The following is a 57,671-nucleotide window of genomic DNA, read 5'->3' as shown; positions in this document are numbered from 1 at the left end:
GGTCACGCCCGTCATCCCGCAAAGCCCCCACCGCCGCGCGCCCGCGCAGGTGGTCGGTGCTGACACGGAAGTACTCGGCAATGCGCGAGATGTGCTTGTCCGACGGATCAACGATCTTGCCGCTGAGGATCCGCGAGAGTGTGGATTGAGGCACGCCAGTACGCCGGTGAAGCTCCGTGGGGGAGATCCGGTCGCGGTCTAGGAGTTCTCTTAAGACGGTTGAAACGTTGCGTTTTTGCATAAGGGGGATAGTGCCGGGTGTTTTGGGGGTTGGCAAATGCTAATTTGCATAATTTATGCATTTATCTCGAAACTGTACTTATCTGTGTGTGACTTATCAAAGCGCGCCCTAACTCCCCTCATTTTCAACGTATCCGCTAACCCTCGTCCCTAGCTTACGAGAGCAGGTGGGGGCGTTTTATATTGGCTAGTGGTTACCAGCCACCTCCTGCACCTATCAGTTCACCAGATACCACGAAAGCTGATTCTTGATTTGTGCCGTTTTTGCCCCAACACATGGTGTCAATCCGGACGCGTTGATCATGAGTAGCTACAGGACCTCTTCAGTCGGCTTAAGCTAGCCCTGCGAAGCCCCCCCCTGCTCCTTCCAGACTGTTCTCCTCAATAAGTTACGGCGCATTTACCTTGAAGTTACGTCTTAGGTACCTAGCTATAGCGATTCATTTAACCCCATGATAGCCTGATGTCAATGAGCCACTGCACATAACCTACAGAAAAAATCAAGGAATGAAGTTACATGGCATACGTCAACCCGTCGACACAAAACATTAAGACATGCTTCCAAAGTCACTACTCACTTCCATATTTCCAAAGAGAGTACAAATGGGAAACCCGCCATTTCTCGGAACTATTCAACGACATTCAAAATACGTTCCTTCAACACTTCGACTCGGCACATGGCCGAAAAGAGGTATCTAACTACCTACCATACTTTCTCGGATCAATAATTACCTCACAAGATACTAATGGCAAAAAACCTCTAATCGACGGCCAGCAAAGACTTACTTCAACATTTCTAATGCTGGCATACTTAGAGAGATACAAGTGTGACAACGACATACAGAGTGCGGCGGATATACGCGGCCTTTTAGGCAATATGAGTTACGGAACAATGGATTACTCCATTGAGTTTTCAGCCAGTCGAAAAAAAGTGTTTGAGCTATACCTTGACAAAGAAGTTCAAGTAAGCGAGGCACTCGTCAACGCAGAAAATACTCCAAACCTCGACGACGGTGACAGAAAAATAATCGAGGCCTTGCGCTCAACGGATGACCTTCTCGATGACGTAGCAAGAAAACATATAGCGTATTTCATAGACTACGTACTCGAAAGAGTTCTTTTAATTGATATCGCAGTTGAAAGTGAATCGGAAGCTCACCGTGTCTTTGTGACGATGAACGATAGAGGTTTGCGACTCGGCCCTATTGATCTTCTTAAGGGGCTTATTCTGTCAAAGATCACTAACACTCAAACGAGTCACGCATGCCATAAAGCTTGGGTAGATTCAATCAGAAAACTTAAAGATATTGATCCCGAGGAAGACTCATTATTTTTTAGGAACTTCTTCCGCGCAAAATGGGCAGAGAGCATTCGTGGTAAAACGAAAGGAGATGCTGCAGGCGACTTCGATATTATTGGCGACGCCTACCATCGCTGGTTTGAAGATAACACCTCTCGACTCAAACTCTCTACAGCTGATGACTACAGTGCATTTGCTTTAAATACGATCCCCCGCTTCGTCGAAATTTACACTTTCATCAGAGACTGCGAAGGCCAGTTTACTGTGGGCTTCGAGCACCTGTTCTACAATGCAGCCCGCCGTTTAAACTCGCAAGCCATGATCATAATGGCGGCTATCGATGAAAAAGACACAACTACTACCTGGAAGAACAAAATATCGCTTACAGCAAAATATATTGACCTCATACTTACTTCCAGAACAATCGACGGCAAAACCAACAACTACGACAACCTAAAAGATATTGCATTCACTTTAACCAAAGATCTTCGCAACAGAAACTATAACGACCTACTCAACTACATTCAAAACGAGTGGGACAAATACTTTCAAAGCATAAGCAGGCTAGACAATCTCACGTACACTAAAAACGAACGCTCCGACATTCTCTTCATACTTTCTCGCATTGCCTCCCACCTAGAACTTAGTATAAAACTAACAAACACGGTCGGATTCCAAACTTACTGGCAGCGCGATCGAAACATGAAAACTTTCGATATCGAACATATCTTGAAAGCTGCATATGACCTTACCGTGCTGCCTACTGAACATGGCTTCGCGGACGCGAAAGACTACGCCGAACAACGAAATAAAATAGGAGCATTGGCATTGCTTCCCAGATCTAGAAATCGTTCCCTCCAAGACAAATCATACGATCAAAAGCTGGCACAGTACGCAACTGAAAACATACTAACCCAGTCATTGGGTGCAAGCTTTTACGCAAACAACCCAAATGTAACAAATTACTTGATAGCCAATCCAAAAATTACATTCTCAGCTCTTCCTGAATTCGGGAAAGATGAAATAGAAAAGAGATCATCCGCGTACAAGGCGGTTGCCGAACAAGAGTGGAAAAAACCATGATTCTGTAGCTTAGCGATAAGCTATACAGGACACTGTTAGAAAAAACGGGACAGATTTATTAGCTAAAAAAATAGATCTGTCTCCTTTTTTATATTTAAGCTTGTTTCAAATGTGATATGTAGTTTGGAGGAGCGGGCGAAGTTCCCGCCCTATAGATTCCCCTATAAGTCTAGCGGCAGAAAAAATCGCAGTGACAGCCGTGCCACTTGAACTTGACTGCAGGTTATGTGCAAAGTCGTTCCTTGCTTGTTTGGCATCCTCTACCTGCGACAATAAATGACCGGTAAGAATATTCGCATCTACCAGCCCTTTAATATTCTTATCCATTCTCCACCTACTCGATGGACCTACGCGTTTTAAATGCAACTCAGTGATTATTTTTTCTGCAGCGGCCCAGCCAATAAGCAGTGAGGAGGAAAAGTCATGGTTGGAATAATTATAGCTGGACGCGTAAATCAGAGAACAAATATCCATACATGAACCTCCAAATTCTTCAGCGATTGAATTGAAAGTCTCCATGAAATTCTTCACGACATCGGCATGGAGAGCATGCACGGGGGATTCGGAGATAGGCAATGAACCTTGCACTCTATGGATACACATTTTGCCGTTAATTACGATGCCAGACGCATAGTTGTCCGGCGCGCATGGCCGTGGAACCGTGAAGGATTTATTACTTTCAATTGCTGCTTCCGACAGGAGGACCAGCATTGCCGAATTCATATATCTAAATCGCAAGTACGATATATTTCTCCTGCCTTCTCTCTGCTGCACCTCAAGTTCAGAGACCTCGCCAGTACCTTTAAAAACTTCGCTTATCTGCCCCCCCGCGTATGTTGGTGACTTGTCAAATTCGAAAATTATGCAACCAGCGTCTGTAACCGTGATCGGTACACTGTCGGGACCTATCAAGGTAGACATTTTCAGGCCGGCGGTGCTAAATAAATTCTCCACGAAAAGAACGTACGGACCTAAGGAGGGGACGGCAGGAATCATAAATATATCCTCGTAAATCTGCGTTTCAGTGATTTTTAGTGGAGAGCCCGTCGGTCGACACTTCCATATCAACTCAAGTCGATAACCCCACCCCATAGAACGACAACCGAAGATCAAAAGAACGTACGACAAAAAAGAACGCTGATTTATTTTCTAGATAATAATCAATTAGATCTTTCGAATTCCAGGTACCCTTTCCTCCGGACATCATACTTTTTTTGGGGCAGAGACGCTGTCACCATCTGCAGGTCGCGCACTCGCCGTGGAGTCGCTAAACTCAGCATCAAAGTGGTTCAGAAAAATTTCAATCAAGTGGCCATGATAGTAACCGTTAGCCCTTGAGGATACGTTCTTTCCTTCAGGGCGAGTCACCCTGAATAATAGCATCCACCTCACGGGGGCTTCACCTCGGCACGAAAGAAAGCTTCCTTGGCGTACTGCTTCTCCTTGTGAGTGAATGCTCCGCTTGCATTTATCTCCCAAGTTTCGATCGAGCCCTCTTGTTCCGTTTAAGTGATTTTTTTGAACGCTTCAAGCAATCCCTTAGGACTCTTAGTATAAAAGTCAACAGACTTCTAATCGTCCATATATTGCATTGATGGCAGAATGGCAATAGCAAAGCCATATCAGTTACACCACTCTACTAAAATTTAATTGTCAAAAGCAGATCACTGCGGCTTCCTCGAGTTCCTCAAGAGTAAGAACGCGCATTTATTTTCCGTGGCAAAAATTTCCGCTCTCGCGTGTAAACAGCAACGAAGGGGCAATCCATCCCCCAGTTGCACCCACCCCACCATCACGCTAACCTCCCCTGTCGCTGCAAATTCAGCGACCGGGTGTGAGAACCCGAGCAAATCAAGGCGCAAAGCGCCCAAGAACCCTATCGCGGCGTTTTTTTTCGTCTGCGGTATCGTTTTATGGCGGCTGTGCGTGGGAGACCCTCGGGTCTACCGGTTGCCTTGATTGCCGGTTTCTCACCCTGCGCACAGCTGCCACCCAAACCTGTGAGAAGGTTCGTGGCAGTTCCTCAAATCAAGGAACTTTCACTTATGTGCTTCTACGTTTACCGCACCAAACGGCGTCATCCTTCCCGGTTCATTTCCTCCGTGCTCGGAGGTGTTTTATGAACGCTGCGCAAGATCTAACCACCCTCGGCGTCACCCCCTTCTCCTTCCACTCCGACCAACCTCTATTCCGCGTCAACAGCGGTGTTTCCCTGCACGAAGCCTTGCATCACGCCTCCGACCTCCTCCACGTTGCCAAGCAGCTCGCAGAAGATGCGGCGATGACCAAGGAGACGGATCGTTACGCCTGGGCGTCGCATTACTTGCAGGAGATGGCGAAAGCGGTGGTGGATGATGTGGTGAAGGTGTTGGATTCGCCCGGTAACATTCAGTAAATCGGGCAACCGTAAAAAAGGGCGGCGCTTATATAAAGGCGCCGCCCTTTTTTGTGTTTTACCTGGCCGTTTGCGACCTGCGAAGGGCCGACTTCACGTGTTAACCTTGCGCCCATCGCAACAAATGCTGGGCCAAGCGCCCGATGCCGATCAGTTGTGCGCCCACGATTGGGCAGACACCGAAGATAAATGTGGGAGCTGTCGAGCTACAGCTCCCACCTTTGACCTGCTGTGTTTGGACGTCCGCACTTTTAACTGATCGACACTGGACCACGCGCCCCCTTTGCCCCATCACTTTCAACGAATTTGCCTACTATCCAATGAGTAAAAACACCTCCGATCTGTCCTCCCACACGCCGATGATGCAGCAGTACTGGCGTCTGAAAAACCAGCACCCTGATCAGTTGATGTTCTATCGCATGGGCGACTTCTACGAGATCTTCTACGAAGACGCGAAGAAGGCTGCCAAGTTGCTGGACATCACCTTGACCGCGCGCGGGCAGTCGGCGGGGCAGTCGATTCCGATGTGTGGGATTCCTTACCATTCTTTGGAAGGCTACTTGGTCAAGCTGGTGAAGCTGGGCGAGTCGGTGGTGATCTGTGAGCAGATCGGCGACCCGGCGACCAGCAAAGGGCCGGTGGAACGTCAGGTGGTACGCATTATTACGCCGGGTACGGTGAGTGATGAGGCGTTGCTGGACGAGCGTCGTGACAACCTGATCGCGGCGGTGCTGGGCGATGAGCGTTTGTTCGGCCTGTCGGTGCTGGACATCACCAGCGGCAATTTCAGCGTGCTGGAGATAAAGGGCTGGGAGAACCTGCTGGCGGAGCTTGAGCGCATCAACCCGGTGGAGTTGTTGATTCCGGATGATTGGCCGAAGGATTTGCCGGCAGAAAAGCGTCGTGGGACCAAGCGTCGTGCGCCGTGGGATTTTGAGCGTGATTCAGCGCTGAAAAGTCTGTGCCAGCAATTTTCGGTGCAAGACCTCAAAGGCTTCGGCTGCGAAACCCTGACCCTGGCCATCGGCGCCGCCGGTTGCCTGCTTGGTTATGCCAAGGAAACCCAGCGCACCGCCCTGCCGCATTTGCGCAGCCTGCGCCATGAGCGCCTGGACGACACCGTGGTGCTTGATGGCGCCAGCCGTCGCAACCTCGAGTTGGACACCAACTTGGCCGGTGGCCGCGATAACACGCTGCAATCGGTGGTCGACCGTTGCCAGACCGCCATGGGCAGCCGCTTGCTGACCCGCTGGCTGAACCGGCCGCTGCGGGATTTGACCGTGCTGCAAGCGCGCCAAACCTCTATTACCTGCCTGCTGGATGGCTATCGCTTTGAAACGCTGCAGCCGCAGCTGAAGGAAATCGGCGATATCGAGCGCATCCTGGCGCGGATCGGCCTGCGTAACGCGCGGCCGCGCGACCTGGCGCGTCTGCGCGATGCCTTGAGCGCGCTGCCGCAGTTGCAAGCGGCGATGGCCCACCTCGACACGCCGCACCTGCAACAGTTGGCCGTGACCGCCGGCACTTACCCGGACCTCGCAGCGCTGCTGGAAAAAGCCATCATCGACAACCCGCCGGCGATCATCCGTGACGGCGGCGTGCTGAAAACCGGTTACGACACCGAGCTGGATGAACTGCAATCGCTGAGCGAAAACGCCGGGCAATTCCTGATCGACCTGGAAGCTCGCGAAAAGGCCCGCACCGGCCTGGCCAATTTGAAGGTCGGTTACAACCGCGTGCACGGCTACTTTATCGAGTTGCCGAGCAAGCAGGCCGAGTCGGCACCAATCGACTATCAGCGTCGCCAAACGCTCAAAGGTGCCGAGCGTTTCATCACGCCGGAGCTCAAAGCGTTTGAAGACAAGGCGCTGTCGGCCAAGAGCCGCGCCCTGGCGCGCGAGAAAATGCTCTATGAAGCCCTGCTCGAAGACTTGATCAGCCGTCTGGCGCCGCTGCAGGACACCGCCGCGGCCCTGGCGGAACTGGATGTGTTGAGCAACCTGGCCGAGCGCGCGCTGAACCTTGACCTGAACTGCCCGCGGTTTGTCAGCGAGCCGTGCATGCGCATTGTGCAGGGGCGTCACCCGGTGGTGGAGCAGGTGTTGACCACGCCGTTCGTCGCCAACGACCTGTCGCTGGATGACGACACCCGCATGCTGGTGATCACCGGTCCGAACATGGGCGGTAAATCCACCTACATGCGCCAGACCGCCTTGATCGTACTGCTGGCGCATATCGGCAGCTTTGTGCCAGCGGCCAGTTGCGAGTTGTCGCTGGTCGACCGCATTTTCACGCGGATCGGTTCCAGCGATGACCTGGCCGGTGGCCGTTCGACCTTTATGGTGGAAATGAGCGAAACCGCCAACATCCTCCACAACGCGACCGAACGCAGCCTGGTGCTGATGGACGAAGTCGGCCGCGGCACCAGCACCTTCGACGGGCTGTCGCTGGCCTGGGCGGCGGCCGAGCGATTGGCGCATTTGCGCGCCTATACATTGTTCGCCACGCACTATTTCGAGCTGACCGTGCTGCCGGAAAGCGAGCCGCTGGTGGCCAACGTGCATCTCAATGCCACTGAGCACAACGAACGTATCGTGTTTCTGCACCACGTGCTGCCAGGGCCGGCAAGCCAGAGTTACGGCCTGGCCGTGGCGCAGTTGGCCGGTGTACCAGGCGATGTGATCACCCGCGCTCGCGAGCACCTCAGCCGCCTGGAAACCACGGCCTTGCCCCATGAAACCGTGGTGGCAAGCCCGAAAAAAGCCAGCAGCAAACCGGCCGCGCCGCACCAGAGTGATATGTTCGCCAGCCTGCCTCACCCGGTGCTGGATGAACTGGCCAAGCTTGACCTGGACGGCCTGACCCCGCGTAAAGCGCTAGAAATGTTATATGCACTGCAAGTTCGGATATAACGCAGACGCTTGCAAGCTGATAGAATCTCGCGCGGTTTGGGATGCTGCGGGCTTTTAGCCTGGCCTGCAGACTATCGCTCCCGAACCTCGCGAGCCCCACCACAAGGGGTTTCGCTGCCGCCGCCTGAGGAGAGAATTAGAAATGACCTTCGTCGTTACCGACAACTGCATCAAGTGCAAGTACACCGACTGCGTCGAAGTGTGTCCGGTGGACTGCTTCTACGAAGGCCCGAACTTCCTGGTTATCCATCCGGATGAGTGCATCGACTGCGCCCTGTGTGAACCAGAATGCCCGGCCGTCGCTATTTTCTCCGAGGACGAAGTCCCGGCAGAGATGCAGGAATTCATTCAGTTGAACGTCGAATTGGCGGAAATCTGGCCGAATATCACCGAACGCAAGGATCCGATGCCGGATGCCGCGGAGTGGGATGGCAAAAAGGGCAAGATTGCAGACCTCGAGCGCTAAAGCGCCGTCGCCCAATAAAAAAGGCCCCTTGCGGGCCTTTTTGCGTTTCTGCGGGGCGGGTTTTACTTTTCTACAGGCAAAAAAAAGGGGCGGTATGACCCGCCCACATTTTTTCCCTAGTCCCTGTATTCCTTTTTCATCATCCTGATGAATCGCATCCTGCGACGTTCCTTCAACCATCGTTCCTTGATGGCTGTGTCAATCCGTGGACACAGGGCTGATGTTAGAGAGTTCCAAGGGAAGTTCAACGGGATCCAACGGTTGGGTTGAAGAGCTTCATCGCTAAAACGACAATAAATAATTGTTATATTTCAACAAGATAGAAAAGTCTCTCGCCATTTCGAGATGTCCACGCCCGGTAAAAAACCCAAACACTTACGAAAAAGTAAGCGAATGCTTACACGCGCAAATGCGTAAAAGCGCAACAGCACCCGGTTGACCTTCCTGCGGACAAGAAAAAGCCCCGACACTGTCGAGGCTTCTTTTCCTTCAGGCTGATCAGTCGTCGCTGACCGTAATCGTCGGCATTGCCGGCGCAGCCGCTTCCTGCAGGACGATGCGCGCGCCTACATGACGGGCCAACTCCTGATAGATCATAGCGATCTGCCCATCGGGCTCAGCCGCCACGGTGGGTTTGCCGCCGTCAGCCTGTTCACGAATCTCCATCGCCAGCGGCAACGACGCCAACAGCTCAACACCATACTGGGTCGCCAGCTTCTCACCGCCGCCTTCGCCGAAAAGGTGCTCAGCATGCCCGCAGTTGGAGCAGATGTGCACCGCCATGTTTTCCACGACGCCCAGCACCGGGATGTTGACCTTGCGGAACATCTCGACGCCTTTTCTCGCATCCAGCAGCGCCAGATCCTGCGGCGTGGTCACGATCACCGAGCCGGCCACCGGGACTTTCTGCGCCAGGGTCAGTTGAATGTCGCCGGTGCCTGGCGGCATGTCGATCACCAGGTAATCCAGGTCGCCCCAGGCGGTCTGGGTGACCAATTGCAGCAAGGCGCCGGACACCATCGGCCCGCGCCACACCATCGGCGTGTTGTCATCGGTGAGGAAGGCCATGGACATGACCTCGACGCCCATCGATTCAATCGGCACGAACCACTTCTGATCCTTGACCTTGGGCCGGATGCCTTCGGCGATACCGAACATCACGCCTTGGCTTGGGCCATAAATGTCGGCGTCGAGAATGCCAACGCGGGCTCCCTCGCGGGCCAGCGCCAGGGCGAGGTTGGCGGCCGTGGTGGATTTGCCCACGCCGCCCTTGCCGGATGCCACGGCGACCACGTTCTTGACGTTGGCCAAACCCGGAATCTGCGCCTGGGCCTTGTGCGCGGCGATCACGCACTGGATGTCGACCTTGGCCGAACGCACACCGTCGAGACCCTCGATGGCCATTTGCAGCATCTGCGCCCAACCGCTCTTGAAAAGGCCGGCGGCATAACCCAGCTCCATCTGGACCGAGACCTGGTCGCCCTGCACATCGATGGCGCGTACGCAGCCGGCGCTGACCGGGTCCTGGTTCAAATAGGGGTCGGTGTATTGGCGAAGAACGGCTTCCACCGCTGCGCGATTGACGGCGCTCATGGGCTACTCCCGAAAAAAGACTGACTGAAACAGGCGGCTATCCTAACCGTTCCAGCCGCCAAGCGGCATGCTTTCGCGCCCCGGGAAGATTCAGAAACAGCGCCACGGGGTGAAATATATTTCCCGGCGCTTTATAGTGGCCGACCTCCGTTTCATCAAGTAGCCGAGCCCCATGTCCGAGCCACGCAAGATCCTCGTCACCAGCGCCCTGCCCTATGCCAATGGTTCTATCCATCTTGGCCATATGCTTGAGTACATCCAGACCGATATGTGGGTGCGCTTCCAGAAGCATCGCGGCAATCAATGCATTTATGTCTGCGCAGACGACGCCCACGGATCGGCCATCATGTTGCGCGCCGAAAAGGAAGGGATCACCCCGGAACAACTGATCGCCAATGTGCAGGCTGAACACAGCGCCGACTTTGCCGAGTTCCTGGTTGATTTCGATAATTTCCACTCGACCCACTCCGACGAAAACCGCGAGCTGTCGAGCCTGATCTACACGCGCTTGCGCGACGCCGGGCACATTGCCACGCGTTCGATCACGCAATATTTCGACCCGGAAAAGAAAATGTTCCTGGCCGACCGCTTCATCAAGGGCACCTGCCCGAAATGCGGCACTGAAGACCAGTACGGCGACAACTGCGAGAAGTGCGGTGCCACTTATGCACCGACTGACCTGAAGAACCCGCGCTCGGCCATCTCTGGCGCCATTCCGGTGCTCAAGGATTCCCAGCACTTCTTCTTCAAGCTCCCGGACTTCCAGCAGATGCTGCAAACCTGGACGCGCAGCGGCACCCTGCAAGACGCCGTGGCCAACAAGATCGCCGAATGGCTGGATGCCGGCCTGCAGCAGTGGGACATCTCCCGCGATGCGCCGTACTTCGGCTTCGAGATCCCGGACGAGCCGGGCAAGTACTTCTATGTGTGGCTGGACGCGCCAATCGGTTACATGGCCAGCTTCAAGAACCTGTGCGACCGCACGCCGGAGCTGGACTTCGATGCGTTCTGGGCCAAGGATTCCACCGCCGAGCTGTATCACTTCATCGGCAAGGACATCGTCAACTTCCACGCCCTGTTCTGGCCGGCGATGCTTGAAGGGTCGGGCTACCGCAAACCAACCGGCATCGCCGTGCACGGTTACCTGACGGTCAACGGCCAGAAGATGTCCAAGTCCCGTGGCACCTTTATCAAGGCGCGCACTTACCTGGACCACCTGTCGCCGGAATACCTGCGCTACTACTACGCCTCCAAGCTGGGCCGTGGCGTCGACGACCTCGACCTGAACCTGGAAGACTTCGTACAGAAGGTCAACTCTGACCTGGTGGGCAAAGTCGTCAACATCGCCAGCCGTTGCGCCGGGTTTATCCATAAGGGTAATGGCGGTTTGTTGGTGGCCGAGAACGCCGCACCGGAACTGACCGAGGCCTTCCTGGCCGCCGCGCCAAGCATTGCCGACGCCTATGAAGCGCGTGACTTCGCCCGCGCCATGCGCGAAATCATGGGCCTGGCCGACCGTGCCAACGCCTGGATCGCCGAAAAGGCGCCGTGGTCGCTGAACAAGCAGGAAGGCAAGCAAGCTGAAGTGCAGGCGATCTGCGCCACGGGCGTCAACCTGTTCCGCCAGCTGGTGATCTTCCTCAAGCCGGTGTTGCCATTGCTGGCCGCTGACGCCGAGGCGTTCCTCAACGTCGCGCCACTGACCTGGAATGACCACGCCACCTTGCTCAGCAACCATCAGTTGAACGAGTTCAAGCCGCTGATGACCCGTATCGACCCCGTCAACGTGCAGGCGATGACCGATGCTTCGAAAGAAGACCTGGTCGCCAGCCAGACCGACACCGGCGAATCGGCACCGGCCGGCAATGGCGAGTTGGCCAAAGACCCGCTCTCCCCGGAAATCGACTTCAATGCTTTTGCCGCCGTTGACCTGCGCGTTGCGCTGATCATCAAGGCCGAAGCCGTGGAAGGTGCCGACAAGCTGCTGCGCCTGACCCTGGACATCGGTGATGAGCAACGCAACGTGTTCTCCGGGATCAAGAGCGCTTACCCTGACCCGTCCAAGCTCGATGGTCGCCTGACCATGATGATTGCCAACCTCAAGCCACGGAAAATGAAGTTCGGTATTTCCGAAGGCATGGTGATGGCGGCGGGCCCTGGCGGTGAAGAGATCTACCTGTTGAGCCCTGATAGCGGTGCCAAACCGGGTCAACGGATCAAGTAAACGATTTGGCGAGCAGCCTTATTGTGGCGAGCGGGCTTGCCCCGCGTTGGGGCGCGTAGCGGCCCCTAAACCAAACACCCGGTTCTACCTGTGGAAACCCGGTGGCCTTGGTGGGGCCGCTTCGCAGCCCAACGCGGGGCAAGCCCGCTCGCCACAAAAAAGCCGACACCCACAACCAGCGGGCTCACCCCTACAGGCCCTGTTTGTCTAACCGGCATGCCAATGATCACCCCATGACCCTGATCCAACGTATCGACGCGCTGCTGCCGCAGACCCAATGCGGCAAATGCGGGCACCCGGGCTGCAAGCCTTACGCCGAGGGCATCGCTCAGGGCGAGGCAATCAACAAGTGCCCGCCCGGTGGGCAGGAAACCATCGCCGGCCTTGCGCAGTTGCTGCGCGTGCCGGTGCTGGAACTGGACACCAGCCGAGGCGAGGCCCCCGCCCAGGTCGCCTATATTCGCGAGGCCGAGTGCATCGGCTGCACCAAATGCATCCAGGCGTGCCCGGTGGATGCGATTGTCGGCGCCGCCAAGTTGATGCACACCGTGATCATTGATGAGTGCACCGGGTGCGACCTGTGTGTGGCGCCCTGCCCTGTCGATTGCATTGAGATGCGTCCAGCCACGAGCGTGCTGCCGATTGTTGGCGGCCTGGATGCCAATGATCAGCAGCGCCATGCGCGTGCCCTCAAGCGCGACCGGGCGCGGCGGCGCTATGAGCAACGCAACGCGCGGCTGCAACGCGAGGATGCACATAAACTCGCCGAACGCCTGGCGCGAGCCAAACGTCCGACGCCGAGTGTGCCTGCGCACACCGACAGTGCTCAGGCAGCCCAGGATGCAGCGGTCAAGAAAGCCAAAATCACCGTGGCGATGAGTCGCGCCCAGTTGCATAAATCCTTGAAGGCATTTGGTCATCCGCCGACGTTTGAGCAACAGTCGCAGCTGATCGTCCTGCAGCAACAGTTCGAAGCGGCAGAGCAGGCGCTCAGCGCACTGGAGGCGAACAGTCCACCTCCACCGCCGACCGCCAAAGACCCTGAACTCAAGCGTGCGAAAATCCAGCTGGCGATGCGCCGTGCCGAATTGAAGAAGGCCCAGGACCGTAATGCTGACGAGCAGCAATTGGCAACCTTGAGTGCCGCGCTGGCCACCGCAGAGCAAACCCTGCATGACGCCGAGGCTGTCAGTGAACAGCCAAGACCTGAGTTGCAGCGTGTGGAAAAACGCCCCATCGACACTCAACTGCGCCAGCTTAAAACTGCCTTGGCGTACGCGCGCGCAGACGTCAGCAGGTTGCAACGCCAACCGCACACCACCGCGGATGAGCTGAAAGCCGCACAACACACGTTGGAGCAAGCGCAGCGCCAAGTGGACGCACATACCGGCGATTGATCCGCGACAGCCGCTGCCGGGCAGAGTGACGATGGTTTATCCTGCAACGCCTGCACTTTTGAAACCACAACGACAGCCTGCAAGGAAACACCCGCCCCATGAACGCCGCAAAACGCCTGGAAATTTTCCGCAGGTTTCACGAAGACAATCCTGAGCCCAAAACCGAACTGGCCTACTCGTCGCCATTCGAGTTGCTGATTGCGGTGATTCTGTCGGCCCAATCCACGGACGTTGGCGTCAACAAGGCCACAGCCAAGCTGTACCCGGTGGCCAATACGCCGGAGACTATTTACGCACTGGGTGTGGACGGGTTGTCGGAGTACATCAAGACCATCGGTTTGTACAACAGCAAGGCCAAGAATGTCATCGAGACCTGCCGCCTGCTCGTCGAGCTGCATGGCAGCGAAGTGCCACAGACTCGCGAAGCCCTGGAAGCGCTGCCGGGCGTGGGTCGCAAGACGGCCAACGTGGTGCTCAACACGGCGTTCCGGCAACTGACCATGGCGGTGGACACGCATATTTTTCGTGTCAGCAACCGAACCGGCATCGCTCGCGGCAAAAACGTCGTTGAGGTGGAAAAACAGCTGATGAAGTTCGTGCCCAAGCCCTACCTTCTCGATTCCCACCACTGGTTGATCCTTCATGGACGTTACGTCTGCCAGGCCCGCAAGCCTCGCTGCGGGAGCTGCCGTATCGAAGACCTGTGCGAATACAAGGACAAGACGTCCGACGATTGAGCGATCATTGGTTTTCTCGATCAGTCGATTGAAAAAATCTTTTTTACCCGTTCATGGATTATCGTTATAAGGAGCGCCAATGGCAGTCTTAGCCTGGAGTGAACCTTATGAGCACTGGCAAAGAACAACTGGATGTAGAAGACGACCTTGTTGCAGAGTCGGATGACGATGGGGACGCACCTGTTGTAGAGGTGGCCAAGACCAATTTGAGCAAACGCCGCACTATCGATAACCTTCTGGAAGAGCGACGCTTGCAAAAACAACTGGCCGATTACGATTTCGACCTCTGATCAGCCCGTTCACGACCGGAAGCCTCCCTGATGGAGGCTTTTTTTTGCCGACTATTTCTGCGCCCCGCGCTAGACCAGGCCGTTGCGTTGAGCCAACTCGATCAGGTCCACCAGGGACCGGGCATTGAGCTTGAGCAACAGGCGAGTCTTGTAGGTACTGACGGTCTTGTTGCTCAGGAACATGCCGTCGGCGATTTCCTTGTTGGTTTTGCCACGGGCCAACTGCTGCAGCACCATCATTTCGCGCCCCGACAAGCGCTCCACCATGTCCGCTTCGCTGGCGTTGCCCATGGTTGAACGCACGGAGTTGAGCGCCTGGTTGGGGAAATAGCTGTAGCCGGAGAGCACGGCCTTTATCGCGCTCAGCAACTCGGTCAGGTCCTGCTGCTTGCACACGTAGCCCGCCGCTCCCGCCTGCATGCAGCGCATGGAAAAATGCCCGGGCGCCTGGGACGTCAGCACCAACACCTTGAAAGGCGCGGGCTGCTTGGCAGACGCCAGGCGGCAAATAACTTCCAGCCCATCGAGTTTGGGAATCCCGATATCCAGTATGACAATGTCCGGTACATGTTCCCGTGCAAGTTGCAACGCATCGACACCGTTATCAGTCTCGGCAACGACTTCATAACCATGACGCTCCATTAGCATGCGCACAGCAAGACGAATGACGGGATGATCATCCACGATCAGCACTTTATTCATGAGAAAGTCCAATTTCGCTGTTCGAATTATTTAGAGCAAGCACAATAGCGTAGTCGTTTCCTAGTTGGCATAGCATTACCCCCCAAGCAACAGCAAGCAGAGACCCACCCCACAGCGATATAGGAATTAACCTACAAAAAAACATTAACTCGGACAGTTTGGGCTTTATGGAGCCTTTCAGACCTTTCCGGGGGCTGACATGTTTTGAGTGAAATAACCGCCGCGCAAGGGCTTCAAGGTAAACGTGCCGCACAGGATTTTCAGGAAATACCCATTGATCATCACCCACAAGCGAATGAGCAGACGCAAAAAACCTGCCTGCATTAGTTCCTTTGAACATATTCATTTACACCCCTGTTTCCTACAGAACTTTCCGCGTCTTACATACTTTTCTTACTTGTGTAGTGAATTTTCTGTAAGAGATAGTTCCTAGGCAGGTGTTAAAAATTCATTCAACAACGCAAAAGTTGAATTCGACCTGAAAAAATAAACCCATCAACTTTCATATCCGACAAAACTTAAACATTCCCCTGAGTTTTTAAACATTGTGTTCGGTTCAAGGCTCGCGACTTAATGGGCAGGCAAAAAAAATGGCCCCTTAACAGGGGCCATTTTTAACAGCGCAGATCACTCAGAACAGCTTGCGACCCTTGTTGGCAGCAATGCGCATGCGCAGTGCGTTCAACTTGATGAAGCCCGCAGCATCCGCCTGGTTGTAGGCGCCGCCGTCTTCTTCGAAGGTAGCAATGTTGGCGTCGAACAGCGACTCATCGGACTTGCGGCCGGTGACGATCACGTTGCCCTTGTACAGCTTCAGGCGCACAACGCCATTCACGTGGGCCTGGGAGGCGTCGATCATCTGTTGCAGCATCAGACGCTCAGGGCTCCACCAGTAGCCGGTGTAGATCAGGCTGGCGTACTTGGGCATCAGCTCGTCTTTGAGGTGAGCCACTTCACGGTCCAGGGTGATGGACTCGATGGCGCGGTGAGCGCGCAGCATGATGGTGCCGCCTGGGGTTTCGTAGCAGCCACGGGACTTCATGCCCACGTAACGGTTCTCGACGATGTCGAGACGGCCGATACCGTGTTCGCCACCGATACGGTTCAGGGTCGCCAGCACGGTGGCCGGAGTCATTTCGACGCCGTCCAGCGCGACGATGTCGCCGTTGCGGTAGGTCAGTTCCAGGTATTGCGGCTTGTCAGGAGCGTTCTCCGGGGAGACGGTCCATTTCCACATGTCTTCTTCGTGCTCGGTCCAGGTGTCTTCCAGCACGCCGCCTTCATAGGAGATGTGCAGCAAGTTGGCGTCCATCGAGTACGGGGACTTCTTCTTGCCATGACGCTCGATCGGGATCGCGTGCTTTTCAGCGTAATCCATCAGCTTTTCACGGGACAAAAGGTCCCACTCACGCCACGGAGCAATCACTTTCACGCCTGGTTTGAGCGCGTAGGCGCCCAGTTCGAAGCGCACCTGATCGTTGCCCTTGCCGGTCGCGCCATGGGAAATGGCGTCGGCGCCGGTTTCGTTGGCAATTTCGATCAGGCGTTTGGCGATCAGCGGACGTGCGATGGAAGTACCCAGCAGGTACTCGCCTTCGTAGACAGTGTTGGCGCGAAACATCGGGAAGACGAAATCGCGGACGAATTCTTCGCGCAGGTCGTCAATGTAGATCTCTTTCACGCCCATGGCTTGCGCCTTGGCACGTGCAGGTTCGACCTCTTCGCCCTGACCCAGGTCAGCGGTGAAGGTCACCACTTCACAGTTATAAGTATCCTGCAGCCACTTGAGGATCACCGAAGTGTCCAGGCCGCCGGAATACGCGAGAACGACCTTGTTTACGTCGGCCATGCCATCACTCCACGGGGTTGTACGGAAAGGCGTCGATTCTACCGACCAAAACCGTGAATTTACAGAGGCGCGACAGCAAATGAAGATAAAGCGACAGATTATGTCGAACGGGCGACCAAGGGTCGCACCTTAAGACGTGTGTGCCGGGTTGCTCGGTGCGGTGGCCTGGGGCGCCGGTTTCTCGGGGGCTGCCACGCGTTCCAGCTGGATATTCACGCGGCGATTGCGCGCCCGGTTGGCGGCATTGGTGTTGGGCGCCAGTGGGTAGCTTTCACCGTGAAAACGCATGGTGATCTGTGATTCGGGGATGCCATTGGCCTTGAAGTAGTCTGTGACTGCCAGGGCTCGACGGCGCGAGACGTCACGGTTGGTCAGGCGATTGCCGCTGTTGTCCGAATGGCCATTCAACTCGATATGGTTGACGGTAGGGTCGGCTTTCATGAACGCCAGAATCACGTCCAGCTTCTTCTTCGCGGCCGCGTCCAGTTCAATACCGCCACCTGGGAAGCCGACTTCGGTCTGTTTGACCTGGTCGTAATTCATCGGCAACAGCTTGGTGGTGCACAGTTGATAGTCGTTGAAGGCCTTGTTGAACTTGACCGGCAACAGACGAATTTCCGAGTAGCCGCCCTCGCGCCCGTAATGCCGCACGGTCGGGCTACGCCCTTCCAGCAAACCGGTGAACAGCCGCCCGGCCTGGGCCTGGGAGCTGTTGAACAATACGTCGCCACTGCCGACACGCACGGCACCAAGGTTGATGTCACCACGGCCCGGCTGCCAGGGCGCAGCGGCGGCCAACAAGGTCGCCGAGCCCGCACCCAGCGCGCCGTTGTAGGCTTTCAGGCGAAACGTCGCTTGCTCGCCGGCCCGGCGCACGAACTCGCCCGAGCCGAAATCGGTGATCGGTTGGGTGAGTCGGCACTCGAACTGATCGCCTTCCACCTTCCACTCAATATTCTCCAGACGTGTCTGGAACGTGAGGGCCATCGCAGGCAGGCTGGCGAACACACTGAGCAGGGCTAGATAATGCTGGCGCACGGGAGGCTCCACTGGTTTCTACAACACTTCAAAGCGTCATACGTCGTTAAGGCATACCCAGGGATATCGGTAGCGTCCTGCAAAACTTGATAGCGAGTGCCTGCAAGAGTCTTTTCCGGTAGCATTCCCACCAGATTGACCCGCCTGGAATCCCCAATGTCCGACCGCCTGACCCTGCTGCGTCCCGACGACTGGCATATTCATCTTCGCGATGGTGCTGCGTTACCCCAAACTGTGGCCGATGTTGCGCGCACGTTTGGCCGCGCCATCATCATGCCTAACCTGGTACCTCCGGTGCGTAATGCCGCTGAAGCCGACGCCTATCGCCAGCGCATCCTCGCTGCACGGCCGGCCGGCAGCCGCTTCGAACCGCTGATGGTGCTTTACCTCACTGACCGTACCCAGCCTGACGAAATTCGCGCCGCCAAAGCGACTGGTTTCGTGCACGCCGCCAAGCTGTACCCAGCCGGCGCGACCACCAACTCCGACTCCGGCGTGACCAGTATCGACAAGATCCTGCCGGCCATCGAAGCCATGGCTGAAGTCGGTATGCCGCTGCTGATTCACGGTGAAGTCACCCGTGGCGATGTCGACGTGTTTGATCGCGAGAAGATCTTCATCGACGAGCATATGCGCCGTGTGGTCGAGCTGTTCCCGACGCTGAAAGTGGTGTTTGAACACATCACCACCGCCGACGCCGTGCAGTTTGTGACCGAGGCTTCGGCCAATGTCGGTGCGACCATCACCGCGCATCACCTGCTCTACAACCGCAACCACATGCTGGTGGGCGGGATTCGGCCGCACTTCTATTGCCTGCCGATCCTCAAGCGCAACACTCACCAAGTGGCCTTGCTGGACGCCGCCACCAGCGGCAGCCCGAAGTTCTTCCTCGGCACCGACTCCGCGCCGCATGCCCAACACGCCAAAGAAGCCGCGTGTGGCTGTGCCGGTTGCTACACCGCGTATGCGGCGATCGAGCTGTACGCCGAAGCGTTCGAACAGCGCAATGCCCTGGACAAGCTTGAAGGCTTCGCCAGCCTCAATGGCCCGCGTTTCTACGGCCTGCCGGCGAATACCGACCGCATTACCCTGGTTCGTGAAGACTGGACCGCCCCTGCCAGCCTACCGTTTGGCGAGCTGACTGTTATCCCGCTGCGCGCCGGTGAAACACTGCGCTGGCGCCTGCTGGAGGAAAGCAAGTGAGTGAAGACCATTACGATGACGAACACGAGCACAGTGGCGGCGGTTCCCGTCACCCGATGGCCGAGCGGTTTCGCGGCTATCTGCCGGTGGTCATCGATGTAGAAACCGGCGGCTTCAACTGCGCTACCGACGCCTTGCTGGAAATTGCCGCAACCACCATCGGCATGGACGAGCAGGGTTTCGTGTTTCCGGAGCACACCCACTTCTTTCGTGTCGAGCCGTTCGAAGGCGCGAACATTGAAGCAGCCGCTTTGGAGTTCACCGGGATCAAGCTCGACCACCCGCTGCGCATGGCGGTGAGTGAAGAAGCGGCGCTGACCGATATCTTCCGTGGTGTGCGCAAGGCGTTGAAGGCCAATGGCTGCAAACGCGCGATCCTGGTCGGCCACAACAGCAGCTTCGACTTGGGCTTCCTGAATGCCGCCGTGACGCGGTTGGACATGAAGCGCAACCCGTTTCACCCGTTCTCCAGCTTCGACACTGCTACCCTCGCGGGCCTGGCGTATGGCCAGACCGTACTGGCGAAAGCCTGTCAGGCAGCCGGTATCGACTTTGACGGGCGTGAAGCCCACTCGGCTCGCTACGACACCGAGAAGACGGCCGAGCTGTTCTGCGGCATCGTCAACCGCTGGAAGCAGATGGGCGGCTGGGAAGACTTCAACGACTGAGGTTTGCCCGAGCGCTGTTGTGGCGAACGGGCTTGTTGTGGCGAGCGGGCTTACTGTGGCGAGCGGGCTCGCCCCGCGTAGGGCTGCGCAGCGGCCCCAGAACCAGGCAACGCGGTTCGCCAGATGAATCGCGGCGGTCTAATTGGGGCTGCTGCGCAGCCCAACGCGGGGCAAGCCCGCTCGCCACGACAAGCCCGCTCACCACAACATACCCACTCGCCACAACAGCCCTCCAGCCACTGAACACCCGTCGCCACAGGGCCATTTCCCGTGCATAAAAAAACCGGCCTTCTCAGGCCGGTTTTTTTGCTTCGAACGTGGCTTACAGCTTGCCAGCGTTCTCGGTCAGGTAAGCCGCAACACCTTCGGTGGAAGCGGTCATGCCTTTGTCGCCTTTTTTCCAGTTGGCAGGGCAAACTTCACCGTGCTCTTCGTGGAATTGCAGCGCGTCGACCAGACGGATCAGCTCTTCCATGTTACGGCCCAGCGGCAGGTCGTTGATGATCTGCGAGCGCACAACGCCCTTGTCGTCGATCAGGAACGCGCCACGGAAAGCCACGCCGCCTTCGGATTCAACGTCGTAGGCCTTGGCGATGTCGTGCTTCATGTCGGCAGCCATGGTGTATTTGACTTTGCCGATGCCGCCATCATTGATGGCGGTGTTACGCCAGGCGTTGTGAGTGAAATGGGAGTCGATGGAAACGGCTACCACTTCAACGTTGCGCGCCTTGAAATCGTCCATGCGGTGGTCCAGAGCGATCAGCTCCGACGGGCAGACGAAGGTGAAGTCCAGCGGGTAGAAGAACACCAGGCCGTATTTGCCTTTGATGGCTTCAGACAGTTTGAAGCTGTCTACGATTTCGCCATTGCCGAGGACGGCAGGTACGTCGAAATCCGGGGCTTGTTTGCCGACGAGTACGCTCATTGGTTATCTCCTGATGCAGGGGTGACGATTGAAGTAAAAGGACCGGCCCAAGTCTGGCGCAGATAAGCGACAGCCCTGTGACGCAGTCACGCTTCGTGAAGACCGACCATCATACACTGAAAAAACCGTTCGTCAGTGGGCGGCCAGGCCAGGGCAATACCCTACGAATCTACTTTGACAATCATTCTCGTTAACATTAAGATCCATCGCACTTAAGCCTTAACCCGCGATGGTTCTCCCTTATGTATGTCTGCCTCTGCACTGGCGTCACCGACGGACAAATCCGCGAAGCAATCTACGAAGGTTGCTGCAGCTACAAGGAAGTACGTGAAACCACCGGCGTTGCCAGCCAGTGCGGTAAATGTGCTTGCCTCGCCAAGCAAGTGGTACGGGAAACCCTGACGCAGCTGCAAACCGCTCAGTCAGCGCTGCCCTACTCAGCAGAATTTACACACGCTTAAATAGCGTGTTTTGAAGAACCGGACTTAGTGTCCGGTTTTTTTATGCCCGCAATTCAATTAGTTAGCGTCAAGACGCGGAACACAAACATTCTTATTCCGATTAATTTTCATTTATTATTCAATAACTTAGGTTTGACACTAGGGATTTCGCCGCTCAAACTCCGCCTTATATACAGCTATTACAGGGCAGGACCCCAGTCATGAAAGGCGACATCTCAGTCATCCAGCAACTCAATAAAATCCTTGCCAATGAACTGGTCGCGATTAATCAGTACTTTCTGCATGCACGCATGTATGACGATTGGGGCCTGGAAAAGCTCGGCAAGCGCGAATACAAAGAATCCATCAAGGCCATGAAAGACGCGGACGCGCTGATCAAGCGCATCCTGTTCCTGGAAGGCCTGCCGAACGTGCAGGACCTGGGCAAGCTGAACATCGGCGAGCACACCCAGGAAATGATCATCAGCGACCTGAAGTTCGAACAGAAAAGCCACAGCGACCTCAAGGCCGCCATTGCACACTGCGAAACCAAGGGCGACTTCGGCAGCCGTGAACTGCTCGAAGACATTCTGGAAGACCAGGAAGAACATATCGACTGGCTGGAAACCCAGCTGGGCCTGATCGACAAAGTCAGTCTGGAAAACTACCTGCAATCGCAGATGGGTGAATAACCCGTAGTCAACAGGCCATAAAAAAGCCCCGCTCTCTTTCGAGAAGCGGGGCTTTTTATTGACTGACGCATTGCAGACGCCGGCTCGCCGGCGCCTGCAGGATTACGCGTCGGTCTTGGCGGCGGCGTTTGCCGCGGCTTCTTTGATCAGCGCTTGCAGAGAACCATCCGCAGCCATCTCAGTGATGATGTCGCTGCCGCCGACCAGCTCACCGGCTACCCACAGTTGTGGGAACGTTGGCCAGTTGGCGTACTTCGGCAGGTTGGCGCGGATTTCAGGGTTTTGCAGGATATCCACGTAGGCGAATTTCTCGCCGCACTGCATGATGGCCTGGGAAGCCTTCGCGGAGAAACCGCACTGAGGAGCGTTTGGCGCGCCCTTCATGTAAAGCAGAATGGTGTTGTTGGCAATCTGCTCTTTGATCGTTTCGATGATATCCATGGAACACCTCGGCTGGAACTTTGCGACTCACGGGTCGGCACGGTGGCGCATTGTAACGCAAAATTCCAGCCCGGTGGTCGGGCGCCTCAGGCAGCCGCCACCTGCACCGGCACACCGTTGAGCGCGGCGTTGCCGGATAACTCGTCCAACTGCCGCTCGTCGGTGAGGTCATTCGCACTCGCCCCCGGCTGCCCGCTGGCGATGCTCATCTGCACGCCTGGGCGTCCATGCCCCCAGCCATGGGGCAGGCTGACCACGCCGGGCATCATGTCCAGGCTGGCCACCACCTCCACTTCGATCATGCCGATGCGCGAACTGACGCGCACCCGCTGACCATCGCGCAATTGCCGACTGGCCAAGTCATCAGGGTGCATATGCAACTGGTGCCGAGGCTTGCCCTTCACCAGACGGTGATAGTTATGCATCCACGAGTTATTGCTGCGCACATGACGACGGCCGATCAGCAGGAGTTCGTCCACCACCGGCACAGGGTGCGCCGCGAACCGCACCAAATCAGCAAGGATCACCGCCGGCGCCGCCTGCACCTGGCCGTTGGCAGTCTTCAAGCGCGTGGCGAGATTGGGCTTGAGCGGCCCTAGGTCCACGCCGTGCGGATGGTCCGCCAGCATCGCCACCGACAGCTTGTGATCAGAGGCATCACCGTAAGCCCCGGCACGCAAACCAAAGTCAATCATCTGCGCCGGCGCCATGGTCGGTTTGAGCGCCACGCCTGTCTGCGCCGCAAAGGCCTTGGCCAGGCCGACAAAGATTTCCCAGTCGTGCAGCGCGCCTGCGGGCTTGGGCAGGATCGCGCGGTTGAACCGAGTGACGTTGCGCACGGCGAACATATTGAAGGTGGTGTCGTAGTGATCGTTTTCCAGCGCCGACGTGGACGGCAGGATCAGGTCGGCGTATCGCGTGGTCTCGTTGATATAGAGGTCGATGCTGACCATAAACTCAAGCCCGTCCAGTGCCTGCTCCAACTGGCGACCATTTGGCGTGGACAACACCGGGTTGCCGGCCACGGTCACCAAGGCGCGGATCTGGCCTTCGCCTTCGGTGAGCATTTCTTCGGCCAAGGCGGACACCGGCAACTCACCGCCATATTCCGGGCGTCCGGACACGCGACTCTGCCAGCGATTGAAATGCCCGCCACCGGTTGACGCCACCAGGTCCACGGCCGGCGAGCTGCACAAGGCGCCGCCGACACGGTCCAGATTGCCGGTCACCAGATTGATCAATTGCACCAGCCAATGGCACAGCGTACCGAAGGCCTGGGTGGACACGCCCATGCGCCCGTAACACACCGCCTTGTCCGCTGCGGCAAAGTCCCGCGCCAGCTGGCGGATCTGTTCGGCAGGCACTGCGCATTGGCGGCTCATGGCTTCAGCGGTGAACCCGGCAATCGCGCGGCGCACGTCTTCAAGGCCTTCGACCGGCAAGTGGCTTTCACGCGTCAGGTTCTCGGTAAACAAGGTGTTGAGTAAGCCGAACAACAGCGCCGCATCGCCTCCAGGGCGTACGAACAGATGCTGATCGGCGATCGCCGCCGTCTCGCTGCGGCGTGGATCAACCACCACCACACTGCCGCCCCGCGCCTGGATGGCCTTGAGGCGCTTCTCTACGTCAGGCACGGTCATGATGCTGCCGTTGGACGCCAGCGGGTTGCCGCCCAGGATCAGCATGAAATCGGTGTGATCGATATCCGGAATCGGCAGCAGCAGGCCGTGGCCGTACATGAGATGACTGGTGAGGTGATGTGGCAGCTGGTCCACCGAGGTCGCGGAAAACCGATTGCGCGTCTTGAGCTGCCCAAGGAAGTAGTTGCTGTGGGTCATCAACCCATAGTTGTGCACGCTGGGGTTGCCCTGATACACCGCCACTGCATTCTGCCCGTGCCGGGCCTGGATGCCCGCCAGGCGCTCAGCGACCAGCGTGAACGCCTCGTCCCATGGGATCGGCTGCCATTCGCTGCCCACACGTAACATGGGCTGGTGCAGGCGGTCCGGGTCGTTCTGGATGTCCTGCAACGCCACGGCCTTGGGGCAGATGTGCCCACGGCTGAAGGTGTCCAGCGGGTCACCCTTGATCGAGGTGATCGCCAGGCTGCCGTCGTCGGCCTGGGTGGTTTCCAGGGTCAGGCCGCAGATGGCTTCACACAGATGGCAGGCACGGTGGTGGAGAGTCTTGGTCATGGCCAGTCTCTTTATTGGGCTTTGGCCTAACTATGGCCCCTCACCTGAGCGCGCACCAGTAAGGTTCGCCCCGTGAATCGAGAGGCATCAGGCCAGACCATGAGCAAATGTTTCAAAACCTTGCGAAGAGCCACCGAAACCGACGCAGCCTGGCCTGCGCCCGCCCCCACGCATTGCAAAAGATCTCAGCGCCAGTGTACAAATGGCCCGCTGCTGTCAGGAATCAGTCTTCAAAAGCGCTTCAGCGCCCTTCTTGAACACCCTTAAAAACCGTAGCCCTATTGGTAAGACGCGACATTTAATTATAAGATCGCGCCTTCCCCCATTTCGTCGCCCCGTGCGGCTTTCGCCGCAGGTCTCGCCCGTTGTCACAATAAACAAGGCTTTGAGTATCTGCGGTCTGTTGCAAAAAGGTAGTTAATGATGAGCGCAAGGCACTTTCTCTCCCTGATGGATTGCACGCCCGAAGAGCTGGTCAGCGTGATCCGTCGAGGCATTGAGCTTAAAGACCTGCGTAACCGCGGCGTACTGTTTGAGCCTTTGAAAAACCGTGTGCTAGGGATGATTTTCGAGAAGTCGTCGACCCGCACCCGCGTGTCGTTCGAAGCCGGCATGATCCAGCTGGGTGGCCAAGCCATCTTTCTGTCTTCGCGCGATACCCAACTGGGCCGCGGCGAGCCGATTGCCGACGCTGCCCGCGTAATGTCGCGCATGCTCGATGCGGTGATGATCCGTACCTTCGCGCACAGCACCGTGACCGAATTTTCCGCCAACTCTCGGGTACCGGTGATCAACGGCCTGTCCGATGACCTGCACCCCTGCCAGTTGCTGGCCGACATGCAAACCTTCCTTGAGCACCGCGGTTCGATTCAGGGCAAGACCGTGGCCTGGATCGGCGACGGCAACAACATGTGCAACAGCTATATAGAAGCGGCGATCCAGTTCGACTTCCAGCTGCGCGTTGCCTGCCCGGAAGGCTACGAGCCTGATGCACGTTTCCTGGCTCAAGCCGGCGACCGTGTCACCGTCGTGCGCGACCCGCGTGACGCGGTGATCGGCGCGCATCTGGTGAGCACCGACGTGTGGACCTCCATGGGCCAGGAAGAGGAAACCGCCAAGCGCCTGGCCCTGTTCGCACCGTACCAAGTGACCCGCGCCCTGCTCGACCTGGCCGCACCGGACGTGCTGTTCATGCACTGCCTGCCCGCCCACCGTGGCGAAGAAATCAGCCTTGACCTGCTCGACGATGAGCGTTCGGTCGCGTGGGACCAGGCCGAAAACCGCTTGCACGCCCAGAAAGCGTTGCTTGAATTTCTTGTCCCGCCGTCGTACCACCACGCATGAGCCAGCCATTACTGCTGAACCTGCGCAATCTGGCATGCGGCTATCAAGACCAACGCGTGGTGCAGAACCTCAACCTGCACCTCAACGCCGGCGACATCGGCTGCCTGCTCGGCTCATCCGGTTGCGGCAAAACCACGACCTTGCGCGCGATTGCCGGGTTTGAACCGGTGCACGAAGGTGAAATCAGCCTGGCCGGCGACGTGATCTCCAATGCCGGCTTCACCCTCGCGCCGGAGAAACGCCGGATCGGCATGGTGTTCCAGGACTACGCACTGTTCCCGCACTTGAGCGTGGCCGACAACATCGCCTTCGGTATTCGCAAACACCCACAAAAAGACCGCGTGGTTGCCGAGTTGCTCGAACTGGTCAACCTGAAGAACCTGGGCAAGCGTTTTCCCCACGAGCTTTCCGGCGGTCAGCAACAACGCGTCGCCCTCGCCCGCGCCCTGGCGCCGGAGCCGCAACTGTTGCTGCTCGATGAGCCGTTCTCCAACCTCGACGGCGAACTGCGGCGCAAGCTCAGCCACGAGGTGCGCGACATTCTCAAGGCGCGCGGCACCAGTGCGATTCTGGTCACCCATGATCAGGAAGAAGCCTTCGCCGTGAGCGATCAGGTCGGCGTGTTCAAAGAAGGCCGCCTTGAGCAGTGGGACACGCCCTACAACCTCTATCACGAACCGCAGACGCCCTATGTCGCGAGCTTTATCGGCCAGGGTTATTTCATCCGTGGCCAGTTGAGTTCGCCGGAATCGGTCAGCACCGAACTCGGCGACCTGCGCGGTAACCGTGCCTACACGTGGCCCACGGGCGGCGCGGTGGATGTATTGCTGCGCCCGGATGACATCGTTTATGCACCGGACAGCGCGTTGAAAGCGCGGATTGTCGGCAAGACGTTCCTTGGTGCCTCGACCTTGTACCGCCTGCAATTGCCGACCGGTGCACAGTTGGAGTCGATTTTCCCAAGCCATGCGGATCATCAAGTGGGTGCGGATGTAGGGATTCGTGTGGCGGCTGAACATCTGGTGTTGTTCCAGGCGTCAGGCAGCGTTGCGGCGCAGGTTGCGCAGTCCGAATCCGGAGTAAGGCGTGACAGCCCCGTTAACTGACGAAACTGACTCAACAGGTGGAAGCGGGCGTCCGTGGGAGCTGGCTTGCCGGCGACAGCATCACCTCGGTCTGACTGAAAGACCGAGGCGCTTGCATCGCGGGCAAGCCCGACGCCCACAGTGGCGTCTGCTCTTCAACAGTGAAATTCAGGCCCGGCCAATCGGCGCAAATGTGGCCTGGGTATGCTCAGCCAACACCGTCGCCGGCAGTTCAACTTCCAATCCCCGCCTCCCGGCACTGACAAAAATCGTAGCGAACGGCTGCGCCGTCACGTCGATAAATGTGCGCAAACGCTTCTTCTGTCCCAACGGGCTGATGCCGCCCAACAGGTAACCGGTGGAGCGTTGCGCCGCTGCAGGGTCGGCCATTTCGACCTTTTTCACCCCAGCTGCATGGGCGAGCGCCTTTAAATCCAGACTTCCGACGACCGGCACCACCGCCACCAACAATTCCCCTTTCTCACTGCTGGCCAGCAAGGTCTTGAACACCTGCGCGGGGTCGAGCCCCAACTTTTCCGCAGCCTCCAGCCCATAGGAGGCTGCCTTGGGATCATGTTCGTAACTGTGGATATGATGTTCGGCACGAACTTTTTTCAACAGGTCCAGTGCGGGGGTCATGGCTACTCCGGGCGTGGAAAACAGAGGGCCAATTCTAGGCCAAGCCTGAGCAAAACGCTCTAGTGCGCCACTCCCGCGAGGCGTACTGGTAGACGCAAGCGTGATCATTCATCAGACCAATAGTTCGAAAATGACCAATGGTTCACTTTCGACCTTTGACAGCCGTCATTCTTGTCTATATTTTTTCGTTTCCGAATACTGTAGGAATAGCACCTGCGGTACTCCAGCAACAAGCCATGGCCTGGATGGGGATCCTCGCCACGGTGAAAATCGCGCAACAGCCCGTTGAGGCCGCGCGCCAAACAAGAACAACAATCGAGGTTTGCCATGACAACTGCTCTTCAACAGCCTTCACTTTCGAGCCAATGCATGGCCGAATTCCTGGGGACTGCGCTTCTGATCTTCTTCGGTACAGGATGCGTCGCTGCGCTCAAGGTCGCGGGTGCCAGCTTTGGGTTGTGGGAAATCAGTATCATCTGGGGGGTCGGCGTCAGCATGGCGATCTACCTGAGCGCCGGTATTTCCGGGGCTCACCTCAATCCGGCGGTGAGTATCGCCCTGTGCATTTTTGCCGATTTCGAAAAGCGCAAACTGCCCTTCTATATCCTTGCCCAGGTCGCCGGCGCCTTTTGCTCCGCCGCGCTGGTGTACACGCTGTACAGCAATCTCTTTTTCGATTACGAACAAACCCACCACATGGTTCGCGGCTCCCAGGCCAGCCTGGAGCTGGCGTCGGTGTTCTCCACCTACCCGCATGCCCTGCTGAGCACAGCCCAGGCATTTCTGGTGGAAATGGTCATCACCGCCATCCTGATGGGCGTGATCATGGCCCTTACCGACGACAACAACGGCCTGCCACGCGGCCCGTTGGCCCCGCTGCTGATCGGTCTGCTGATCGCCGTGATTGGCAGTGCCATGGGCCCACTGACCGGCTTTGCGATGAACCCGGCGCGGGATTTCGGGCCCAAGCTGATGACCTTTTTCGCCGGCTGGGGTGAAATTGCCTTTACCGGGGGCCGCGATATCCCTTACTTCCTGGTTCCGATTTTCGCGCCGATTGTCGGCGCCTGCCTCGGTGCTGCGGCCTATCGCGGGCTGATTGCCCGCCATCTGCCGAGCGCCGCACCTGCTATAGATGAAACACCTGACACGGCTGTCAACGGCAAGACGCGTATTTCCTGATAGCGCCAGCCTGGTCCCACTGCCCCTTTGCGGCCCAGGCTGATTCCTTACTCTCTTATTTTCCGTCCAAGGCAATCGACATGACCGACATTCAGAATAAGAACTACATCATTGCCCTTGATCAGGGCACCACCAGTTCGCGGGCGATCATCTTTGACCGTGACGCCAACGTGGTCTGCACCGCCCAGCGCGAGTTCACCCAGCATTACCCGCAAGCCGGCTGGGTCGAGCATGACCCGATGGAAATTTTCGCCACCCAAAGCGCGGTGATGGTCGAGGCCCTGGCACAAGCCGGCCTTCACCATGACCAGGTCGCTGCCATCGGTATCACCAACCAGCGTGAAACCACCGTGGTCTGGGACAAGATCACCGGCCGCCCGATCTACAACGCGATCGTCTGGCAATGCCGGCGCAGCACCGAGATCTGCCAGCAGCTCAAGCGCGACGGCCACGAGCAATACATCAACGACACCACCGGCCTGGTCACCGACCCGTACTTCTCCGGCACCAAGCTCAAGTGGATCCTCGACAACGTCGAAGGCAGCCGTGAGCGTGCGCGCAATGGCGAGCTGCTGTTTGGCACCATCGACAGCTGGCTGATCTGGAAATTTACCGGCGGTAAAACCCACGTTACCGACTACACCAACGCCTCGCGCACCATGCTCTTCAACATCCACACCCTGGAGTGGGATGCGAAGATGCTGGAGATTCTCGACGTGCCGCGCGAAATGCTGCCGGAAGTCAAATCGTCTTCGGAAATCTACGGCCGCACCAAAAGCGGCATCGCCATCGGCGGCATCGCCGGTGACCAGCAAGCGGCCCTGTTCGGCCAGATGTGCGTAGAAGCGGGTCAGGCCAAGAACACCTACGGCACCGGCTGCTTCCTGCTGATGAACACCGGCGACAAAGCCGTCAAATCCCAACACGGCATGCTCACCACCATCGCCTGCGGCCCCCGCGGCGAAGTGGCCTACGCCCTGGAAGGCGCGGTATTCAACGGCGGTTCCACCGTACAGTGGCTGCGTGACGAGCTGAAAATCATCGCCGATGCTACCGACACCGAATACTTCGCCGGCAAGGTCAAAGACAGCAACGGCGTGTATCTGGTCCCGGCCTTTACCGGTCTGGGCGCTCCGTACTGGGACCCGTATGCGCGTGGCGCGCTGTTCGGCCTGACCCGTGGCGTACGGGTTGATCACATTATTCGTGCAGCCCTGGAGTCGATTGCCTACCAGACCCGCGACGTATTGGACGCCATGCAACAGGACTCCGGCGAACGCCTCAAAGCCCTGCGTGTGGACGGCGGCGCAGTCGCCAACAACTTCCTGATGCAGTTCCAGGCCGACATTCTCGGCACTCGGGTCGAGCGCCCGCAAATGCGCGAGACCACCGCCCTCGGCGCCGCTTACCTGGCCGGCCTGGCCTGTGGTTTCTGGGGCAGCCTGGATGAGCTGCGCGGCAAGGCGGTGATCGAGCGCGAGTTCGAACCCACGCTGGACGAAGCCGCCAAAGAAAAACTCTACGCCGGCTGGCAGAAAGCGGTGAGCCGTACCCGCGATTGGGAACCGCACGAAGGCGCTGAATAAGCCAAGCGCCGGACCCACATAGGGTTGTAACTGGCGGGGAGCGGCGTGCTGCGTCATCATGGGCCACTTTTGTATGGCAGCCCAAAGGACGCCCCATGAATCTGCCTCCCCGCCAGCAACAAATCCTCGAACTGGTCCGCGAACGCGGCTATGTCAGTATCGAGGAGATGGCGCAGCTATTCGTTGTCACTCCGCAAACCATCCGCCGCGATATCAACCAACTGGCGGACGCCAATCTGCTGCGCCGCTACCACGGCGGCGCGGCCTATGACTCCAGTGTCGAGAACACCGCGTACGCCATGCGTGCCGACCAGATGCGCGATGAGAAACAACGCATCGGCGAAGCCATTGCCGCACAAATTCCTGATCATGCCTCTCTGTTCATCAATATCGGCACCACCACCGAATCGATCGCGCGCGCGCTGCTCAATCACAATCACCTGAAAATCATCACCAACAACCTCAACGTCGCCACCATGCTCAGTGCCAAGGACGACTTCGATGTGCTGTTGACCGGCGGCAATGTGCGCCGTGACGGCGGTGTGGTCGGTCAGGCGAGCGTCGATTTCATCAACCAGTTCAAGGTCGACTTTGCACTGGTAGGCATCAGCGGCATCGATGAAGACGGCAGCTTGCTCGACTTTGATTATCAGGAAGTGCGGGTTTCCCAGGCGATCATTGCCAATGCACGCCAGGTGATTTTGGCCGCCGACTCGAGCAAGTTCGGGCGCAATGCCATGATTCGTTTGGGGCCGATCAGCCTGGTGGACTGTTTGGTAACCGATCAACAGCCGGTGCCAGCGTTGGTGCAGTTGTTGAACCAGCACAAGGTTCGGCTGGAAGTCGTTTAGCGCCGTTACCGGCGCCATCGGGGGCAAGCCCCCTCCCACATTGGAATGCGATCAACCTGTGGGAGGAGGCTTGCCCCCGAAGGCGATCTATCTAACACCCTCATGTTCACAAATTTTCCTTTTCCAGCCCTTCGATGAGTTTTTTCAATCGAAGTCGGCTGGCTGTGCGCGCGTTTATCAGCTACCATTTTCGCAAATGAACATTAATGTTCGAATTCCAAGACGAAAAGATCGCGAGGCTAGCCGATGAACCCTTCCACCTTGCCTGCCCCACCGCTTGCCGAAGTCTATGACGTTGCCGTAATTGGTGGCGGGATCAATGGCGTCGGCATCGCAGCAGACGCAGCCGGTCGCGGTTTGTCGGTATTCCTTTGCGAAAAAGACGACTTGGCCAGCCACACATCCTCGGCCAGCAGCAAGCTGATCCACGGTGGCCTGCGTTATCTCGAACATTACGAATTCCGCCTGGTGCGCGAAGCCCTGGCCGAACGCGAAGTGCTGCTGGCCAAGGCCCCGCATATCGTCAAGCAAATGCGTTTCGTGTTGCCGCACCGCCCGCACCTGCGCCCGGCGTGGATGATCCGTGCTGGCCTGTTCCTGTACGACCACTTGGGCAAGCGTGAAAAACTCGCCGGTTCCAAGAGCCTCAAATTCGGCCCTGACAGCCCGCTGAAAAGCGAAATCACCAAAGGCTTCGAATACTCCGACTGCTGGGTCGATGACGCCCGCCTGGTGGTGTTGAACGCCATGGCCGCCCGCGAAAAAGGCGCGCATATCCACACCCAGACCCGTTGCATCAGCGCGCACCGCAACAACGGCATGTGGGAAATGAACATGGAACGCGCCGATGGCAGCCTGTTCTCGATCCGTGCCCGCGCCCTCGTGAACGCCGCCGGCCCATGGGTCGCCAAGTTCATCAAGGAAGACCTGAAGCTGGATTCGCCTTACGGCATCCGCTTGATCCAGGGCAGCCACCTGATCGTGCCGAAACTGTACGAAGGCGCCCACGCGCACATTCTGCAGAACGAGGACCAGCGCATTGTCTTCACCATTCCGTACCTCAACCACCTGACCATCATCGGCACCACCGACCGTGAATACACCGGCGACCCGGCGAAAGTAGCGATTACCGAAGGTGAAACCGACTACATGCTTAAGGTGGTAAATGCCCACTTCAAGAAGCAGTTGAGCCGCGACGACATCGTCCACACCTACTCCGGCGTGCGCCCGCTGTGCAACGACGAGTCGGATAACCCGTCGGCCATTACCCGCGATTACACCTTGTCGCTGTCTGGCGGCACTGGCGAGGCGCCAATCCTGTCAGTGTTCGGCGGCAAGCTCACCACCTACCGCAAACTCGCCGAGTCGGCGATGGCGCAGCTGGCGCCGTTCTTCACACAGATGCGTCCGAGCTGGACGGCCACGGCCAGCCTGCCGGGTGGCGAGAACATGACCACGCCAGAAGCGCTGGCCGAGGCCATTCGCGCCAAGTTCAACTGGGTGCCGGCCGAGATCGCGCGTCGTTGGTCCACCACTTATGGCAGCCGCACCTGGCGCTTACTCGAAGGTGTGCAGTCGCTGGCTGACCTGGGCGACCACCTGGGTGGCGGCCTGTACACCCGCGAAGTCGATTACCTGTGCGCCGAGGAATGGGCCACGCAAGCGCAGGACGTGCTGTGGCGCCGCACCAAGCTCGGGCTGTTCACCACCCCAGAGGAACAGGCCAACGTGCAGCGTTACCTGTCCAAGGTCGAGCAGAACCGCGCGAAGATCGAAGCAGCCTGATCAGGCCGTTGTGAAAAGCCCCTGCGCCGAAAGGTCCAGGGGCTTTTTTTATGCCTGCAGCGCCTGGCGCTGATACCGCAGGCCCATGTCACGAATCCCGCCGAGAGCGGAGCCCAGCAACACCGGATAAGCCGCCTGCAAAAAACCCGGCGTTGCCGTTGCCAGCGCGCGCTCCAGCCACAGGCAGGCCTGGCGCTCATCGCCGGTTTCGGCCAGCTCGGCAGCGTGGTTGTATTGCCCGCGAAAATCGCCCGCCTCGGCTGAGCGCTGATACCACTGCCGCGCCAGTTGCACATCCCTGGGCACAACGACGCCCTCATGGTGAAACCGCCCCAGCAGGTTCATCGATTTGGCGTGCCCTTTAGCGGCTGCCTGCCCGAATAACTCATACGCGGCGACAAGGTCGCGCTCCACACCGCGACCGCGCGTCAGCAACTGGCCGTAGTTATACAGCCCCCAATCCAGCCCAAGGTCGCCAGCTTTGCGGTAATGCACGGCGGCGTCCGGCAGGTCGATTTCGCAACCCCAGCCGTTTTCCAGGCAGCGCCCGATCATGTTGATCGCCATCGGGTGGCCCTGACGTGCGCTGATGCGAAACCAGCTCAGCGCCAACGCTTCGTCCTTTTGTATGCCCCGACCATCCAGCAACAGCTGACCCAAGGTCGCCTGCGCATCGGCATCACCCAATTGCGCAGCCTGCATCACCCAACGCGCATATGCGCGCGGGTTATCACCGATTTCACCCGATTCATTGCCTGGCCGCGTGCTCTGCATGCTCGTCTGCACTCTCTCAAACTGACAAAAATTTCATGAATCATCCTGTTACAAAGTATTACATTTGAGATCGTTTATCAATTACGATCACCTCTCAATTCCAACAACACGAGACTATTCAATGGCTACCGGGATCAGTTCTGCCCCCCATTCATCGCGGCATTTGCTCGCGTCGGCGGTGGGCTTGGCAGTGGCTGCGCAAGGAGGATTCAGCTATGCAGCGCAGACTGCGGATGACGGCACAGGTGTAATTGAGCTCGGCGCGACCAGTATCGAAGGTCAGGCCCCAAGCCAGAGCGCTTACAACCCCGTAGCGCCTTCCTCCCCCAAGTACACCGAGGCGCTGCGTGATACACCGCAGACGATTACCGTGGTGCCCAAGGAAGTCATTCATGATCAAAACCTGCTGACCCTGCGCGACGTGCTCAGCACCGTGCCGGGCATTACCTTCGGCGCCGGCGAAGGCGGCAGCGGTTACGGCGACAGCATCAACCTGCGCGGTTTCTCGGCCAGCGGCGACATCTACGTCGACGGCGTGCGCGACAGCGCGCAATACAGCCGCACCGACCCGTTCAACCTGGAACAGGTCGAAGTCGTCAGCGGTGCAAGTTCGGTGTATTCAGGTTCCGGCGCGGTCGGCGGCACCATCAACCTGGTGTCCAAGCAGCCGGAATTACGCGACAAAACCACGATCAGCGCCGGCATCGGCACCGATAACTACAAGCGCACCACGCTGGACACCAATCAGCAACTCAACGACACCACCGCGTTCCGGCTCAACCTGATGGCGCATGGTAACGATGTGCCGGGCCGCGATTATGAAGATTACTCGCGCTGGGGCATTGCGCCCTCCATCGCCTTTGGCCTGGGCACGCCGACGCGCGTTACCGTCAGTTATGAACACCAGAAAGATGACAACACGCCGCAGTACGGCATCCCCATCTACAACGGCAAACCGATGCCGGGTGTGGGCTGGAGCGACTACTACGGTTACCACAACATCAATGACCAGCAGATCACCTCGGACGCGTTCAGCCTGAAACTTGAACACGACTTCAACGACGCCGTGTCAGTGCGCAACTTCACCCGCGTCGAGCGCGTGCGCCAGGACCTGCGCGCCTCCGGCCCCGAAGGTGCCCAGGCCGGCTGCCTGGCCAGCGGCACCCAGATAACGGGCGCGCCCTGCGCCGCCGGCCTCAAGCCTGGCTATTTCCAGCCAAGCGGCGGTTCGCTGGGCAACGAGCGCAACACCCAGAACAAAATGTTCACCAACCAGACTGACGTAACCAATCACTTCAGCACGGGCTTCATCGACCACACACTGGTCACCGGCATCGCCATCAGCCGCGAGGAATACGAGGCGGATACCGGCAAATGGCTGACCAACAGCAACGGCAGCACGATCGTTCCGCCGCCGGTCAGCTTCAGCGATCCCAACTCGGACTGGACTGGCCCCGTCAACTTCACCCGTGCGGCCCACGTCGACGGCGCGCTGAACAACCGCGCCGCCTACGCCTTCGACACGCTCAAACTCAACCCGCAATGGGAAATCAACGGCGGTTTGCGTTACGAGCACAACGCCGGCAGCTCGGTCACCAATGCCTACTCCAGCACCGGCGTGGAAACGCCCGGCGTTCGCTACGGCCAAGCGGACGACCTGACGTCCTATCGCCTGGCACTGGTGTACAAACCGGTGGAAAACGGCAGTTTCTACATCGCCTACGGCAACAGCAAGACGCCGTCGCAAGCCAGCGTCAATGGTGGCTGCTTCACCCCGGCCAAAACGTCCAGCGCGCCCACCAACAACTGCAACGTTGCCCCGGAAACCGCCGTCAGCTATGAGATCGGCACCAAGTGGGACTTCCTCGACAATGCCTTGTCGTTCACCGGCGCGATCTTTCGCAATGACCGCACCAACTACAAAGTCGCCGATCCCGACCCAACCAACCTGAGCGGCATGCAATCGCTCGACGGTAAAGCACGTGCAGACGGCGTGGCACTCGGCTTGAGCGGTGCGATCACGGACAAGTGGAAGGTCTTCGCCAACTACACCTACCTGGATACCCGCGTATTGCGCAGCGCCAGCGACTTCACCCTGGCCACCACCGGTTTCGACGCGCAGAAAGGCGAGCCGCTGCCGTTCACGCCCAAACATGCGGCCAGTCTTTGGACGGTGTACGACCTGCCCTACGACTTTCAGGTGGGCTACGGCATCACGGCGCAATCCAAGCAGTACCTGGTCAGCGCCGCCGGGGCACCGACTGCGCCGGGCTACGCCGTGCAGCGCGCGATGCTCGGCTACAAGGTCAACAAACAGTTGAACCTGCAGTTGAACGTCAACAACCTGTTCGACAAGGAATACCTGACGCGCATCCGTAACAACGGCTGGGCGGTGCCGGGTGATGGGCGTGCGGCGGTTGTTTCGGCCGACTATACGTTCTGATTGGGGGGTTGTTTTGGGGGGTATATCCGTTGTTTGGGTGATGACTGATATGGGTTCCGCTCTTACGGCGGGTCACTTTTGAAAAGAGCCCAAAAGTAACCAAAAGGCTCTTGCCCCACCACTCGGCACCTCGCTTAGACTCGGTGTGCCTAAGATCAAAATCAAAAGCAAAGCACGGCGGCCTGGTAGCCGACCTGATTTTGGAACCTGAACTCAATCAAATGTGGGAGCTGGCTTGCCTGCGATGGCATCAACTGGTTATGCCTGATACACCGAGTTGCCTGCATCGCAGGCAAGCCAGCTCCCACAGAAAAGCAAAGCAGTGCGGTGGTGGCAGATGAACTCGGTCAAATTGTGGGAGCGGGCTTGCTCGCGAAGGCGGTGGGTCAGCAACACATGACCTGACTGACAAACCGCATTCGCGGGCAAGCCCGCTCCCCACATTTGGAGCTCTGTGCTTCAGATAGAAATGTGTTGCTGTGCTTTTGATCCGCTTTTGCCTCTACCACTCAGGTCGGCTACCAGGCCGCCGTGCTCTGCGTTTGCCAAAAGTGACCCGCTGTAAGAGCGGAATCGCCAGCCGCCGTTACCGCAGCAACGCATATACACCGCCTCCCCAAAGCCATTCGGTTTTCCGAACACCACACCCCGAACCATTCGGTTTGCCGGACCAAACCACCAAACCCCTCCCGCCGCGCAAACTTAATCCCCATATAAATCAACCAGATAACCTTTTATCCCTGGTATGGCACGACTCATGCTCTACACTCCCTGACGATTGCCTGCGACGCTTCAGGAGCCGTCACGGGCATTCGCTGTACAAAAGAGAGCCGTTTAGCCGGCTTCATAAAAAAAACAAATGTCGAGGAAGTATTGATGCGCATCGTTCCCCATATCCTGGGCGCAGCTATCGCTGCTGCTCTGATCAGCACTCCAGTTTTCGCCGCCGAACTCACCGGCACACTGAAGAAAATCAACGACTCCGGCACTATCACTCTCGCTCACCGCGACAGCTCCATTCCGTTCTCCTACATCGCGGATGGCTCGGGCAAACCCGTGGGCTACTCCCACGACATTCAACTGGCCATCGTTGAAGCCCTGAAAAAAGACCTGAACAAACCCGATCTGAAGGTCAAATACAACCTGGTCACCTCGCAAACCCGTATCCCGCTGATCCAGAACGGCACCGCGGATATCGAATGCGGCTCCACCACCAACAACGCCGAACGCGCTCAACAAGTTGATTTCACCGTCAACATGTTCGAAATCGGCACCCGCCTGCTGGTCAAGAAAGACAAGGATGGCAAGCCGTCCTACGCTGACTTTGCCGACCTGAAAGGCAAAAACGTCGTGACCACCGCTGGCACCACGTCCGAGCGCATCATCAAAGCGATGAACGCCGACAAGCAAATGGGCATGAACGTCATCTCCGCCAAAGACCACGGCGAATCCTTCCAGATGCTGGAAAGCGGCCGCGCCGTCGCCTTCATGATGGACGACGCCCTGCTCGCAGGCGAAGAAGCCAAGGCCAAGAAGCCGGACGATTGGGTCATCACCGGTACGCCACAGTCCTTCGAAGCCTATGCGTGCATGGTGCGTAAAGACGACCCGGCCTTCAAAAAGGCTGTCGATGACGCCATCGTCGGCCTGTACAAATCCGGCGAAATCAACAAGATCTACAGCAAGTGGTTCGAGAGCCCGATTCCTCCAAAAGGCCTGAACCTGAACTTCCCGATGAGCGACAAGGTTAAGGAGCTGATCGCTAACCCAAGCGACAAACCAGCCCCTGACGTAAAAATCTGATACCTGACTAAGCTTGTCTCCTGAGGGAGCCAACCCTCCCTCAGGCGTCTGTTACTACCTGCTGGCTTTAATTTGGAACACTCGACCTGGCGGTTTTCGAGCCGATCGCGTGTGCCTGGCGTTCAACGTCGGGCGGGAAAGGATCTTCCCCAAGCGGGTGCTTGTACATCGATCGATTTCGAGGGGAGACCCTAATGAATTACAACTGGGACTGGGGCGTGTTCTTCAAGTCCACTGGCGTGGGCAGCGAGACTTATCTCGACTGGTACATCGCCGGCTTGGGCTGGACCATCGCCATCGCTGTCGTGGCATGGATTATCGCCTTGTTGCTGGGGTCCATTCTGGGCGTCATGCGCACCGTGCCAAACCGCATCGTATCGGGCATCGCAACCTGCTACGTGGAACTGTTTCGTAACGTGCCGCTGCTGGTTCAGCTGTTTATCTGGTACTTCCTGATACCCGATCTGCTGCCGCAAAACCTGCAGGACTGGTACAAACAAGACCTCAACCCGACTACCTCGGCCTACCTGAGCGTCGTCGTGTGCCTGGGCCTGTTCACCGCCGCCCGTGTGTGTGAACAAGTGCGTACCGGCATCCAGGCGCTGCCACGCGGCCAGGAATCTGCCGCACGCGCCATGGGCTTCAAGCTGCCGCAGATCTACTGGAACGTGCTGCTGCCCCAGGCGTACCGCATCATCATTCCGCCGCTTACCTCGGAATTTCTCAACGTGTTCAAGAACTCCTCCGTGGCGTCCTTGATCGGTTTGATGGAGCTGCTGGCGCAAACCAAACAGACTGCCGAGTTCTCGGCCAACCTGTTTGAAGCCTTCACCCTGGCCACGCTGATCTACTTCACCCTGAACATGAGCCTGATGTTGCTGATGCGCGTGGTCGAGAAGAAAGTCGCGGTGCCCGGCCTGATCTCCGTGGGGGGTAAATAATGGACTTCGATTTCAGCGGCATCATCCCCGCCATTCCCGGCCTGTGGAACGGCATGGTCATGACCTTGCAGTTGATGGTCATGGGTGTGATCGGCGGTATCGCGCTGGGGACGATGCTGGCGCTGATGCGCCTGTCGTCCAGCAAACTGCTGTCGCGTCTGGCCGGCGCCTACGTGAACTACTTCCGCTCGATCCCGCTGCTGTTGGTGATCACCTGGTTCTACCTGGCGGTGCCGTTCGTGTTGCGCTGGATCACAGGCGAAGACACCCCGATCGGTGCGTTCACCTCCTGCGTCGTGGCCTTCATGATGTTCGAAGCCGCGTACTTCTGTGAAATCGTGCGGGCCGGCGTGCAGTCGATCCCCAAGGGCCAGATGGCCGCCGCACAGGCGATGGGCATGACCTATGGCCAGACCATGCGTCTGATCATCCTGCCCCAGGCGTTCCGCAAGATGACCCCGTTGCTGCTGCAACAGTCGATCATCCTGTTCCAGGACACCTCGCTGGTTTACACCGTGGGCCTGGTGGACTTCCTCAACTCCGCCCGCTCCAACGGCGACATCATTGGCCGCTCCAATGAGTTCCTGATCTTCGCCGGTGTCGTCTACTTCATCATCAGCTTTTCCGCCTCGCTGCTGGTCAAGCGTCTGCAAAAAAGGTTTGCCGTATGATCTCTATCAAGAACATCAACAAGTGGTATGGCGACTTCCAGGTGCTGACCGATTGCAGCACCGAGGTTAAAAAAGGCGAAGTGATCGTGGTGTGCGGGCCTTCCGGCTCGGGTAAATCCACCCTGATCAAGTGCGTCAACGCACTGGAACCGTTCCAGAAAGGCGACGTGGTGGTGGATGGCACCTCCATCGCCGACCCGAAGACCAACCTGCCGCAACTGCGCTCGCGCGTGGGCATGGTGTTCCAGCACTTCGAACTGTTCCCGCACCTGACCATCACCGAAAACCTGACCATCGCGCAGATCAAGGTGCTCGGCCGCAGCAAGGAAGAAGCCACCAAAAAGGGCCTGCAACTGCTTGAGCGCGTCGGCCTTTCGGCACACGCCCACAAGCACCCGGGCCAGCTTTCCGGCGGCCAGCAACAACGTGTGGCGATTGCCCGCGCCCTGGCCATGGACCCGATCGTCATGCTGTTCGACGAACCGACCTCGGCGCTGGACCCTGAAATGGTCAACGAAGTGCTCGACGTGATGGTGCAACTGGCCCACGAAGGCATGACCATGATGTGCGTCACCCACGAAATGGGGTTTGCGCGCAAAGTGGCCGACCGCGTGATCTTCATGGACGCCGGCAAGATCATCGAAGACTGCCCGAAGGAGGAGTTCTTCGGCGACATCAGCGCCCGCTCCGAACGCGCGCAGCACTTCCTTGAGAAAATCCTGCAGCACTAAAACCGGCTTCGTTCTCTCTGTGGGAACCGTTTTGTGTGGGAGCTGGCTTGCCTGCGATGCAGACACCTCGGTCTATCAGTGACACCGAGGAGATCCTGTCGCAGGCAAGCCAGCTCCCACATGAACCGGTTCGCGGCAGGGCTGACAGCTCTGGTTGACCCAAGGCAACTGTGATGAAATGCGACCCCAACCAATTTCGCGCCGCACCGCCATCACTTGCCGTGAAACCTCGTCTGATTCGCCAACTGTTCCTGCCGCCGTTGATCATCGCCTTGATGATCGGCTTGGGTTATATCGGCTTCTGGGTCAGTGAGTATTACGGCATCAGTACCCTCAGCGACAACGGCGAACGCCAGTTGGAGCTGCACGCGCGCACCGTCGAAAGCGAACTGAGCAAATACACCTACCTGCCCAGCCTGCTGGAGCTCGAATCCAGCGTCTCCACGCTGCTGGCCGACCCGAACCAGGAAACCCGGCAGACGGTCAATGATTACCTCGAAGGCCTGAACCGACGCAGTCGCAGTCGGGCCATCTACGTGATGGACACCACCGGCCGCGTGCTGGCCACCAGTAACTGGCGCGATGCCGACAGTTACCAGGGTGAAGACCTGTCCTTTCGCGCCTATTTCCAGAATGCCGTGCGCGGCCAGCCGGGCCGCTTCTATGGCATCGGCAGCACCAACGGCGAGCCCGGCTACTACCTGGCTCACGGCCTGGAAGAACACGGCAAGATCATCGGCGTCGCCGTGGTCAAAGTGCGCCTCGAAGCCCTCGAAGAGCGCTGGCAGCGTGCGCGCCTCGAAGCGTTCGTGAGCGACGAGAACGGCATCATCATCCTCTCCAGCGACCCGGCCCGCCGGCTCAAGGCCGTGCGCCCGCTGAGCGACGACACCAAAGAACGCCTGGCCCACAGCCTGCAATATTACTGGGCGACGCTTAACGAGCTGGAACCGCTGGCCCGTGAGCGACTCAATGAGGGCACCGAAAAGCTGACCTTCCCGGCCAACAGCGAAGTGGTCAACGACGAGCACGAAGTCAGCTACCTCGCGCAAACCCGCCCGCTCAACGACACGCCGTGGAATTTCACCCTGCTGACGCCGCTCAATGAGCTGCGCCGCGCGGCGATCAACCAGGGCATTCTGGTCGCTGTCGCATTCGGCCTGGTGGCGTTTTTGCTGATCGCCTGGAACGAACGCCGCAAGGTGATCGCCACTCGCCTCGCCGCGCGGGAAGCCTTGCAGGAAGCCAACAGCCAGCTGGAGCGGCGGATTGCCGAACGCACCGCCGACCTGCGTGCCAGCAACGAACGGCTCAAGGGCCAGATTCGCGAACGGCGCCAGGCCGAAGAAACCTTGCGCCGCGCCCAGGACGAACTGGTACAGGCCGGCAAACTCGCCGCCATCGGCCAGATGTCCACCAGCATCGCCCATGAGTTGAACCAGCCGCTGGCGGCGCTGCGCACGCTGTCGGGCAATACCGTGCGCTTCCTCGAACGTGGCGCGCTCGACACCGCCAGTGCCAACCTCAAGACCATCAATGAACTGATCGATCGCATGGGCCGCATCACGGCCAGCCTGCGCTCGTTTGCACGGCGCGGTGATGACCAGGGCGAAGCCAACCTCGGTAAAGCTGTGGACGCCGCGTTCCAGGTGCTCGGCGCTCGTCTCGACGGCCTGCCGCTGACCGTGCACCGCGACTTCGCCAACGCTCAATTGCAGATCGACCAGACGCGCCTGGAGCAGATCCTGGTCAACCTGATCGGCAACGCCCTGGACGCGATGCAGGCGCAACCTGCGCCCGAACTGTGGTTGGATGGCCAGGTGCTTGAGGGCAGGTACCGCCTGCACGTACGCGACAACGGGCATGGCATCGACCCCGAAACGCGCAAGCATTTATTCGAACCGTTCTTCACCACCAAACCCGGCGAACAAGGCCTGGGCTTGGGCCTGACCCTTTCCGCCAGCCTCGCGGCGGCCACCGGCGGCAACCTTGCCGTGGAACATCCGGCCAGCGGTGGTACTGCCTTTGTCTTGTGCCTGCCGCTGGTGGGCACTCAAAAAGCTGAGTCGACATGAATACAGACACCCCAGCCGCAAAAGACGACCTCACCGTTCTGATCGTCGAGGACGATCCCCATGTGCTGCTCGGCTGCCAACAGGCCCTGGCGCTGGAAGACATTCCCAGCGTGGGCGTGGGCAGTGCTGAAGAAGCTCTCAAGCGCATTGGCGAGAACTTTGCCGGCATCGTCATCAGCGACATTCGCCTGCCGGGCATCGACGGCCTCGAGCTGCTGACCCGCCTCAAAGCGCTGGATAAAAGCCTGCCGGTGGTGCTGATTACCGGGCACGGTGATATTTCGATGGCCGTCGGGGCCATGCGCAATGGCGCCTACGACTTCATGGAAAAACCCTTCTCCCCCGAACGCCTGGTCGACGTGGCGCGCCGCGCCCTGGAGCAACGCGGGCTGGCGCGAGAAGTGTGGTCGCTGCGCCGCCAACTGGCCGAGCGTGACTCGCTGGAGGGCCGCATCATCGGCCGCTCGCCGGCGATGCAGAACCTGCGCGAACTGATCGCCAACGTCGCCGACACCTCGGCCAACGTGCTGATCGAAGGCGAGACCGGCACCGGCAAGGAACTGGTCGCACGCTGCCTGCATGATTTCAGCCGGCGCCATGCCCATCAGTTCGTTGCCTTGAACTGCGGCGGCCTGCCGGAAAACCTGTTCGAAAGCGAGATTTTCGGCCACGAAGCCAACGCCTTTACCGGCGCCGGCAAACGGCGCATCGGCAAGATCGAGCACGCCCACGAAGGCACACTGTTTCTCGATGAAGTGGAAAGCATGCCGATCAACCTGCAGATCAAACTGCTGCGGGTGTTGCAGGAACGCACCCTTGAACGGCTGGGCTCGAACCAGAGCGTGGCGGTGGATTGCCGGGTGATCGCCGCCACCAAATCCGACCTCGATGAGCTGAGCCGCGCCAGCCAATTTCGCAGCGACCTTTACTACCGCCTCAACGTGGTGACCCTGGAACTGCCGCCGTTGCGCGAACGTCGCGAAGACATTCTGCAGTTGTTCGAGCACTTCCTGCAGCAATCCTCCTTGCGCTTTGATCGCACCGCGCCGGAGCTGGACAACCAGACCGTGTCGACGCTGATGAGCCACGACTGGCCAGGCAACGTGCGCGAACTGCGCAACGTCGCCGAGCGCTTTGCCCTGGGCTTGCCCGCCTTCAAGAAAAGCGGCAGCGGCAACAGCAACCACGGCCTGGCCTTCACCGAAGCGGTGGAAGCCTTCGAGCGCAACCTGCTCAACGATGCCCTGCAGCGCAGCGGCGGCAACCTGACCCAGGCCAGCCTGGAACTGGGAATGGCCAAGACCACCCTGTTCGACAAGGTCAAGAAATACGGGTTGAGCCACTGATGGATCTATTGCTGAAGGCCGCCATTGGCGCGGCGGTGGTGTTGATCCTGGCGGCGCTGGCCAAGACCAAAAACTATTACATCGCGGGGCTGGTGCCGCTGTTTCCGACCTTTGCGTTGATTGCGCACTACATCGTCGGCAAGGGCCGCTCGGTGGAGGACCTGAAGACCACCATCGTGTTTGGGATGTGGTCGATCATTCCGTATTTTGTGTATTTGGCGACGCTGTATGTGATGGTCGACCGCCTGCGCCTGGAGGCGTCACTCGCCGTGGCGGCGGTGGCGTGGCTGATGGCGGCGACGGTGTTGGTGAGTGTGTGGGTTCGCCTCCATACCTGACACACCGGGGTAAAAAATGTGGGAGCTGGCTTGCCTGCGATAGCGGTCTGTCTGTGCCAGCTGAGTTGGCTGATACACCGCTATCGCAGGCAAGCCAGCTCCCACATTTGGATCAGTGGTGAGCCTGATAGATCAACGCACGATCTTGTCCACTTGAATCCCCAGCTTTTTCAACCGATACCAGAAGCTTCTCTCTGAAATCCCGATCTTCGCCGCCGCCGCAGCCTGCACGCCGTTGCTCTCGTGCAACGCCGCCAGGATGTAGGTTTTCTCGACGTCCGCCAGCGCCGCGTCCAGGTCCGCAGGCACGCCAGGGTTGTCACCGAGCAGCGCCGTGACGCCGTCCTCTGCCGGTTTTGAAGCAAACAGGTAGGCCGGCAGGTCGATGTCTTCGATCACCGGTTTGGCGGCGACGATGGTTGCGCGCTCCACGCAGTTTTGCAGCTCGCGGATATTTCCCGGCCAGTTGTAAGCCGCCATGGCCTGCAAGGCCTCCGGGCTGAACCCGGTGATGCGTTTGCCGGCGGTGGCGCTCAGGGTCTGGGCAAAGTGCCGGGCCAGGGGCACGATGTCCTCGGCGCGTTCGCGCAGGGCCGGCAGCGGGATCGGAAACACATTCAGACGGTAATACAGGTCTTCGCGAAACTCTTTATTGACCACCGCGTCCAGCAGGTTCTTGTTGGTGGCGGCGATCACCCGCACGTCCACCTTGCGCTCGCGCGGGTCGCCCACCGGCTCGATCACCCGCTCCTGCAACGCGCGCAGAATCTTGGCCTGCAACGCCAGGGGCATATCGCCCACCTCATCCAGAAACAACGTGCCCTTGTCGGCCTGCATAAAGCGCCCGACCCGATCCGCCACGGCGCCGGTGAAGGCGCCCTTGCGATGGCCAAACATTTCACTTTCCAGCAAGCCTTCCGGAATCGCCGCGCAGTTGACCGCTACAAATGGCTTGTCGGCACGGCTGCCGTGTTTGTGGATCGCGCGCGCGACCATTTCCTTGCCGGTGCCGCTTTCGCCAGTCAGCAGGATGGTGGCGTTGCTGTCACGCACCGAATCGATTGCATGCAGCACTTGGCGAAACGCCGGGCTGTCACCCACCAGGCTGTCGAACTGCGCATGGTGATCGAGTTCGGCGCGCAGCCGCGCGTTGTCGCGCATGATGTCGCGAAACTGCAAGGCCTTGGCGACGGTGATGTCCAGTTCGTCGATGTCGAACGGCTTGGCAATGTAGTCATAGGCGCCGTTGCGCATTGATTGCACGGCGTTTTTCACCGTGCTGTAGGCGGTCATCACGATCACCGGCAAATCCGGGAAACGCACCTTGATCTCGGCCAGCAGCGCCGGGCCGTCCATGCCGGGCATGCGCCAGTCACTGATCACCAGGTCGATGTCTTCCTGTTCCAGCACCTTGAGCGCGTGCAGGCCGTTGCTTGCGGTAAATACCTGAATGCCGTTCTGGCTCAGGGCCGACGACAACAAGTCGCAGAGCTTGGGCTCGTCGTCGACTACCAATACGTTATGCGTCATGACCATCCTCATCGTCGCCGTCGTCATCACCCTGGGCCGGAATGTACAGGCTGAAGGTGGCGCCGGCATCTTTCTCACTGGCACATTCAATGCTGCCGTCGTGACTTTCCATGATCGAATAGACTTTTGCCAGGCCCAGGCCCGTGCCCGAGGCCTTGGTGGTGACGAACGGTGTGAAGATCCGCTCGATCATATCCGCCGGGATGCCCTGGCCGGTGTCGGCGATGCTGATCACCGTGTTGCCGTCGACACTGCGAATGCCCAGGGTCAGGCGTCCGCCTTCGGGCATCGCGTCGATGGCGTTGAGAATCAGGTTGAGGCACGCCTGCTTGAGCTGTTTGGCATCGGCATAGATCGTCGCACCGGGTGCCTGGTCGTCAATCTGCGCGTCAATGTTATGCGTGGACAGTTCCGGGCTGCAGAAACCGAGAATCTCTTCGACCAACGCTCGCGCCGGCTGCAGTACACGCAGCGGCGGGTTGGGTTTGGCAAAATCGAGGAATTCGGTGATCAGGTCGTTGATGCGGCTGACCTCGCTGATCACGTATTCCAGATGGCGCTTGTCGGTTTCCGCCAGGTCGGCGCGACGGTGCAACAGTTGGGTCGCGGTCTTGATGATGCCCAGCGGGTTGCGGATCTCGTGAGCCAGGCCCATGGCGACTTCGCCCAGGGCGTGCAGCCGATCGCGACGGCGCAACTGGGCTTCAAGGTGATGCAGCTCGCCCAGGCGCTCGGTCATGTGGTTGAAGGTGCTGCTCAACTGCGCCAGCTCATCGCCGCCACTCACCAATACGCGGTGTTCGTAATGCCCCGAGATCACCGCGTCCACGCCTTGGGACAAATCACGCAGCGGTTTGGTCAGGCGCCGCGACACCAGCACGCCGGCGCCCAGGGACAACGCCGAGCTGAGCAGGAAAATCAGCACGAACAGGTTGCTCTGATTCACCAGCCCGACCAGGCTGGTATGGCGTAGCAGGCCGCTGAAGATCACCCCTTGCAGGTCGCCGGCATCATTGAAGATGGGCCAATACAGACCGCTGTAGTTGTTGGTGAACTGCTCGCTCGGCTGCTTGGTGGCGCGCATGGCCGTTTCGACGTCCTTGGGAATGCGCGAGGGGTGGTTTTCGAAACGCTGGGTCGAGAAGATTTCGTTAAAGCCCGACGGATTGGCCAGGTACAGGCGCAGGTCGAGGGAATGCACATCGGCCACGCTGGTGAGGAAACTGCTGTCCAGGTACGTCGCCACCAACAGCAGGTAGTCGACGCCCTCCTGGGTGGTTTCGAAGGTCGAGACCACCAGGCCCGTACTCACGCCCGCCACCTGCACGGTTTGCAGGACGGCGTTGCTGGTCAGGTCGATCTGCTTGACCACATCGTCGGAGGCCGTGCTGAACACGACCTTGTGATCACTCACGCGAATCAGCGCGACCACGTCGATGTCCGTGGCGTCGGCAATGTCGGCGGTCAGCCGGTCGTGCTTGGCGGCCTGCTTGTTCGAAGGCGGGCTGGTGTAGCGCAGGAACAGCTTGGCCATGCGCGCGTTGTCATGAAGGATGTCGCCGATTTCGTCCTTGACGATCTTGGTCGACTCTTGCAGCCAGATACGCACGTTGCTGTCGAAAATCTGCGACAGCGTGGTCGCCGCCAGCTCGGCGGCGATCATGGTGGGAATAACGCTGACCAGCCAGAACGCCAGCACCAGCTTGCGCTGGACGCTCCAGCGCGAAATGGCAAAGGGGCGGGCTTTCTGGCGGGTTTTGGTGATCATCAGGTTTCGCTTATCGCAGCAGCCATGGCAGGGTCGGAACGGTCCGGTCTCAGGTACATTTTCACGAGCTTGAGCAGGCTGTTGACCAGCCGGTTACGGTGACGGAAGAACATGCTGTTGCCTTGGAACTCGCACCCCAGGCGCAGCTTACTGGCATACCCTTCCTGACCGCACTCGTACACAGGGATATTGTGCTGAATACAGTATTCGACGTTGGTCAGCCAACTGCGAAAGTACAGGTTGTATTCGCGGCTGAATGCCATGTCGTGGCCAAAAAACTTGTCGATCAGGCGGTGCTGGTCCAGCAGGATCAGATTGAACGCCACCAGGTGCTCGTCCACCCAATAAAGAACACAGACCGCACGCCCTTCAAGCCGTTCGAGGATGCCGGTGAAGTAACGCGCCGGCAAACGTTCGAACTGCAGCTGCGAGCGTTCGAGCGTGTCCTCGTACAAGCGCATGACATCCGGCAACACATCATCAATATTGCGCCGCCACTCCACGCGCGGGCCCGGCGCACGTAGTTTACGGCGCAGGTCCTTGCGCGTCGATTTGCACAACGAGCCAAGGTAGGCGTCTACCGAACCGTAGGGCACCGAGAGCAGACCGCTGGGCAAACTCGGCATGCTCTGGAAACCTGCGCTGCGGCAACTGGTCGCCCAGTGCGAGTCGTCGGTCGGTACATCTTTGACCGCCACCAGGCCAATCCCGAAGGCACTGGCATCCTGTCGCGCGGCTTGCAGCAACTGCTTGAGCAACACTGGGCGTCGCGTCTGGGGTACGCCGCTTGCAATACCTGCATCGCAACGCTCGGCTATCGGCGAGCCAATGGCATACAGCGGCAAGCGTAAAACACCCGGCCACAGTCGCTCCAGGCGTTCGGTAAAACGCTTGCCGGCGCCCGACACCGTGGTGTCGAGGCGATAATGGGTGATGAACGCGGCGGCCACTGCCACCAGCGTTTCATCTTCGTAAACCGCCAGGTAGCGCCATTTAAAGTCATCAATGGCCGCGTTTTCCACGGCGACGTAAAAATCCCAATCCTCCAGAGCACCGGGAAAACAGTCGTTCCAGGCACTGCGCTGGATGGCCCGGATAGTCGAGAAGGCTTGAGCGGTGATCACGTCGCGTCCTTAGGCTTAAGCCCGCTGTCGATAGTCTACGGGCGCCTGGATAGCCTCGGCATGTTGCTCGACAAACTCGGCGCTCAACTCGATCACGCGTCGGTATTGCAGGTCGACGGTGATCATGTGGTAGCAGTTGTCCAACAGAATCTTGGTCACGGGGCCGCCCAAATGGCGCTCCACGTAATCGGCATTCCAGCGGCTGGTGATGTCGTCCTCAATGGAGTGCAAAACCAGCGCCGGCACCTTGACCTCGGGCATGCGTTTCTTGACCACGGCGTTCATGCGGTGCAACTCGCGCACCGTAATGCCTTCCATGGTCAGCAAACCGGCTTCACTGCTCTCCCCTTCCTTCATCTGACGCTCGACGATGGCCCGCAGGCGCTCGTTCTTGATGCCGTAAGGCGGCTTCTCTTCGAAGCGGCAGATGTGTACGCCGAAAGGAATCTTCATTAACAACGGCGTCAAGAATGCCAGTTTGTTAATGCTCCAGCCGTCGTACTTCAAGGTGGTGGAATACATCAACAGCCCGGCCACTTGCCCAGGGTGTTCGGCGGCCACGTACATCGACATCACCGCGCCCATGGACAAGCCACCGACAAACACTTGCTCGTGACGTTGCTTGACCTGCACGAAGGTGTTGCGCACGCCTTCGTACCAGTCCAGCCAGCCGGTGGCCTGCAGGTCGCTGTTGTCGCCGCAATGTCCGGCCAGGGTGGGCACGTACACCGTGCAGTTACCCGCCTTGGCCAAGCCTTTGGCGACCTGACGCAATTCCGTCGGGGTGCCGGTCAGGCCGTGGATCAACAGGATCCCGACCGGACCTTCACCGAGAACGAAGCCGGCATCACCTTCACCGAGGTCGATCCCGGAGGCATTCACCGTTTGGTCGCCCGTACCAGCAGTTGCTCGAGCAGCTTCAAGCCCAGGTCGATTTCCGGGTAGCTGATTTCCAGCGACGGCGCCAGGGTGATCACGTTTTTGTAGTAGCCGCCCACGTCGAGGATCAAGCCGAGTTTCTGGCCATCGACGACCATGTCGCCCTTCATGCCTTCTTCGACCATGTAGTCCAGGGTCGCCTTGTCTGGCGTGAAGCCATCCGGGCCACAGATTTCGCAGCGCAGGGCCAGGCCCAGGCCATCGACGTCGCCGATGATCGGGAAACGTTTCTGCAGGTCTTGCAGGCCTTCCAGGAAGTATTTGCCCTTGGCCATGACCATCGCGCCGTAGTCGACTTCGCTGGTCATCTTGAACATTTCCAAACCTACCGCCGTGCCCAGTGGGTTGGAAGCGAAGGTGGAGTGCGTCGAACCTGGTGGGAAGATCTTCGGGTTGATCAACTCTTCACGGGCCCAGATGCCGCCCAGCGGGTTCAGGCCGTTGGTCAGCGCCTTGCCGAAGACGATCACGTCCGGCTGCACGTCGAAGTGCTCGATCGACCACAGTTTGCCGGTACGGTAGAAGCCCATCTGGATTTCGTCGGACACCATCAGGATGCCGTGCTGGTCCAGTACATGCTTGAGTTCGCGGTAGAAGTTCATCGGCGGGATCACGTAGCCGCCGGTGCCCTGGATCGGCTCGACGTAAAACGCTGCATATTCGCTCTGGCCGACTTTCGGGTCCCACACGCCGTTGTATTCGGTCTCGAACAGACGGGCGAATTGCTGCACGCAGTGGCTGCCGTATTCTTCCTTGGTCATGCCTTTGGGGCCGCGGAAGTGGTACGGGAACGGGATGAACTGCGCGCGCTCGCCGAAGTGGCCGTAACGGCGACGGTAGCGGTAGCTGGAGGTGATCGACGACGCGCCGAGGGTACGGCCGTGGTAGCCGCCCTCGAAGGCGAACATCAGGCTCTTGCCGTTGGTGGCGTTACGCACAACCTTCAGGGAGTCTTCGATGGACTGCGAACCGCCGACGTTGAAGTGCACGCGACCGTCGAGGCCGAACTTCTTCTTGGCGTCGACCGCGATCATTTCCGACAGCTCGATCTTGCCTTTGTGCAGGTACTGGCTGGCGATTTGCGGCAGGGTGTCGATCTGCTGTTTCAGCGCGTTGTTCAGGCGCGGGTTGGCGTAGCCGAAGTTGACGGCCGAGTACCACATTTGCAGGTCGAGGTAGGCCTGGTCTTCGGTGTCCCACACGTAGGAGCCTTCGCAACGACTGAAAATACGCGGCGGCTCGATGTAGTGAACAGTGTCGCCGTAGGAGCAGTACTTGGCTTCTTTATCCAGAAGGATCTGGTCTTCGGCAGTGGCGATACGGATATCAGACATGGTGGAAGAGTTCCTGGTTGTCAGCAGTAAAGGTGGTGGCGTTGGCCGCGATGCCCTGAGGCAGCTTGGCCAGCAATGCGGTCACTTCGGCGAAGGTGTCGAAGCGCGCGTGAGGAATGTTGTTGGCCTGGCAATAGTCGGCCAGGCTGCCTTTGGCAAAGACGAAGTCGGCGGTGGAAGCCACGCACATGTCGGACTTGCCGTCGCCAATCACCAGCACGCGCTTGTTGCGCGGGGTGGATTTGCACTTGCAGTTGCCGGAGGCGGCACGGCAGGCATCGCTGGAATACGGGAAGTCGATGCGCCAGCTGTTCTGGTCGACCTGGCGCAAGCGGTTGGCGAGGATCGGCAGCAAGGTCACGTAGTTGCGCGACAGGATGCGCGCGATGCCTTGTTCGATGCCGTCGCTGACCACTTCGATGGTCGCGCCCAGGCCCATGACGTGATCGACAAAGTCCGGGAAGTCCGGGTCGATCTCGACGCTGTCGAAGTACGCCAGCAGTTCAGCCGGGGTTGCTTTGATCAGCGCCAGTTGGCGGCTCAGGCATTCGCGGGAACCGATATGCCCATCCAGCCATTCCTGTTCGATGGTTTCCCACTCGGGGCCGGCGAAGCGTTGGAGGACGTTGTCGATGACGTCGGTTGGGGTGATGGTCCCGTCGAAGTCACACACGATATGCCAGTGGATCATTGCCTTTCCTTGAGTTGGAGGGCTTGGAGAAAATCGCGCTCTTTGCGCTTGCAGGAGGGGTAGAGCAGGGATTGTGCCAACTGGCTAAAAGCCCGCAGGGCTGGGGTTTTGGCCGATGGCCCGAGTGTTTTGTGTCGCAGGAGCTACAATTTTTGTAGCTTGCTACAAACAAGATGAGTGCTTGCGTCAGGGACGCCCTTCGCGCGTGAATGCGCGCATGTTCAGATAAGGAAATGGCTCCATGTTCAAGGTTACTTCTGCTGTATTCGCCGGTTTGCTCGGGCTGTGGGGTTTTTCCAGCACGGTATTGGCCGACGGCATTACCGGCGAAGTGGGCGCGGGTGTCAGCTATCAACCCCACGACCCTACCGGCAGCCGCTACGAAACCCGGCCGATTCCCTACTTCGATCTGGACTGGGGCAGTGTCAGCCTGGGCACCGACGACGGCCTGACCTGGAGCGCGCTGAACACCAACGGCATTACTGCCGGCCCTTACATCAATTACCTGCCGGGCCGCACGGCCAATGGTTCGCTGCGCGGCTTGCGCGATGTGTCGGACATGGCGGAAGTCGGCGGCTTCATCCAATACGCCCCGGCCGAGTTCTGGCGCGTGTACGCGCAGGTCGGCCAGGCCGTGGGCGGCGGGCGTGATCAGAGTGGCGTGCTGGGCAAACTCGGCGGCGAGCTGGGTTACCCGTTGGGTGGCGGCATCATCGGCAGCACCGGCCTGATGGCGCACTTTGCCGATGCGCGCCAGACGCAGACCTTTTTCGGCGTTGACGACAAGGAGTCTGCGGCTTCGGGCATTCGGGCCTATAACGCCAGTGCGGGTTTCCAGAACCTGACGTTGACCCAGAGTTTTGAATTCCCGCTGGATACGCACTGGTCATTGTTGACCAGCGCCAGTTGGACGCACCTGGTGGGGTCGGCGGCCAACAGCACCATCGTCAAGCAGACGGGTGATGTGAACCAGGGGCAGGTGCAGACGGCGATCAGTTACAAGTTTGAGTGATGGGCTGGATCTGGGTGGGTGGCGGCCGGCCCACCGCCTTCGCGAGCAAGCCCGCTCCCACACTTGAAGCTCAGTGCATCAGGTGTACTCGGTCAATGTGGGAGCTGGCTTGCCTGCGATAGCATCAACTGGGTATGCCTGATGTACCGAGGTGCCTGCATCGCAGGCAAGCCAGCTCCTACAGAAAAGCAGATCTGCTTTTGCTTCAATCAGGACAGGTACACAAGGCCGCGAAGACCCATCAGCCCTTGGCCTCACTGATGATCTGACGAATCGCCCCAACAAAGGCCTCAGCCGGCTGCCCCCCACTGACCGCATACTGATCGTTGAACACGATCGTCGGCACCGAAGTCACCCCTCGGGAAATCCACAGCTGCTCTTGCTCGCGCACCTCTGCGGCGTACTCATCGGAAGCCAGAATCTGCGCAGCACGGGTGACATCCAACCCAACACTTTCAGCAATAATCGCCAAGGTCGCAGGGTCGGACGGGTCTTGCCCATCGCTGAAATAAGCCTTGAACAGCGCTTCCTTCAGGTTGTACTGCAACCCTTCCAACCCGGCCCAATGCAGCAAGCGATGCGCATCAAACGTGTTGTAGATACGACTCTGCCCGTCAGTGCGAAACGCAAAGCCCAACGCCGCACCCAAGTCACGAATACGTGCACGGTTAGCCTGCGATTCCTCTGCGGTGGAGCCGTATTTTTCAGTGATGTGCTCAACGATGTTCTGCCCGATAGCCGGCATATTCGGGTTCAGCTCAAACGGCTGGAAATGAATCTCGGCCTGCACCTCGGCGCCCAGTTGGTCCAACGCCTCAGTCAGCCCGCGCAGGCCGATAATGCACCAGGGGCAAGACACGTCGCTGACGAAATCGATTTTCAGGGGAGTACTCATGGTGGGCAACCTCGCTGGCATTGATGCGCCGTAAACGTTGCACGATACACCAACTTCACAACACCTTCGAAGGCTGCCCCACATCAATCTGCGCCCAGTGCGCGGCATCTTCGCGATGGGCTTGCAGGTACGGCAACACCGCCGCCAGCAACGGCGCCTTGAACGCCTCCTGAAAACGATGCGCCAGGCCGGGAATCAACTTCAATTGGCTGCCCTGGATATGCGCGGCCAAATGCACACCGTGCATCACCGGCAGCAACGGGTCGGCAGTGCCATGCACCACCAGCGTTGGCACGCGCAATTGATTGAGCAGCGGCACACGACTGGGCTCGGCGAGGATCGCCATGATCTGGCGCTTGACCCCGTCCGGGTTGAAGGCGCGGTCGTAGGACAGCGCGGCCTGATGCAGCAACACCTGGCGATCGTCCTTCACCAACGGGCTGCCCAACGCCGCCAGCAAGTCGGCCTGCTGCTCCAGCGCCACTTCACGGTTGGGCGCGCTGCGCCGCGACAGCAACTGCACCAACGCCGCACTCGGCGCCGGCAGGCCTTCGGCGCCGGAGCTGGTCATGATCAGCGTCAGGCTCTCGACCCGTTGCGGCGCCATGCCCGCCAGGTGCTGGGCGATCATGCCGCCCATGCTTGCACCCAACACGTGGAATTGGCGGATCTGCAACGCGTCCATCAAGCCCAGGGCGTCGTCGGCCATGTCGGTCAGCGTGTAGGGCGCCGCCACCGGCAGGCCGAGTTTGTAGCGCAGCACTTCGAAGGTCAGGTTGGCACTGGCCGGTGCCTGGCGCCACGTGGACAGGCCGACGTCACGGTTGTCGTAGCGAATCACCCGAAACCCTTGTTCGCACAGCGCCACGACGACTTCGTCCGGCCAGTGGATCAACTGCCCGCCCAGGCCCATCACCAGCAGCAATGCAGGGTCGGACGCACGGCCGATGCTCTGGTAGGCGATGCTCACCTGAGCCAGGTCGACCGTTTGCGTCGGGACATTGACGTCACATCGAGAAGCCGCAAAAGACGGCAGGCCGAACAATAGAGCGGCCAGTAAACACAACACGCGCATGAAAAACACCGAAACACAGAACCCCAGTAGAGCGCGAGTCTGATGAAGTTTGTTCAAGCGCGCTGCCACAGTTGCGTGACAGTTTGATGAACGGCGCCCAGCGGTCATGATCGACACGCCTTGCAACATGAGACAAACTCACGCCATTGCTGTTTCTCACAAATCGTCTTCATGGAGAGCCCGTGCTCGAAATCCGTCACCTCAAGACCCTGCACGCCTTGCGCGAAGCCGACAGCCTGGTCGAAGCCGCCGAGCGCCTGCACCTGACGCAGTCGGCGCTGTCCCATCAGTTCAAGGAGCTGGAAGAGCGCCTGGGCATGCAGCTGTTCGTGCGCAAGACCAAGCCACTGCGCTTTACCAGCGCCGGCCTGCGCCTGCTGCAACTGGCCGACGCCACCCTGCCCTTGCTGCGCGGCGCCGAGCGCGATATTGCGCGGCTCGCCGGCGGCACCGCCGGGCGTTTGCACATGGCCATCGAGTGCCACAGCTGCTTCCAATGGCTGATGCCGACTATCGACCAGTTCCGCGATGCCTGGCCGGAAGTCGAGCTGGACCTGGCGTCCGGTTTCGCCTTCGCGCCACTGCCGGCGCTGGCGCGGGGCGACCTGGACCTGGTGGTGACTTCCGACCCGCTGGAATTGCCGGGCATCACCTACGTGCCGCTGTTCACTTACGAAGCCATGCTGGCCGTGGCCAACCAGCACGCACTGGCGAACAAATCGTACATCGTGCCCGAAGATTTGCTCACCGAGACCCTGATCACCTACCCAGTGGAACGTGATCGGCTGGACATTTTCACGCGCTTTTTAGAGCCGGCCGACGTGGAACCGGCCCAGGTGCGCACCTCGGAACTCACCGTCATGATGATGCAGCTGGTGGCCAGCGGCCGTGGTGTGTGCGGCATGCCGCATTGGGCGCTGCATGAGTACAGCTCGCGCGGTTACGTGAAGGCCAAGCGGTTGGGCGAGAAAGGGCTGTTCGCGACGTTGTATGCGGGGATTCGTGCAGACATGCTGGACGCGCCGTACATGCGCGACTTTTTGCTGACGGCCAAGGACACGTCGTTTTCCACCCTCGATGGCGTCAGCGCAGTGCGCTAGCCGACACAGGTTAAAAATGTGGGAGCGGGCTTGCCCGCTCCCACATTGGCCATCATCCGTCGTTCAGTTCACGCCACATGTGGATCTTGTCGAAGTACTCCTCGCCCACGCGCACCGCCAGTGGCTCCAGGCCGTACTGGATGAAGCCGCAGCGCTGGTACAACGCGAAGGCGGCGTCGTTGCCGGCGGTGACGGTCAGCTGAATCAACTTGAGGCGTGAGTGGCGGCGCGCCTCGCTGAGCGCTGCTTCTACCAGCTGGCGGCCCACGCCCTTCTGCTGATAAGCCTGGTTCACGTACATGCCGAACAAGGTCACCTTGTGCCGCGCTTTCTCACGGGGCTCGAACGCCAGGCCGACAATGCCGACCAATGCGTCCCCCTCAAAAGCCCCGAGCAGCCGATCCAGCGGGCTGTCGACGCGCTTTTCCCACCAGCTCAAGGGCATCAGCGCGCGCTCCGCCACGCTGGAGGTGAACGCCTGCGGATAAGCGCCATACGCCTCAAGCATCAACGCCCGATAAGCCTCGGCGTCGTTGGCGCCAAGCGTGCGTACCATCATGCGTCGCAGGTCAGCGATGCGCGGTAAAACGGCAGGATCACGTCGCGCGTCAACGGCGCCAATTGCAAACCGCCGTCACCGGCTGGGTCGATCCAGCGCACTTCTTCGATTTCGGCCGCGGGCGTCACCGCTACATCGATGTGCACCTGGAACAGCTCGGCGTTCACGGTGAACCCAGGCTCATTGGCGGCAGGGGCCGAGAAGTGACCAAGGTAGACGGCTTGGCTTGGCTCGATGCGCAGGTTGAGTTCCTCAAACAGCTCACGGGCCAGGGCTTGGGCCGGTTGTTCGCCGGCGTCAATCTTGCCGCCCGGTTGCATGAACGCCTGGGTGCCGCGCTTGCGCACCAGCAGGGTTTGGCCGTCGCTGCCAATCAACAGCGCGGCGGCGATGCGGATAGTCGATGTCATGTAAAAACTGCCTTGAATGCAAAGGCGCAAGGATCACAGAAAGTGCGTTATTCGCAAAGCAATCCTTCATGCCCTGCTTTGATAAACACGCTGTACCTGGCGCCTTCCATCGTCTCAAAGGCAATCAACTTGTCCACCAGCGGCAGGTTCAGCACCTTGCCGGCGTTGAGCAACAGCATGCCGTTATCGGCGTTGAGGTTGCGCGCCAGCACCATGCCCTCTTCCAGCTCGCGGGTGCCCAGCACCCTGACGCTGGGGTCGCCCAGGGTCACGTCATTGAGGTACGTGGCGCAGACTGAAACAAAATCTTCGACCATGTCAGGGTCGTAAAGGCGACCGGCGTATTTGCGGATGTAGAGCAGCGCTTCGTCGCTGTTCATCTGGCGTTCGAGGATCAGGCCTTTTTGCAGCTCGATAAAGTCCACCGCCAGTTTCAACAGGCGCGAACCTGCGGGAATCGCGTCACCCTTGAGGTGATCGGGAAAACCGCTGCCGTCCCAGCGCTCCTGATGATGGCGGATAAGCCGCGCTGCGTCTTTCATCGGTTCCAGGGTCATCAGCAACGATTCGCTCTGGGTGGCGTAAGCGCGATAACGCTCACGGTCGCTGCTGTGCAACAGGTCTGAAGGCGAGGCCATCATGCTGTCGCTCCAGCTCAATTTGCCGATGTTGTAGAGCGCGGCAGCCATGGTCAGGTCGCGGTTACTGGCCTCATCTACGCCATGGACCACACACCAGGTGCGCACCAATTCGATGATTTGCCGGTTGGTTTGCTTGGCCCGCGGTAAGCGCAGGTTGGCCAGCAACGAGAACACCTCAGTGCCCGTGGCGTAGCTGTGTTTGAGCTCTT

At 58.8% G+C, this 57,671-nt stretch carries 51 protein-coding genes (2 of these 51 running past the window's edge); 28 read left to right on the top strand and 23 right to left on the bottom strand.

What is annotated here, in order from left to right; translation table 11 throughout:
• A protein-coding gene (locus ABWL43_RS05880; RefSeq protein WP_094949894.1) for an XRE family transcriptional regulator crosses the window boundary here: on the bottom strand, nt 1-241 show its start. Its footprint begins 494 nt before the window's first position; 241 of the gene's 735 nt are visible here — the first part of the coding sequence; its start codon is at nt 239-241; its stop codon lies beyond the left edge, outside the window.
• A 516-nt stretch (nt 242-757) separates the two neighbouring features.
• Here ABWL43_RS05880 and ABWL43_RS05875 point away from each other — a divergent pair.
• Nucleotides 758-2,623, top strand: a complete 1,866-nt coding sequence (locus ABWL43_RS05875; protein ID WP_404487130.1) for a DUF262 domain-containing protein — start codon at nt 758-760, stop codon at nt 2,621-2,623.
• Nucleotides 2,624-2,728: 105 nt separating this feature from the next.
• On the opposite strand, the gene ABWL43_RS05870 is transcribed toward ABWL43_RS05875, so the two are convergent.
• A complete protein-coding gene (locus tag ABWL43_RS05870) occupies nt 2,729-3,619 on the bottom strand; it encodes a hypothetical protein (RefSeq protein ID WP_404487128.1) in 891 nt (296 codons plus the stop codon).
• Between the two features lie 1,123 nt (nt 3,620-4,742).
• Between ABWL43_RS05870 and ABWL43_RS05865 the strand changes: the two genes are divergently transcribed.
• The 3 genes from ABWL43_RS05865 (at nt 4,743) to fdxA (ending at nt 8,396) form a co-directional block, all read left to right on the top strand.
• Nucleotides 4,743-5,018 (top strand): DUF3077 domain-containing protein, encoded by a 276-nt coding sequence (locus tag ABWL43_RS05865; protein ID WP_404487126.1) that lies wholly within the window; start codon nt 4,743-4,745, stop codon nt 5,016-5,018.
• A gap of 320 nt (nt 5,019-5,338) precedes the next feature.
• Nucleotides 5,339-7,930: a DNA mismatch repair protein MutS gene (gene mutS / locus ABWL43_RS05860; protein ID WP_404487124.1), complete on the top strand. Its 2,592-nt coding sequence runs from the start codon at nt 5,339-5,341 to the stop codon at nt 7,928-7,930.
• 142 nt (nt 7,931-8,072) lie between these two features.
• A complete protein-coding gene (gene fdxA / locus ABWL43_RS05855) occupies nt 8,073-8,396 on the top strand; it encodes a ferredoxin FdxA (protein WP_003208688.1) in 324 nt (107 codons plus the stop codon).
• A gap of 498 nt (nt 8,397-8,894) precedes the next feature.
• On the opposite strand, the gene apbC is transcribed toward fdxA, so the two are convergent.
• On the bottom strand, nt 8,895-9,989 hold the full coding sequence (gene apbC / locus ABWL43_RS05850) for an iron-sulfur cluster carrier protein ApbC (protein ID WP_404487121.1): 1,095 nt from the start codon (nt 9,987-9,989) through the stop codon (nt 8,895-8,897).
• Between the two features lie 172 nt (nt 9,990-10,161).
• Here apbC and metG point away from each other — a divergent pair, with 172 nt between their 5' ends.
• The 4 genes from metG to ABWL43_RS05830 all read left to right on the top strand — a co-directional run bounded on the left by metG (nt 10,162) and on the right by ABWL43_RS05830 (nt 14,637).
• Entirely contained in the window at nt 10,162-12,213 is a 2,052-nt protein-coding gene (metG, locus tag ABWL43_RS05845; RefSeq protein ID WP_404487119.1) for a methionine--tRNA ligase, read from the top strand.
• A 233-nt stretch (nt 12,214-12,446) separates the two neighbouring features.
• Nucleotides 12,447-13,610 (top strand): electron transport complex subunit RsxB, encoded by a 1,164-nt coding sequence (rsxB, locus tag ABWL43_RS05840; protein WP_404487117.1) that lies wholly within the window; start codon nt 12,447-12,449, stop codon nt 13,608-13,610.
• Between the two features lie 98 nt (nt 13,611-13,708).
• The gene (nth, locus tag ABWL43_RS05835) at nt 13,709-14,347 is read left to right on the top strand and encodes an endonuclease III (protein WP_404487115.1); all 639 of its coding nucleotides are present in this window, start codon (nt 13,709-13,711) and stop codon (nt 14,345-14,347) included.
• A gap of 107 nt (nt 14,348-14,454) precedes the next feature.
• Complete coding sequence (locus tag ABWL43_RS05830; RefSeq protein WP_145161575.1) at nt 14,455-14,637, top strand: PA3496 family putative envelope integrity protein; 183 nt, start codon at nt 14,455-14,457, stop codon at nt 14,635-14,637.
• Nucleotides 14,638-14,706: 69 nt separating this feature from the next.
• Here ABWL43_RS05830 and ABWL43_RS05825 read toward each other — a convergent pair whose 3' ends face one another.
• The 4 genes from ABWL43_RS05825 to ABWL43_RS05810 form a co-directional block, all read right to left on the bottom strand.
• A complete protein-coding gene (locus tag ABWL43_RS05825) occupies nt 14,707-15,339 on the bottom strand; it encodes a response regulator transcription factor (protein WP_106577265.1) in 633 nt (210 codons plus the stop codon).
• Complete coding sequence (locus ABWL43_RS05820) at nt 15,332-15,685, bottom strand: hypothetical protein (protein WP_404487112.1); 354 nt, start codon at nt 15,683-15,685, stop codon at nt 15,332-15,334. The genes ABWL43_RS05825 and ABWL43_RS05820 overlap by 8 nt, the downstream gene beginning before the upstream one ends.
• 285 nt (nt 15,686-15,970) lie before the next feature.
• Complete coding sequence (locus ABWL43_RS05815; protein WP_017738284.1) at nt 15,971-17,188, bottom strand: argininosuccinate synthase; 1,218 nt, start codon at nt 17,186-17,188, stop codon at nt 15,971-15,973.
• Nucleotides 17,189-17,317: 129 nt separating this feature from the next.
• Nucleotides 17,318-18,226 (bottom strand): OmpA family protein, encoded by a 909-nt coding sequence (locus ABWL43_RS05810; protein ID WP_262210508.1) that lies wholly within the window; start codon nt 18,224-18,226, stop codon nt 17,318-17,320.
• 156 nt (nt 18,227-18,382) lie between these two features.
• Here ABWL43_RS05810 and pyrC point away from each other — a divergent pair, with 156 nt between their 5' ends.
• Nucleotides 18,383-19,429, top strand: a complete 1,047-nt coding sequence (pyrC, locus tag ABWL43_RS05805; RefSeq protein WP_262210510.1) for a dihydroorotase — start codon at nt 18,383-18,385, stop codon at nt 19,427-19,429.
• The gene (rnt, locus tag ABWL43_RS05800; RefSeq protein ID WP_017137041.1) at nt 19,426-20,097 is read left to right on the top strand and encodes a ribonuclease T; all 672 of its coding nucleotides are present in this window, start codon (nt 19,426-19,428) and stop codon (nt 20,095-20,097) included. Before pyrC ends, rnt begins: the two co-directional genes overlap by 4 nt.
• Nucleotides 20,098-20,419: 322 nt before the next feature.
• Here rnt and ABWL43_RS05795 read toward each other — a convergent pair whose 3' ends face one another.
• Nucleotides 20,420-21,022 carry a peroxiredoxin gene (locus tag ABWL43_RS05795; protein WP_057724790.1) on the bottom strand — a complete coding sequence of 201 codons (603 nt, stop codon included), beginning with the start codon at nt 21,020-21,022 and terminating at the stop codon, nt 20,420-20,422.
• A 242-nt stretch (nt 21,023-21,264) separates the two neighbouring features.
• Between ABWL43_RS05795 and ABWL43_RS05790 the strand changes: the two genes are divergently transcribed.
• Nucleotides 21,265-21,483, top strand: a complete 219-nt coding sequence (locus ABWL43_RS05790; protein ID WP_078047118.1) for a bacterioferritin-associated ferredoxin — start codon at nt 21,265-21,267, stop codon at nt 21,481-21,483.
• 200 nt (nt 21,484-21,683) lie between these two features.
• On the top strand, nt 21,684-22,154 hold the full coding sequence (gene bfr / locus ABWL43_RS05785) for a bacterioferritin (RefSeq protein WP_106577268.1): 471 nt from the start codon (nt 21,684-21,686) through the stop codon (nt 22,152-22,154).
• A 102-nt stretch (nt 22,155-22,256) separates the two neighbouring features.
• On the opposite strand, the gene grxD is transcribed toward bfr, so the two are convergent.
• Together grxD and ABWL43_RS05775 are read right to left on the bottom strand one after the other, a co-directional pair.
• Nucleotides 22,257-22,595: a Grx4 family monothiol glutaredoxin gene (gene grxD, locus ABWL43_RS05780; protein ID WP_106577269.1), complete on the bottom strand. Its 339-nt coding sequence runs from the start codon at nt 22,593-22,595 to the stop codon at nt 22,257-22,259.
• A gap of 86 nt (nt 22,596-22,681) precedes the next feature.
• On the bottom strand, nt 22,682-24,790 hold the full coding sequence (locus ABWL43_RS05775; protein ID WP_404487108.1) for a molybdopterin oxidoreductase family protein: 2,109 nt from the start codon (nt 24,788-24,790) through the stop codon (nt 22,682-22,684).
• A gap of 423 nt (nt 24,791-25,213) precedes the next feature.
• On the opposite strand from ABWL43_RS05775, the gene argF reads away from it, so the two are divergent.
• Nucleotides 25,214-26,134, top strand: coding sequence for an ornithine carbamoyltransferase (argF, locus tag ABWL43_RS05770; protein WP_145161561.1), 921 nt, complete (start codon nt 25,214-25,216; stop codon nt 26,132-26,134).
• Nucleotides 26,131-27,240, top strand: coding sequence for an ABC transporter ATP-binding protein (locus ABWL43_RS05765; protein WP_404487106.1), 1,110 nt, complete (start codon nt 26,131-26,133; stop codon nt 27,238-27,240). The genes argF and ABWL43_RS05765 overlap by 4 nt, the downstream gene beginning before the upstream one ends.
• A 147-nt stretch (nt 27,241-27,387) precedes the next feature.
• On the opposite strand, the gene ybaK is transcribed toward ABWL43_RS05765, so the two are convergent.
• On the bottom strand, nt 27,388-27,858 hold the full coding sequence (gene ybaK, locus ABWL43_RS05760; RefSeq protein ID WP_106577272.1) for a Cys-tRNA(Pro) deacylase: 471 nt from the start codon (nt 27,856-27,858) through the stop codon (nt 27,388-27,390).
• A gap of 327 nt (nt 27,859-28,185) precedes the next feature.
• Here ybaK and ABWL43_RS05755 point away from each other — a divergent pair, with 327 nt between their 5' ends.
• The 4 genes from ABWL43_RS05755 to glpD all read left to right on the top strand — a co-directional run bounded on the left by ABWL43_RS05755 (nt 28,186) and on the right by glpD (nt 33,262).
• Entirely contained in the window at nt 28,186-29,040 is an 855-nt protein-coding gene (locus ABWL43_RS05755; protein WP_145161555.1) for an MIP/aquaporin family protein, read from the top strand.
• A gap of 80 nt (nt 29,041-29,120) precedes the next feature.
• Nucleotides 29,121-30,626 (top strand): glycerol kinase GlpK, encoded by a 1,506-nt coding sequence (gene glpK / locus ABWL43_RS05750; RefSeq protein WP_242194415.1) that lies wholly within the window; start codon nt 29,121-29,123, stop codon nt 30,624-30,626.
• 95 nt (nt 30,627-30,721) lie between these two features.
• Nucleotides 30,722-31,477: a DeoR/GlpR family transcriptional regulator gene (locus ABWL43_RS05745; protein ID WP_010212755.1), complete on the top strand. Its 756-nt coding sequence runs from the start codon at nt 30,722-30,724 to the stop codon at nt 31,475-31,477.
• A 246-nt stretch (nt 31,478-31,723) separates the two neighbouring features.
• Complete coding sequence (gene glpD / locus ABWL43_RS05740) at nt 31,724-33,262, top strand: glycerol-3-phosphate dehydrogenase (protein WP_262210516.1); 1,539 nt, start codon at nt 31,724-31,726, stop codon at nt 33,260-33,262.
• Nucleotides 33,263-33,310: 48 nt separating this feature from the next.
• On the opposite strand, the gene ABWL43_RS05735 is transcribed toward glpD, so the two are convergent.
• Entirely contained in the window at nt 33,311-34,036 is a 726-nt protein-coding gene (locus ABWL43_RS05735) for a tetratricopeptide repeat protein (RefSeq protein ID WP_404487102.1), read from the bottom strand.
• 121 nt (nt 34,037-34,157) lie between these two features.
• On the opposite strand from ABWL43_RS05735, the gene ABWL43_RS05730 reads away from it, so the two are divergent.
• From ABWL43_RS05730 to ABWL43_RS05695, 8 genes are all read left to right on the top strand, one after another.
• On the top strand, nt 34,158-36,479 hold the full coding sequence (locus ABWL43_RS05730) for a TonB-dependent receptor (RefSeq protein ID WP_404487100.1): 2,322 nt from the start codon (nt 34,158-34,160) through the stop codon (nt 36,477-36,479).
• Nucleotides 36,480-37,355: 876 nt separating this feature from the next.
• On the top strand, nt 37,356-38,282 hold the full coding sequence (locus tag ABWL43_RS05725; protein ID WP_145161533.1) for a glutamate/aspartate ABC transporter substrate-binding protein: 927 nt from the start codon (nt 37,356-37,358) through the stop codon (nt 38,280-38,282).
• A gap of 194 nt (nt 38,283-38,476) precedes the next feature.
• Entirely contained in the window at nt 38,477-39,223 is a 747-nt protein-coding gene (locus ABWL43_RS05720) for an amino acid ABC transporter permease (protein WP_003208731.1), read from the top strand.
• Nucleotides 39,223-39,894, top strand: a complete 672-nt coding sequence (locus ABWL43_RS05715; protein ID WP_106579410.1) for an amino acid ABC transporter permease — start codon at nt 39,223-39,225, stop codon at nt 39,892-39,894. The genes ABWL43_RS05720 and ABWL43_RS05715 overlap by 1 nt, the downstream gene beginning before the upstream one ends.
• Nucleotides 39,891-40,625: an amino acid ABC transporter ATP-binding protein gene (locus tag ABWL43_RS05710; RefSeq protein ID WP_012722475.1), complete on the top strand. Its 735-nt coding sequence runs from the start codon at nt 39,891-39,893 to the stop codon at nt 40,623-40,625. Before ABWL43_RS05715 ends, ABWL43_RS05710 begins: the two co-directional genes overlap by 4 nt.
• Before the next feature lie 173 nt (nt 40,626-40,798).
• Nucleotides 40,799-42,700 carry a sensor histidine kinase gene (locus tag ABWL43_RS05705; RefSeq protein ID WP_262210520.1) on the top strand — a complete coding sequence of 634 codons (1,902 nt, stop codon included), beginning with the start codon at nt 40,799-40,801 and terminating at the stop codon, nt 42,698-42,700.
• Complete coding sequence (locus tag ABWL43_RS05700) at nt 42,697-44,046, top strand: sigma-54 dependent transcriptional regulator (RefSeq protein ID WP_145161527.1); 1,350 nt, start codon at nt 42,697-42,699, stop codon at nt 44,044-44,046. Before ABWL43_RS05705 ends, ABWL43_RS05700 begins: the two co-directional genes overlap by 4 nt.
• Nucleotides 44,047-44,054: 8 nt before the next feature.
• On the top strand, nt 44,055-44,384 hold the full coding sequence (locus ABWL43_RS05695) for a GlpM family protein (RefSeq protein WP_178119692.1): 330 nt from the start codon (nt 44,055-44,057) through the stop codon (nt 44,382-44,384).
• Nucleotides 44,385-44,516: 132 nt separating this feature from the next.
• Here the strand turns inward: ABWL43_RS05695 and ABWL43_RS05690 are convergent, their stop codons facing one another.
• From ABWL43_RS05690 to ABWL43_RS05665, 6 genes are read right to left on the bottom strand one after another with little or no spacing between them, the layout of a single operon-like run.
• Complete coding sequence (locus ABWL43_RS05690) at nt 44,517-45,914, bottom strand: sigma-54-dependent transcriptional regulator (protein WP_404487096.1); 1,398 nt, start codon at nt 45,912-45,914, stop codon at nt 44,517-44,519.
• The gene (locus ABWL43_RS05685) at nt 45,904-47,682 is read right to left on the bottom strand and encodes a HAMP domain-containing sensor histidine kinase (protein WP_145161518.1); all 1,779 of its coding nucleotides are present in this window, start codon (nt 47,680-47,682) and stop codon (nt 45,904-45,906) included. The genes ABWL43_RS05690 and ABWL43_RS05685 overlap by 11 nt, the downstream gene beginning before the upstream one ends.
• Nucleotides 47,682-48,806: a GNAT family N-acetyltransferase gene (locus tag ABWL43_RS05680; protein ID WP_242194431.1), complete on the bottom strand. Its 1,125-nt coding sequence runs from the start codon at nt 48,804-48,806 to the stop codon at nt 47,682-47,684. The genes ABWL43_RS05685 and ABWL43_RS05680 overlap by 1 nt, the downstream gene beginning before the upstream one ends.
• A 15-nt stretch (nt 48,807-48,821) precedes the next feature.
• Complete coding sequence (locus tag ABWL43_RS05675; RefSeq protein WP_145161515.1) at nt 48,822-49,688, bottom strand: carboxylesterase; 867 nt, start codon at nt 49,686-49,688, stop codon at nt 48,822-48,824.
• On the bottom strand, nt 49,685-51,079 hold the full coding sequence (locus ABWL43_RS05670; protein WP_106579418.1) for an aspartate aminotransferase family protein: 1,395 nt from the start codon (nt 51,077-51,079) through the stop codon (nt 49,685-49,687). The genes ABWL43_RS05675 and ABWL43_RS05670 overlap by 4 nt, the downstream gene beginning before the upstream one ends.
• Complete coding sequence (locus ABWL43_RS05665; protein WP_262210525.1) at nt 51,072-51,770, bottom strand: MtnX-like HAD-IB family phosphatase; 699 nt, start codon at nt 51,768-51,770, stop codon at nt 51,072-51,074. Before ABWL43_RS05665 ends, ABWL43_RS05670 begins: the two co-directional genes overlap by 8 nt.
• A 241-nt stretch (nt 51,771-52,011) precedes the next feature.
• Here ABWL43_RS05665 and ABWL43_RS05660 point away from each other — a divergent pair, with 241 nt between their 5' ends.
• A complete protein-coding gene (locus ABWL43_RS05660) occupies nt 52,012-52,782 on the top strand; it encodes a MipA/OmpV family protein (protein ID WP_262210526.1) in 771 nt (256 codons plus the stop codon).
• 241 nt (nt 52,783-53,023) lie between these two features.
• On the opposite strand, the gene ABWL43_RS05655 is transcribed toward ABWL43_RS05660, so the two are convergent.
• Both ABWL43_RS05655 and ABWL43_RS05650 read right to left on the bottom strand, forming a co-directional pair.
• Nucleotides 53,024-53,677, bottom strand: a complete 654-nt coding sequence (locus ABWL43_RS05655; protein ID WP_106579421.1) for a DsbA family oxidoreductase — start codon at nt 53,675-53,677, stop codon at nt 53,024-53,026.
• Between the two features lie 55 nt (nt 53,678-53,732).
• Nucleotides 53,733-54,752 carry an alpha/beta fold hydrolase gene (locus tag ABWL43_RS05650; RefSeq protein ID WP_262210529.1) on the bottom strand — a complete coding sequence of 340 codons (1,020 nt, stop codon included), beginning with the start codon at nt 54,750-54,752 and terminating at the stop codon, nt 53,733-53,735.
• 182 nt (nt 54,753-54,934) lie between these two features.
• Here ABWL43_RS05650 and metR point away from each other — a divergent pair, with 182 nt between their 5' ends.
• Nucleotides 54,935-55,852: a transcriptional regulator MetR gene (gene metR / locus ABWL43_RS05645; protein ID WP_057012200.1), complete on the top strand. Its 918-nt coding sequence runs from the start codon at nt 54,935-54,937 to the stop codon at nt 55,850-55,852.
• A gap of 52 nt (nt 55,853-55,904) precedes the next feature.
• Here the strand turns inward: metR and ABWL43_RS05640 are convergent, their stop codons facing one another.
• The 3 genes in view from ABWL43_RS05640 to ABWL43_RS05630 are tightly spaced (at most 47 nt apart) and all read right to left on the bottom strand, a layout consistent with a single transcriptional unit that may run on beyond the window.
• Nucleotides 55,905-56,411 (bottom strand): GNAT family N-acetyltransferase, encoded by a 507-nt coding sequence (locus ABWL43_RS05640; RefSeq protein ID WP_404487092.1) that lies wholly within the window; start codon nt 56,409-56,411, stop codon nt 55,905-55,907.
• Entirely contained in the window at nt 56,408-56,821 is a 414-nt protein-coding gene (locus ABWL43_RS05635) for an NUDIX domain-containing protein (RefSeq protein ID WP_242194438.1), read from the bottom strand. Before ABWL43_RS05635 ends, ABWL43_RS05640 begins: the two co-directional genes overlap by 4 nt.
• 47 nt (nt 56,822-56,868) lie before the next feature.
• Nucleotides 56,869-57,671, bottom strand: partial view of an HD domain-containing phosphohydrolase gene (locus tag ABWL43_RS05630; RefSeq protein WP_404487089.1) — the 3' portion only. The gene runs 544 nt beyond the window's last position; only the last 803 of its 1,347 coding nucleotides appear in the window; the start codon falls outside the window, past its right edge; the stop codon is at nt 56,869-56,871.

It is taken from the genome of Pseudomonas sp. HT11 (genome assembly GCF_044875395.1).
GTDB lineage: Bacteria > Pseudomonadota > Gammaproteobacteria > Pseudomonadales > Pseudomonadaceae > Aquipseudomonas.
Note: the sequence above shows the minus strand (reverse complement) of the source record. Positions and strands in the feature narration are given on the sequence as shown.

Bases quoted from the DNA above. Each gene is read 5' to 3' on its own strand.
- fdxA (WP_003208688.1), top strand. From the start codon at position 8,073: ATGACCTTCGTCGTTACCGACAACTGCATCAAGTGCAAGTACACCGAC.
- ABWL43_RS05730 (WP_404487100.1), top strand. From the start codon at position 34,158: ATGGCTACCGGGATCAGTTCTGCCCCCCATTCATCGCGGCATTTGCTC.
- ABWL43_RS05825 (WP_106577265.1), bottom strand. From the start codon at position 15,339: ATGAATAAAGTGCTGATCGTGGATGATCATCCCGTCATTCGTCTTGCT.
- mutS (WP_404487124.1), top strand. From the start codon at position 5,339: ATGAGTAAAAACACCTCCGATCTGTCCTCCCACACGCCGATGATGCAG.
- ABWL43_RS05865 (WP_404487126.1), top strand. From the start codon at position 4,743: ATGAACGCTGCGCAAGATCTAACCACCCTCGGCGTCACCCCCTTCTCC.
- ybaK (WP_106577272.1), bottom strand. From the start codon at position 27,858: ATGACCCCCGCACTGGACCTGTTGAAAAAAGTTCGTGCCGAACATCAT.
- ABWL43_RS05715 (WP_106579410.1), top strand. From the start codon at position 39,223: ATGGACTTCGATTTCAGCGGCATCATCCCCGCCATTCCCGGCCTGTGG.
- rsxB (WP_404487117.1), top strand. From the start codon at position 12,447: ATGACCCTGATCCAACGTATCGACGCGCTGCTGCCGCAGACCCAATGC.
- ABWL43_RS05705 (WP_262210520.1), top strand. From the start codon at position 40,799: ATGAAATGCGACCCCAACCAATTTCGCGCCGCACCGCCATCACTTGCC.
- nth (WP_404487115.1), top strand. From the start codon at position 13,709: ATGAACGCCGCAAAACGCCTGGAAATTTTCCGCAGGTTTCACGAAGAC.
- ABWL43_RS05685 (WP_145161518.1), bottom strand. From the start codon at position 47,682: ATGATCACCAAAACCCGCCAGAAAGCCCGCCCCTTTGCCATTTCGCGC.
- argF (WP_145161561.1), top strand. From the start codon at position 25,214: ATGAGCGCAAGGCACTTTCTCTCCCTGATGGATTGCACGCCCGAAGAG.
- ABWL43_RS05655 (WP_106579421.1), bottom strand. From the start codon at position 53,677: ATGAGTACTCCCCTGAAAATCGATTTCGTCAGCGACGTGTCTTGCCCC.
- ABWL43_RS05720 (WP_003208731.1), top strand. From the start codon at position 38,477: ATGAATTACAACTGGGACTGGGGCGTGTTCTTCAAGTCCACTGGCGTG.
- ABWL43_RS05790 (WP_078047118.1), top strand. From the start codon at position 21,265: ATGTATGTCTGCCTCTGCACTGGCGTCACCGACGGACAAATCCGCGAA.
- ABWL43_RS05735 (WP_404487102.1), bottom strand. From the start codon at position 34,036: ATGCAGAGCACGCGGCCAGGCAATGAATCGGGTGAAATCGGTGATAAC.
- ABWL43_RS05830 (WP_145161575.1), top strand. From the start codon at position 14,455: ATGAGCACTGGCAAAGAACAACTGGATGTAGAAGACGACCTTGTTGCA.
- grxD (WP_106577269.1), bottom strand. From the start codon at position 22,595: ATGGATATCATCGAAACGATCAAAGAGCAGATTGCCAACAACACCATT.
- ABWL43_RS05775 (WP_404487108.1), bottom strand. From the start codon at position 24,790: ATGACCAAGACTCTCCACCACCGTGCCTGCCATCTGTGTGAAGCCATC.
- pyrC (WP_262210510.1), top strand. From the start codon at position 18,383: ATGTCCGACCGCCTGACCCTGCTGCGTCCCGACGACTGGCATATTCAT.
- glpK (WP_242194415.1), top strand. From the start codon at position 29,121: ATGACCGACATTCAGAATAAGAACTACATCATTGCCCTTGATCAGGGC.
- ABWL43_RS05870 (WP_404487128.1), bottom strand. From the start codon at position 3,619: ATGATTCCTGCCGTCCCCTCCTTAGGTCCGTACGTTCTTTTCGTGGAG.
- ABWL43_RS05650 (WP_262210529.1), bottom strand. From the start codon at position 54,752: ATGCGCGTGTTGTGTTTACTGGCCGCTCTATTGTTCGGCCTGCCGTCT.
- ABWL43_RS05670 (WP_106579418.1), bottom strand. From the start codon at position 51,079: ATGTCTGATATCCGTATCGCCACTGCCGAAGACCAGATCCTTCTGGAT.
- ABWL43_RS05665 (WP_262210525.1), bottom strand. From the start codon at position 51,770: ATGATCCACTGGCATATCGTGTGTGACTTCGACGGGACCATCACCCCA.
- bfr (WP_106577268.1), top strand. From the start codon at position 21,684: ATGAAAGGCGACATCTCAGTCATCCAGCAACTCAATAAAATCCTTGCC.
- ABWL43_RS05710 (WP_012722475.1), top strand. From the start codon at position 39,891: ATGATCTCTATCAAGAACATCAACAAGTGGTATGGCGACTTCCAGGTG.
- ABWL43_RS05640 (WP_404487092.1), bottom strand. From the start codon at position 56,411: ATGATGGTACGCACGCTTGGCGCCAACGACGCCGAGGCTTATCGGGCG.
- ABWL43_RS05795 (WP_057724790.1), bottom strand. From the start codon at position 21,022: ATGAGCGTACTCGTCGGCAAACAAGCCCCGGATTTCGACGTACCTGCC.
- ABWL43_RS05755 (WP_145161555.1), top strand. From the start codon at position 28,186: ATGACAACTGCTCTTCAACAGCCTTCACTTTCGAGCCAATGCATGGCC.
- ABWL43_RS05690 (WP_404487096.1), bottom strand. From the start codon at position 45,914: ATGACGCATAACGTATTGGTAGTCGACGACGAGCCCAAGCTCTGCGAC.
- ABWL43_RS05745 (WP_010212755.1), top strand. From the start codon at position 30,722: ATGAATCTGCCTCCCCGCCAGCAACAAATCCTCGAACTGGTCCGCGAA.
- ABWL43_RS05765 (WP_404487106.1), top strand. From the start codon at position 26,131: ATGAGCCAGCCATTACTGCTGAACCTGCGCAATCTGGCATGCGGCTAT.
- ABWL43_RS05725 (WP_145161533.1), top strand. From the start codon at position 37,356: ATGCGCATCGTTCCCCATATCCTGGGCGCAGCTATCGCTGCTGCTCTG.
- ABWL43_RS05815 (WP_017738284.1), bottom strand. From the start codon at position 17,188: ATGGCCGACGTAAACAAGGTCGTTCTCGCGTATTCCGGCGGCCTGGAC.
- metG (WP_404487119.1), top strand. From the start codon at position 10,162: ATGTCCGAGCCACGCAAGATCCTCGTCACCAGCGCCCTGCCCTATGCC.
- ABWL43_RS05820 (WP_404487112.1), bottom strand. From the start codon at position 15,685: ATGAATATGTTCAAAGGAACTAATGCAGGCAGGTTTTTTGCGTCTGCT.
- apbC (WP_404487121.1), bottom strand. From the start codon at position 9,989: ATGAGCGCCGTCAATCGCGCAGCGGTGGAAGCCGTTCTTCGCCAATAC.
- ABWL43_RS05700 (WP_145161527.1), top strand. From the start codon at position 42,697: ATGAATACAGACACCCCAGCCGCAAAAGACGACCTCACCGTTCTGATC.
- ABWL43_RS05875 (WP_404487130.1), top strand. From the start codon at position 758: ATGGCATACGTCAACCCGTCGACACAAAACATTAAGACATGCTTCCAA.
- ABWL43_RS05635 (WP_242194438.1), bottom strand. From the start codon at position 56,821: ATGACATCGACTATCCGCATCGCCGCCGCGCTGTTGATTGGCAGCGAC.
- glpD (WP_262210516.1), top strand. From the start codon at position 31,724: ATGAACCCTTCCACCTTGCCTGCCCCACCGCTTGCCGAAGTCTATGAC.
- ABWL43_RS05660 (WP_262210526.1), top strand. From the start codon at position 52,012: ATGTTCAAGGTTACTTCTGCTGTATTCGCCGGTTTGCTCGGGCTGTGG.